General features: G+C 69.3%; 32 protein-coding genes and 2 tRNA genes. 9 read left to right on the forward strand and 25 right to left on the reverse strand.

Translation table 11 applies throughout. The features are described from left to right. The first annotated feature begins 531 nt into the window (after positions 1 to 531). Positions 532 to 756: a hypothetical protein gene (locus ACFYPG_RS32870; RefSeq protein ID WP_355010144.1), complete on the forward strand. Its 225-nt coding sequence runs from the start codon at positions 532 to 534 to the stop codon at positions 754 to 756. Between the two features lie 49 nt (positions 757 to 805). Here ACFYPG_RS32870 and ACFYPG_RS32875 read toward each other — a convergent pair whose 3' ends face one another. From ACFYPG_RS32875 to ACFYPG_RS32900, 6 genes are all read right to left on the reverse strand, one after another. Then, positions 806 to 1,603 carry a carbon-nitrogen hydrolase family protein gene (locus ACFYPG_RS32875; protein WP_387355088.1) on the reverse strand — a complete coding sequence of 266 codons (798 nt, stop codon included), beginning with the start codon at positions 1,601 to 1,603 and terminating at the stop codon, positions 806 to 808. Positions 1,604 to 1,745: 142 nt separating this feature from the next. After that, positions 1,746 to 3,041, reverse strand: coding sequence for an ATP-dependent Clp protease ATP-binding subunit ClpX (clpX, locus tag ACFYPG_RS32880; protein ID WP_355010117.1), 1,296 nt, complete (start codon positions 3,039 to 3,041; stop codon positions 1,746 to 1,748). A 210-nt stretch (positions 3,042 to 3,251) separates the two neighbouring features. Then, positions 3,252 to 3,914, reverse strand: a complete 663-nt coding sequence (locus ACFYPG_RS32885; RefSeq protein WP_030333536.1) for an ATP-dependent Clp protease proteolytic subunit — start codon at positions 3,912 to 3,914, stop codon at positions 3,252 to 3,254. A gap of 10 nt (positions 3,915 to 3,924) precedes the next feature. Beyond that, positions 3,925 to 4,566, reverse strand: coding sequence for an ATP-dependent Clp protease proteolytic subunit (locus ACFYPG_RS32890; RefSeq protein WP_007464111.1), 642 nt, complete (start codon positions 4,564 to 4,566; stop codon positions 3,925 to 3,927). A 249-nt stretch (positions 4,567 to 4,815) separates the two neighbouring features. Beyond that, entirely contained in the window at positions 4,816 to 6,162 is a 1,347-nt protein-coding gene (tig, locus tag ACFYPG_RS32895; protein WP_387355091.1) for a trigger factor, read from the reverse strand. A 138-nt stretch (positions 6,163 to 6,300) separates the two neighbouring features. After that, positions 6,301 to 6,374, reverse strand: a tRNA-Pro gene (locus ACFYPG_RS32900). Between the two features lie 301 nt (positions 6,375 to 6,675). On the opposite strand from ACFYPG_RS32900, the gene ACFYPG_RS32905 reads away from it, so the two are divergent. Then, positions 6,676 to 6,749: transfer RNA gene (locus ACFYPG_RS32905), tRNA-Gly, on the forward strand. A 122-nt stretch (positions 6,750 to 6,871) separates the two neighbouring features. On the opposite strand, the gene ACFYPG_RS32910 is transcribed toward ACFYPG_RS32905, so the two are convergent. The 8 genes from ACFYPG_RS32910 to ACFYPG_RS32945 all read right to left on the reverse strand — a co-directional run bounded on the left by ACFYPG_RS32910 (position 6,872) and on the right by ACFYPG_RS32945 (position 23,769). Beyond that, entirely contained in the window at positions 6,872 to 7,243 is a 372-nt protein-coding gene (locus ACFYPG_RS32910) for a hypothetical protein (protein WP_387355093.1), read from the reverse strand. A gap of 175 nt (positions 7,244 to 7,418) precedes the next feature. Continuing rightward, positions 7,419 to 8,249, reverse strand: coding sequence for a hypothetical protein (locus ACFYPG_RS32915; RefSeq protein WP_387355095.1), 831 nt, complete (start codon positions 8,247 to 8,249; stop codon positions 7,419 to 7,421). After that, positions 8,246 to 8,755: a SigE family RNA polymerase sigma factor gene (locus tag ACFYPG_RS32920; protein ID WP_387355097.1), complete on the reverse strand. Its 510-nt coding sequence runs from the start codon at positions 8,753 to 8,755 to the stop codon at positions 8,246 to 8,248. The genes ACFYPG_RS32915 and ACFYPG_RS32920 overlap by 4 nt, the downstream gene beginning before the upstream one ends. 143 nt (positions 8,756 to 8,898) lie before the next feature. Next, positions 8,899 to 9,339 (reverse strand): PH domain-containing protein, encoded by a 441-nt coding sequence (locus tag ACFYPG_RS32925; RefSeq protein ID WP_355010122.1) that lies wholly within the window; start codon positions 9,337 to 9,339, stop codon positions 8,899 to 8,901. A gap of 59 nt (positions 9,340 to 9,398) precedes the next feature. After that, positions 9,399 to 10,025, reverse strand: coding sequence for a DUF4304 domain-containing protein (locus ACFYPG_RS32930; RefSeq protein WP_387355099.1), 627 nt, complete (start codon positions 10,023 to 10,025; stop codon positions 9,399 to 9,401). Between the two features lie 183 nt (positions 10,026 to 10,208). Beyond that, a complete protein-coding gene (locus tag ACFYPG_RS32935; RefSeq protein ID WP_355010124.1) occupies positions 10,209 to 10,979 on the reverse strand; it encodes a hypothetical protein in 771 nt (256 codons plus the stop codon). Continuing rightward, on the reverse strand, positions 10,919 to 16,918 hold the full coding sequence (locus ACFYPG_RS32940; RefSeq protein WP_355010125.1) for an RHS repeat-associated core domain-containing protein: 6,000 nt from the start codon (positions 16,916 to 16,918) through the stop codon (positions 10,919 to 10,921). The genes ACFYPG_RS32935 and ACFYPG_RS32940 overlap by 61 nt, the downstream gene beginning before the upstream one ends. A 383-nt stretch (positions 16,919 to 17,301) precedes the next feature. Further along, positions 17,302 to 23,769: a carboxypeptidase regulatory-like domain-containing protein gene (locus ACFYPG_RS32945; protein ID WP_387355101.1), complete on the reverse strand. Its 6,468-nt coding sequence runs from the start codon at positions 23,767 to 23,769 to the stop codon at positions 17,302 to 17,304. A 340-nt stretch (positions 23,770 to 24,109) separates the two neighbouring features. Here ACFYPG_RS32945 and ACFYPG_RS32950 point away from each other — a divergent pair, with 340 nt between their 5' ends. The 3 genes from ACFYPG_RS32950 to ACFYPG_RS32960 all read left to right on the forward strand — a co-directional run bounded on the left by ACFYPG_RS32950 (position 24,110) and on the right by ACFYPG_RS32960 (position 27,786). Beyond that, the gene (locus tag ACFYPG_RS32950; RefSeq protein WP_387355103.1) at positions 24,110 to 26,260 is read left to right on the forward strand and encodes a M14 family zinc carboxypeptidase; all 2,151 of its coding nucleotides are present in this window, start codon (positions 24,110 to 24,112) and stop codon (positions 26,258 to 26,260) included. Positions 26,261 to 26,404: 144 nt separating this feature from the next. After that, on the forward strand, positions 26,405 to 26,599 hold the full coding sequence (locus tag ACFYPG_RS32955; protein WP_355010128.1) for a hypothetical protein: 195 nt from the start codon (positions 26,405 to 26,407) through the stop codon (positions 26,597 to 26,599). 86 nt (positions 26,600 to 26,685) lie between these two features. Continuing rightward, a complete protein-coding gene (locus ACFYPG_RS32960) occupies positions 26,686 to 27,786 on the forward strand; it encodes an aKG-HExxH-type peptide beta-hydroxylase (protein ID WP_355010129.1) in 1,101 nt (366 codons plus the stop codon). Between the two features lie 25 nt (positions 27,787 to 27,811). Here ACFYPG_RS32960 and fxsT read toward each other — a convergent pair whose 3' ends face one another. The 3 genes from fxsT to ACFYPG_RS32975 are packed head-to-tail and all read right to left on the reverse strand — an operon-like array spanning position 27,812 to position 32,421. After that, positions 27,812 to 31,021, reverse strand: coding sequence for an FxSxx-COOH system tetratricopeptide repeat protein (gene fxsT, locus ACFYPG_RS32965; protein ID WP_355010130.1), 3,210 nt, complete (start codon positions 31,019 to 31,021; stop codon positions 27,812 to 27,814). Continuing rightward, complete coding sequence (locus ACFYPG_RS32970) at positions 31,018 to 31,992, reverse strand: trypsin-like peptidase domain-containing protein (protein WP_387355106.1); 975 nt, start codon at positions 31,990 to 31,992, stop codon at positions 31,018 to 31,020. The genes fxsT and ACFYPG_RS32970 overlap by 4 nt, the downstream gene beginning before the upstream one ends. 57 nt (positions 31,993 to 32,049) lie before the next feature. Continuing rightward, the gene (locus tag ACFYPG_RS32975; protein ID WP_387355108.1) at positions 32,050 to 32,421 is read right to left on the reverse strand and encodes a CU044_2847 family protein; all 372 of its coding nucleotides are present in this window, start codon (positions 32,419 to 32,421) and stop codon (positions 32,050 to 32,052) included. A gap of 130 nt (positions 32,422 to 32,551) precedes the next feature. Here ACFYPG_RS32975 and ACFYPG_RS32980 point away from each other — a divergent pair, with 130 nt between their 5' ends. Continuing rightward, entirely contained in the window at positions 32,552 to 33,316 is a 765-nt protein-coding gene (locus ACFYPG_RS32980) for a class I SAM-dependent methyltransferase (RefSeq protein WP_387355110.1), read from the forward strand. 172 nt (positions 33,317 to 33,488) lie between these two features. Here ACFYPG_RS32980 and ACFYPG_RS32985 read toward each other — a convergent pair whose 3' ends face one another. Further along, positions 33,489 to 34,034: a hypothetical protein gene (locus tag ACFYPG_RS32985; protein WP_387355112.1), complete on the reverse strand. Its 546-nt coding sequence runs from the start codon at positions 34,032 to 34,034 to the stop codon at positions 33,489 to 33,491. A gap of 139 nt (positions 34,035 to 34,173) precedes the next feature. Between ACFYPG_RS32985 and ACFYPG_RS32990 the strand changes: the two genes are divergently transcribed. Then, entirely contained in the window at positions 34,174 to 34,515 is a 342-nt protein-coding gene (locus ACFYPG_RS32990) for a hypothetical protein (protein ID WP_387355114.1), read from the forward strand. Between the two features lie 11 nt (positions 34,516 to 34,526). On the opposite strand, the gene ACFYPG_RS32995 is transcribed toward ACFYPG_RS32990, so the two are convergent. The 4 genes from ACFYPG_RS32995 to ACFYPG_RS33010 form a co-directional block, all read right to left on the reverse strand. Further along, a complete protein-coding gene (locus tag ACFYPG_RS32995) occupies positions 34,527 to 34,994 on the reverse strand; it encodes a ribose-5-phosphate isomerase (RefSeq protein WP_355010136.1) in 468 nt (155 codons plus the stop codon). 87 nt (positions 34,995 to 35,081) lie between these two features. Beyond that, entirely contained in the window at positions 35,082 to 36,281 is a 1,200-nt protein-coding gene (locus ACFYPG_RS33000; RefSeq protein ID WP_355010137.1) for a DUF1015 family protein, read from the reverse strand. An 89-nt stretch (positions 36,282 to 36,370) separates the two neighbouring features. Next, a complete protein-coding gene (locus tag ACFYPG_RS33005; RefSeq protein WP_355010138.1) occupies positions 36,371 to 36,886 on the reverse strand; it encodes a hypothetical protein in 516 nt (171 codons plus the stop codon). Positions 36,887 to 37,066: 180 nt separating this feature from the next. After that, entirely contained in the window at positions 37,067 to 37,693 is a 627-nt protein-coding gene (locus tag ACFYPG_RS33010; RefSeq protein WP_355010139.1) for a DsbA family protein, read from the reverse strand. A gap of 221 nt (positions 37,694 to 37,914) precedes the next feature. Here ACFYPG_RS33010 and pepN point away from each other — a divergent pair, with 221 nt between their 5' ends. Continuing rightward, entirely contained in the window at positions 37,915 to 40,464 is a 2,550-nt protein-coding gene (gene pepN / locus ACFYPG_RS33015) for an aminopeptidase N (protein WP_355010140.1), read from the forward strand. Between the two features lie 83 nt (positions 40,465 to 40,547). After that, positions 40,548 to 41,111, forward strand: a complete 564-nt coding sequence (locus tag ACFYPG_RS33020; protein ID WP_355010141.1) for a Uma2 family endonuclease — start codon at positions 40,548 to 40,550, stop codon at positions 41,109 to 41,111. A gap of 64 nt (positions 41,112 to 41,175) precedes the next feature. Here the strand turns inward: ACFYPG_RS33020 and ACFYPG_RS33025 are convergent, their stop codons facing one another. The 3 genes from ACFYPG_RS33025 to ACFYPG_RS33035 form a co-directional block, all read right to left on the reverse strand. Then, entirely contained in the window at positions 41,176 to 41,583 is a 408-nt protein-coding gene (locus ACFYPG_RS33025; RefSeq protein WP_355010142.1) for a DUF5130 family protein, read from the reverse strand. Continuing rightward, positions 41,570 to 41,866, reverse strand: a complete 297-nt coding sequence (locus ACFYPG_RS33030; protein WP_196930456.1) for a hypothetical protein — start codon at positions 41,864 to 41,866, stop codon at positions 41,570 to 41,572. The genes ACFYPG_RS33025 and ACFYPG_RS33030 overlap by 14 nt, the downstream gene beginning before the upstream one ends. Before the next feature lie 75 nt (positions 41,867 to 41,941). Further along, the gene (locus ACFYPG_RS33035; protein WP_355010143.1) at positions 41,942 to 43,405 is read right to left on the reverse strand and encodes an amidase; all 1,464 of its coding nucleotides are present in this window, start codon (positions 43,403 to 43,405) and stop codon (positions 41,942 to 41,944) included. Positions 43,406 to 43,629 lie beyond the last annotated feature (224 nt).

Here is a 43,629-nt window from a genome sequence, read left to right on the forward strand (position 1 = left end):
TCCGCGCCCCGCGCTTTCAGCGCCAGGCACTTTTACTACGTTACCCGCTCGTTTCCGCCCTGTCAAACCGATATTTCGCGGTTCGTCATGCTTCATCCGGTGATGCGGATAGTCTTGCTTGCTCGAGTCCACGATGACGCACGTCGTTGCCAACGTTCGTTTCTGTCGTGGGAAGCCGCAGACCGGCCGATCGCCGCTTCGCGGCTCTCCGCCCGGCTCCTGCCGGCTTCGAAACTCTACCCGGTCGGCTTCGCGTTCGCAACCCCGTTTCCGGAGTGTTCCGCACCGCCCGATCCTCAGTCCCGCTCGGCGTTGCCGCCACGAGCCTGGCGCCCGTTCTCGGCCGGTTTGTCCGGCCTCCCCCGTGCAGAGAGAAAGTTACGCGGACGGCCCGGAGAAGGCAAATCAGGGTTCATCACTGGTTCGGACGAAGAGCGCCCGCCGGTTCCCGGCGCCGCCGAACTGCCAGCAACCTCGACTCCCCGAGACAGCCGAGGACGCGGGCCACCTCGACGTGCCAGAGTGTCAATCATGGATGAGTCCGGGCACGGCACCAGGGTGTTCGCCGAGCAGGCGCTGCTCGGCCTCATCGGGCCGTTCTGGCAGGTGGTGATCGGCGCGGTCGTGCTGGTCGTGCTTGTGCTCTCGGTGGGACGGCTGGCCCGACGTGGCAGGTCCCGGATGACCACGGCGCTGCTGGTCACCGCCGCCGTCATCGCCGGGTTCGCGGTGATCGGCGTCCTGCTGGAGGGTTGAGGTTCCGAGCCGGCGGTTGGCCCGCCGCACACCTCAGAGCCGCTGAGCCTCAGAGCCGGCGGTTGGCCAGGCTGGGCAGCTCGGCGCGGATCGTGTCGAGCCGCTCCAGGTCCAGGTCGACGACGGAGACCCCCGGGCCGTCCGGCACCTGGCCGATGACCGTCCCCCACGGGTCGACCACCATGCTGCGCCCGAAGCAGGTGCGACCTGGCTCGTGGTCGCCGGTCTGACCGGCCGCCGCCACGAAACACTGGTTCTCGATCGCCCTGGCCCGCAGCAGGACCTCCCAATGGTCCCGGCCGGTGTGCATCATGAACGCTGCCGGAACCACGAGCAGCTGCGCGCCGCCATCGGACGCGAGCAGCCGGTAGAGCTCCGGGAAGCGCAGGTCGTAGCAGATCGACAGGCCGACCCGTAGCCCCTCGACGTCGACCACCACGGGTTGGGCCCCGGGCGCGACACTCGTCGACTCCCGATAGGAGACCCGACCGGGGATCTCCACGTCGTACAGGTGGATCTTGCGATAGCTCGCGGCCAGACTGCCGGAACGGTCGAAGACCAGCGAGGTGTTCCACGTGTGGTCCGGGTCCGGACCCGCCTCATGGAACGAACCGGCCACCACCCAGATCCCGAGCCGCCTGGCCACCCCGGCGAAGAAGCTGCCGACCTCCCCGTCGACCGGCTCCGGTTCGGGCAGCCCACCGGCAGGACCCAGGTAGTCGACGTACTCCGGAAGGACGGCAAGATCCGCGCCGCCGGCGGCGGCGCGCTCCAGCAGGGCCTCAGCGGCCGCCAGATTCGCCTTACGGTCGTCCCGGGCGTTCAGCTGGCACACGGCGACACGCATGAGCCCAGGGTACGGCTGGAGACCCGTTCACGGACAGCGCGACGGCCTGACCGACTCGGGCGGGGGTCGTCACTGGCGAACGGCGCCGAACACGATCACGCCGGCCGCTCAGGATCGAACGGCCGGCGGGACGCGGAAAGGATCAGGCGGACTTGTCTTCGCGGTCGCGCCGAGCCCGGCGCCCGGTGAACTCACGCGGCACGATGGTCGGGTTGACGTTCTCCAGGACAACCTCGCGGGTGATCAGCACGCGGGCGGCGTCGGGGTTGCTCGGCACCTCGTACATCGCGGAGAGCAGAACCTCCTCGATGATGGCCCGTAGACCACGTGCACCGGTGCCCCGGAGCATCGCCTGATCGGCGATGGCTTCCAGCGCCGGCTCGTCGAACTCGAGCTCGACACCGTCCAGCTCGAACAGACGCTGGTATTGCCGGACCAGGGCGTTGCGCGGCTCGGTGAGGATCCGAACGAGGGCGCTGCGGTCCAGGCTGCGAACGTTGGTGATGACCGGTAGCCGGCCGACGAACTCGGGGATCAACCCGAACTTGAGCATGTCTTCCGGCATGACCTGGCTGAAGATGTCGTCCGTCGACCGCTCGGAGACCGACCGGAGCCGGGCGCCGAAACCGGTGCCGCCCTGCCCGGTGCGGGACTCGATGATCTGGTCGAGGCCGGCGAACGCCCCACCACAGATGAACAGCACGTTCGTGGTGTCGATCTGGATGAACTCCTGGTGTGGGTGCTTACGGCCACCCTGCGGCGGCACGTTGGCCACCGTGCCCTCGAGCATCTTGAGCAGCGCCTGCTGCACGCCCTCACCGGAGACGTCCCGGGTGATCGACGGATTCTCCGACTTGCGGGCGATCTTGTCGACCTCGTCGATGTAGATGATGCCGGTCTCGGCGCGCTTGATGTCGTAGTCGGCGGCCTGGATCAGCTTGAGGAGGATGTTCTCCACGTCCTCGCCCACGTAGCCCGCCTCGGTCAGCGCGGTGGCGTCGGCGATGGCGAACGGGACGTTCAACATCCGGGCGAGGGTCTGCGCCAGGTGGGTCTTGCCGCACCCCGTCGGGCCGAGCAGCAGGATGTTGGACTTGGCCAGCTCGACGGCGTCACTGCCGGAGCCCGGCGCGCCAGCCGCCTCGGCCTGGATCCGCTTGTAGTGGTTGTAGACCGCTACGGCGAGCGCCTTCTTGGCCTGATCCTGACCCACGACGTAGGTGTCGAGGAACTGGCAGATCTCCATCGGCTTGGGAAGCTCTTCCCACTTCACCTCGCCGGACTCGGCCAGCTCCTCTTCGATGATCTCGTTGCAGAGATCGATGCACTCGTCGCAGATGTAGACCCCTGGGCCCGCGATGAGCTTCTTGACCTGCTTCTGCGACTTGCCGCAGAAGGAGCATTTCAGTAGGTCGCCGCCGTCACCGATCCGTGCCACCTACGTTCTCCCTGCACTCATCGGCCGGAGACCCGGCCCTGACCTGCGGACGTTGCACGCCGCCCGGTTTGGTTCGCGCCGCCAGCCCAGCCGGCGAAGCGGTACGGACCCGACGTTACCCGCTGGCGGGGCATTCTCCGACCCCCAAAACGGGTGTGTCAGAGGTCGGCCGGGAACGAAAGCCCCGGCCAACCTCTGACCCGGTACGGCTCAGCGGGCGGCGTTGGCCGCCAGCAAACCCTTCTTGCGGCTGGTCAGGATCGTGTCGACCAGCCCGTACTCCTTGGACTCCTCGGCCGTCATGATCTTGTCACGGTCGATGTCCTTGCGAACCTGCTCGATCGGGCGGTTGCAGTGGCGGGACAGCATGTCCTCCAGCTGCGTACGCATCCGCAGGATCTCCCGGGCCTGGATCTCGATGTCCGAGCCCTGCCCGTAGCCGCCCTCGGTGGCCGGCTGGTGGATGATGATCCGCGAATTCGGCAGGGCCATCCGCTTACCCGGAGTGCCCGCCGAGAGCAGCACCGCCGCCGCGCTCGCCGCCTGCCCGAGGCAGACCGTCGAGATGTCCGGACGGACGTACTGCATGGTGTCGTAGATCGCCGTCATGGCGGTGAACGAACCACCCGGCGAGTTGATGTACATGATGATGTCGCGGTCCGGGTCGGTGCCCTCGAGCGTCAGCAGCTGGGCCATCACGTCGTTGGCCGACGCGTCGTCCACCTGGACGCCGAGGAAGATGATCCGGTCCTCGAAGAGCTTGTTGTACGGGTTCGACTCCTTGACCCCGTACGACGTGCGCTCGACGAACGACGGCAGCACGTAGCGGTTGTGCACGGCCGCGAACTGGGGCGGCAGGCTCAGATCGGTCATCGTCAGCTCCTCAGCTCAGGGTCCCGGCGCCATCCGGAACCTGTGCGGCCCCGATGATCACCTTGTCGATGAAGCCGTAGTCCATGGCCTCCTGGGCGGTGAACCAACGGTCCCGGTCCGAGTCGGCCTCGATCTGCGACTGGCTCTGGCCGGTGTGGTGCGCGACCCGCTCCTGGAACATCCGCTTCGTGTAGAGCATCTGCTCCGCCTGGATGGCGATGTCGGACGCCGTGCCGCCCAGACCACCGGACGGCTGGTGCATCATGATCCGTGCGTGGGGCAGGGCGTACCGCTTGCCCTTGGTGCCCGCGCAGAGCAGCAGCTGACCCATCGAGGCAGCCATGCCCATCGCCACGGTCGACACGTCGTTGTCGATGAACTGCATGGTGTCGTAGATCGCCATGCCGGAGTAGACCGAGCCACCCGGCGAGTTGATCCACAGGTTGATGTCGCGGTCCGGGTCCTCCGCGGCGAGCAGCAGCAGCTGCGCGCAGATGCGGTTGGCGACCTGGTCGGTCACCTCACTGCCCAGGAAGATGATGCGTTCCTTGAGCAACCGGTTGTAGACCGAGTCGTCGAGGTTGCCAATGGAGTCGCCACCGCGCGCGTCAATCGCCCGGAGCGACTTCTTGGGGATGTGCATGTCGGTCATGGCAGCCCTTCGCTCTCCGTACCGTCTTTCCCGACACTAACCGCTGTGCGGGGCGGCAGAGTCCCGGTCGGGGCAGTGTTCGCTCTCAGCGCAGCTGTGTCGGGCGTACCCGCGGCGCGGGCTTCCGGGCGTACCCGGCAGTGCCTTGCATGCCCGGGCGGACCCGGCAGTGCCTGCTGCCCGGGCGGACCCGGGAGGGAAACGGCCGCCGTCCGCCGCTGAGCGGTGGACGGCGGCCGCACCCGACGATCAGTGGTCGTGGTTGTGCTCCGCCTCGTTGGCGGCGCGCAGCGCGTCGAGGGTGATCCCGTTGCCGGCCGAGTCCTTGATCGTGATCTTCTCCATGACGGCCGCGAGCGCCTTGCCCCGCCGCACGTCGCCGAAGACCGCGGCGGCCGCGCCGGAGCGCACCAGCTGGTCGTAGTACTGCTGCGGGGCCATCCCGGCGCGCTGCGCCCGGTGCACGATCTCGTGCCCGAACTCGTCGTCGGAGACCTGCACGTCCTCGGCGTCGGCCAGCGTGTCCAGCAGGAGCTGGACCTTGACGCCCTCGGTCGCCGCCTCGGTCAGCTCGGCGTCGATCTGCTCCTCGGTCTTGTCCTCGGCCGCGAGGTACTCCTCCATCGAGGCGCCGATCCGCTCCAGCTGGTCGACCATCGCCTGCTTGCGGCTGTCGACCTCCTCGCGGACAACACCCTCCGGAGCCGGGATGTCGGCGGCCTCGACGAGCTGGGCCAGGGCCTTGTCCCGAGCGGCGTAGATCTGCTCGACCTGCTTGCCCTGGGTGACCCGGTTACGCAGGTCGCCGCGCAGCTCCTCGATCGAGTCGAACTCGCTCGCCATCTGGGCGAACTCGTCGTTCAGCTCCGGCAGCTCCTTCTCCTTGACCGTGCGCACGGTCACCGCCACGTCGGCGTCGCGACCGGCGAAGTCGCCGCCGACCAGCTGGGTGGTGAAGGTGGTGTCGTCACCGGCGGCGAGGCCGACCACGGCCTCGTCCAGGCCCGGCAGGAGCTGCTTGCTGCCCACCTCGTGGGAGATGTTGCTCGCCTGGCCGCCCGGCACGTCCTCGCCGTCGACGGTGGCGTTCAGGTCGATCTGCACGTAGTCGCCCTCGGCGGCGGCCCGCTCGACGGTCTTGAGGGTCGCGAAACGCTCCCGCAGGTTCTTCACCTGCTCGTCGATCTCGCTCTCGTCGATCTGCAGCTCGTCGACGGTCACCTCGATGGTGCTCGCGTCCGGGATGGTGATCTCCGGGCGGACGTCGACCTCGGCCGTGAAGTTGAGCGAGTCACCGTCGTTGAACTCGGTGATCTCGACCTCCGGGCGCCCCAGCGTCTTCAGGTCGTGCTCGCGCACCGCAGCGAGGATGTTCTCCGGGATGGCCTCCTGGACCGCCTCGTTGAGGACGGTGCCCCGGCCCACCCGCTGGTCGATGACCGCGGTCGGCACCTTGCCCTTGCGGAAGCCCGGAACCTGGACCTGCGAACCGATCTCCCGGTACGCCTTCTTGAGGCTCGGCTCGAGCTCGACGAACGGCACCTCGATGGCGAGCCGCACGCGCGTCGGGCTCAGAGTCTCGACGGTGCTCTTCACAGGCGTACTCCTTGACGGATCTCAGTTGAGTCTGGGCGTGATTCAGCCCATCGAGTGTAGGCGAGCCGGCCTGACGCTCCGGCATCGCCCGGGAGCCGCACTGGGCGGCACCCGGGGCGGCCCGGCCGCGGACGACAGTCGGGGTGGCGGGATTTGAACCCACGGCCCCTCGCTCCCAAAGCGAGTGCGCTACCAAGCTGCGCCACACCCCGTGGCGACGTGCAGTCTATGCCGTCGCCACGCCTCAGTCGGTGCCGGGGCATCCCCCACCCGGACACATCACCCGAAAACTACCATTAGCCCCCACTCCCGCACCGCCAAGATCCGCACAACTTCACGGATCTGGTGGTCTCCGCGCGCGGCGAGGCCGCTACATCCCGGATGTTGCGCGGATCTTGGGTCGCGGTGCCGCCGGGTCACGGACGACGCGACGCCGCGGGGCGGTGACGCGGTTACGCGTCGGGCAACAGCATTGGGTACGCTAGGGGCGCGTCCCGTTTCGGCGGGATGCACGCGGGCGTAGCTCAATGGTAGAGCTTCAGTCTTCCAAACTGACTACGCGAGTTCGATTCTCGTCGCCCGCTCCACGCACGAATGCCCAGGTGGACCGCACGAATCGCGGCACCTGGGCCTTTCGCTTCTCCCTCAGTCCAGCCTTCCACCCGCACGACTGACGCCGCTACGACGCCTTGCCGACCGATGGGGACTGCTAGAAAACGCGATGCAGGCTGGCGGAGCTGGTGTCAGACGGCGGGCCACTGTTGTGCTCGATGAAGTGGCGAACAAGCTCGGGTGCAACGTCAGGCTGGCAGTAGGAGATGGTGTCGAGGCCGGCGGGACCCACGAATCGGAAGTCCACCTGATGATCTACGACCCGGACTGCGTCCTGCCACCACGTTGCCAGTGGATCGGCGAGCTCGAAGAGTGACGACAGTTGCGGCCCGGTGAACCACAGGACGTTGCCCGACCGATGCACCTCGATGCCGCGGCTCTGCACCAACGGCGCCACCGCGAACAGGAGATCCGTGGGGTCGATCGTCTCCCCCTGCGAAGAGACGCTCACACCGAAACCGACACGCATGTCGCGCAGCGTAACCGTTCGCCGGGTCCACAGTACGGCCCCTGTCGGCGGTGAGCTTCGTCCTCGCGAACTGACTACGCGAATTCGATTCTCGTCGTCCACTCCACGCACGAAGGCCCAGGTGGCCCACACGGTGGCGGCACCTGGGCCCACTCGGCGAGGCCGAGTCGCCGTGTCACTTCAGGTGGAACCGTTCGTCTGCCGCGAGGGCAGCCAACTGCGGCACGGAGAACGGCAGCTTCGTCAACCCCGGCCGGCTCTCGTCCAGCCGCGCGGCCTGCGCCACGAAGACCACCACGCCGTCCGGGTGCCGGTACGCCGACCACTGGTCGAGCCGGTCGTCGCTGCTCGGTCGGACCACGACGCCGACCCGCACGGGTCCGACGGTCTCGACCTGGCACTCGCCCTTCATGCCCCAGAACTTCTGGGCCAGGTCGCACGGCTCGGTCGGCAGCGGGTTGCCGGCAGCGTGCACCTCGACGATCACGCGCCCGGTGCCCTCACCCTGGGCCACTGCAACCGAGGACGAATAGCTCCACACGTCGACGCCGTCCACCTTGTCCTCGAACTGCGCCTGGTGGGTCCGCAGCGTCCGCTCCTCGGCGGACTGGCCCGGCGGGTCATCTGGCGTGCTGTAGCCGGAGGGTATGACCGAGACAGCCTCGGTGAGCAGGTGAACCCCCTGGTCGTACTTGGACCCGGCCCGCGCGGTCCGGTCCTCCTGCGGTTGCCCGTCCGGCCCGGTCGGCCACGGTTCCTTGGTGTCCTGAGAAGCCAGTGGCCCCTGGCCCGCAGGCTGGTAGATGTGCCCGTCCGGGGTGGCGACGGCCGCGAAGCCGGTGACGGCCAGCACGACAGCCGCCGAACCGAGGGACGCCAACAGCGCCCGTCGGCGGAAGTGCGTCCGCCGTGCCGCGCCGAGCGCGGCTGTCGTACTCAATGGTGGTGGCGGGGTTGTCTCCGCCATCTCGCTGCGCAGCCCCTCGCGCAACTCCTGCTCGTTCATCGCTCCCCCATCTCGATCCCGCTGTAGGTGGGTGCCAGGAGGCCGCGCAACGTGTCGAGCCCGCGTGCCGCCTGGCTCTTCACCGTCCCTGGAGAACACTCCAGCAGCGCCGCGACGTCCTCGATCGACAGGTCCTCCCAGTACCGGAGAACCAGCACGGCCCGCTGACGCGGCGCCACCCGGGCCAGCGCCTGCAGCAGCACCAGCCGGCTCTCCGGCGAGTCGGGCGGGGCCACCTGCTCGGCGGCCTCCCCGCCCACCCGTTCACGCCGCCACCAGCCGCGGCGGCGCTCGTCGAGGAAGGTCCGGATCAGAATCCCGCGCACGTAGCTGTCGAGCACCTCGTGCCGGGAGATCCGGTTCCAGACCCGGTAGAGCTTGACGAACGCGGTCTGGACCAGGTCTTCGGCACGGTGCCAGTCGCCGCACAGCAGGTACGCGGTGCCGCGCATGGCACCGGACCGTGCCGCGAAGTACTCGGCGAACGCCTCGTCGCGATCGCTCATTCAGGCCTCCGATCCCCGTTTCGAGTTAGTCACGCGGGGTCCGGCCCGGAGGGTTGCTCCGGAACTCGCGCAGATGTCACGGGGATCAACGCCGAACGACGTCCGGAGGCTACAAACGTGGCCATCGGCGTCGATGAGGCTGATTACGACGTTTCGGCGTAACTCCGGCTGGCACGGGTGATCGACGCCGCGACATCATCGGCCCGAGTATGCCTACCAGTCCATTTGGCAAGGTTGGACTTCTGGACCGCCCAGGCGACCACACGCTCGTTCGTCGAGGTCGTAATGGTCAGGCCCCCGTAACCCGCGTCGACGATCCTGACGTCGCGAAGCGCGATGTGCTGGGAGGCGTTGGGATTCCGCAAGATCACCTCAGTGTCCGTGAGGATCACGGCCGGACGCCAGGCGAACCTCCACCAACTCAGCAGCGCACCGACGATGGCGAGAGCGCTCGCGAGCACGGAGCCAAGAGCCAGCCACGACAACAGGCCGGCCAGAGGGACCAGAGCGAGTACGCCGAACCGACCGAGCGATGAGACCCTCCAGATCTGCGGCGCGAGTGGGTTGCCGACGTGCTGTGTCATCGTCGTGCTGTCCTTCCTGCCATGTCTCTGCCGGCCAAAGATGGCCCTGGTGCGGGACGTCACCGCGAGCCTTCGGCACTGGATCTGCTGTTCGCATAGGTCCAGATGTTCTGGATCATCGCCGACTTGTGCGTGTGGGCGGGCCGCTCGGTGAACAGCAGGTGTTCAAGCTCCGGTGACGGCCCCTGCTCCGCCAGCAACCAGGCCCGTACCCGCCAGCCGCCGGCCCCGAGGAACTCCCGGCTGTCGGCGACCGCGAGGAACGCCTCACGGTCCAGCAGCGGCAGCAACTCCGCCAGCGTCTCGTCAAGCCGCCGGCGCACCTGCGCCGACACCTCAGCGGCGGTGGCCTCGTCGGCGATCCGCCACTGGTCCCCGCCGGAGAGGGTGGTGAATCCGACGCGGTGCTTCCAGATGGCGTACAGCGGCCGAGGTTGCTCGGACGCGGGCAGGCGGTAGCGCTGCCGGGCAGCCTCCCACGCCGGCGCCAACACCAGACCCACGTTGATGTAGAAGATCTTCTCGGTCGCGGTGGAGTGGTCCGACATCTGCAGTTCGATGACGAGGGCGTCGCCCGCCGCCGAGTACCGACGGAAGACGCAGCCCATCCCCTGTTTGAAGCCGTACCCGGCCAGTTGCTCCGCCACGCCCCTGACGAAGTCATTGAACAACGTTTGCAGAGACATCGACATGGTCCTTCCAACCGGCCGGGACGGCAACGAACAGATCAGCTGCCTAGTCCTGATCGCGCTGGCGATTCATAACATCGGACCGACCTCGACGCCGCACAGGTCCGCCGCACTGCCGTCGCCCGCGCCATCCCGCCGGGGCGGTCACCGCGCCCGGCGGGATGGCCAACAGGTCGATTCTCAGGAGATGGCGGTGAGGCTCTGAGCCGCGAGCACGCTGAACTGCTTGGTCACCCGCTCAGCGGTGGCAGTGTCCAGAGCGAGCGTCCGGATCCGTGAAACGAGCGCACCCCGGGCCAACAGCAAGGTACAGATATGGGTCGGCACCGAGCGGTCCGCTCCATCGATCACCTCGCAGTACATCAGCTGCCCATCCAGACCAGGCAGGCGAGGAAGCTGCGTCTCACCGAGAACGCGATAACGATCCTCGCGATCACGGTAGGTGCCACAACCAAGCTTGCCGCGAACCTGCTCGACGGCCTGCGCACCCGACGTCACACCCCAGGCGCCGGCGAGCTGCATGACCCGCAGATCCGGCGCCTCCCACTCACGCTGCTGCCCGAAAGCAGTGCCGTAGACGCCGTTGCCTCTACGCATCCCACAGACGGACGAGAGGACGCCATCGGCATAGGGCGACTGCTGAGGCACGACCTTCAGACCATCGATGTCCGGCGTCGACCCGATCAGCACCCTGCCGACCTGGTCCGCAAGCTCAGGGTCCATGTCGAAGACCGGCTGCAACCCATCAGCGAACGGATCGATGGTGTATCCACCGGCCGGCGGCCCACTCCGGCCGGCTGCCGGCGGCGTGCCGGAGCCGCCCCCGCAGGCCGCGGTGAGGACGAGCCCCACCGCGGCCACCAGGGTGAGCAACAGCCGGCCGAACCTGGTCACCAACGCTGCCGGTACGGCTCGGTCACGACTGCGCTCCTTGGCGAACCGGCTTTCCACACTACGTCCTTCACCATCGACCCTGATGAGTTGAAGCCCTGCGCCCTGCCCAACTCGGCGAAGCGCCCGTTTTCGTTATCGGAAATATCGGTACCAAGATCATTTGCATCTTTGTTGAAGTTCCACCGGTCCTCGGCATGAATGGTGATCCGCATAGCCACTGTGTCACCGGTGACGGTCACCTCGGCACTAGCCCAGATGTCGTACGAGCCGAGCGTCTTTTGCCAGCGCTCAGTGGTCGGATTGTCCCTGATGTTGCGGCCGATACTGGTCATGTCAAAGGTAGTACTGCCGGACTTACCCATTAGGTTTTCAGCGGCGGACTGCGCAGCCAAGATCTCGTCGTTGACCTCCTGCCGAATATACGGGTCCCCGTCGTAGCCCGGAGCGAAGTCGAATACATAGGGCTCCCCGCTATTCTCCATGTATCGGTCGTACAAGTACGGCGCCTCGCCCCAACTGGCACACTGGCCCACCCCTGACTTCTGCGAGGCGATGCACGCATAGCGTCTGGCCTGCCACTTGGCCCAGCTCGCAACATCGGCGGGAGTGATGACGGCCTCCGGGTTGTACACGAATTCATCGTCCCACGGGCCGTGTCTCGTGGGGTTCCTGGGTTTGCCGATGCAGTAGCGATCGAAGCAGGACTTCGTGATCCTGGTCTTCTTTCCGCCCGGCTCGTGGACAATCTCGCCGTCCGGTGTGGGTGTTGTGTACATCGTGCAACTGTCGTTGCCGCACTGCTTCAGGCCGGTGGGATCGCTGGTGCTTACCGGGCTGTTGTTGCTGTAGTTGTAGCCGTTCATCTGCTGCGGGTCCGACAGGTCCAGCACAGGGTCGACGCTGATGAAACGACCGATCAGTGGGTCGTACTCCCGCGCCCCGAGGTGGGTGAGGCCGGTGTTGTCCTTGGTGCCACCGACGAAGCCCTTGTCGTTGGGCCAGACCGGGGTGGCACCTCGGGGCAGGCCGTATGGCGTCTCCCGGCGGATCGCCGCCTGCTGGGTGGCGGCGTTCACTGAGACTCCGGCGGTGCCATGGTGATCACCGGTCAGCCACGTCAGGCCAGCGGCCGTCCGGGAGGCGACGCTGGCTCCGTTGTGCGAGTAGAAGCGGGTGCAGGTGGTCGTCTGAGTGCTGGAGTTGTATCGGATCTCCTGCCCGGGCAGATACGCCGTCTTGCCCGCCGGGTCCCGGCGGATCAGCCGGTTGCCGTCCGCGTCGTAGATGAAACTGGTCTGCCCGGTCGAGTCGGTCGCCGTGTTTAGGTGTCCCTCGAAGTCCCAGGTCAGCGTCTGAGTGCCAGCGGAACCGCTGGGTCGGGTGAGCGTGTTGCCCGTCTCGTCGTAGGTGTAGTTGCCCACCTGACCACCGGTCGTCGAGGTAAGGCTGTGCGCCTTCGGCGAGCCGTCGGCCGGGTAGTTGTAGGTGGTCGTCGTGTCCCCGCCGGCGGCGTGGACCACCTCCGAACGCCTGTTGCCCACGCTGTCGAAAGTCCACGACCGCCAGTATGGCGCGGGACCGCCCAGCGAGGTGGCCGACCGCGCCGCAGCACAGTCACCCGACGACGGCGTCCACGCATGGGAGAGCCGGCGTAAATGGTCGTAGGTGAAGCACTGGGTGTCGTCGACCGGATCGGGTGCGACGTCCGTGACCTTGGTGACGTTGCCGGTCTGGTCGAAGCTGTATCGGACGTCAGAAAGGATGTTCGGCGCCACCGAATCGCGGTCCGTCCGGATGCCGGTCAGGCGGCCGGTCTCAAGCTCCCGCGTGAACTTCTGGAAAACCCGTCCACCGGTACCGGTGTACAGCTCCACCTGGTCGATCTCGCCGAGCGCGTTGTAATCGGTGTCGGCGACGTACGACGAGTTGACGCTCCCGTACAACGTCCGGAGGCCGCTCGGTAGCCCGAAGCTGTTGTAGTCGAACAGCAGCGTCTCCGCCGGCAGGCCCGAGTTCGTCGACGGCATGCTCTGCGACGCCACCGAGTTGTCCACGTTGTAGGTGGTGTCGAAGGTATAGGTCCCGGCCAGTCCGGTCTCCGCGCTGGGGATGACTACCGAACTGCCGGTTGGCAGGTACGTGTCCGTGTAGCCGTTGACCTTCACCTGATAAGCCGCGCTGCCGACGAAGCGGGTCGACTGGGTGAGCTGACCCTTTGCCAGGGTGTCGTAGACCCACTGGGCCCGCATGGTGCCACCGACCTGGTTCTCGTAGACCGCCCGCTTGCGGTTGAGCGAGTCGTAGAGGTAGGCCAGCTTCTTACCTCGGGCGTCGCTCAGGCTGGCGACCCGACCGCCATTGTCGTACGTGGAGACCGCCTTGCCCTTGTCGGGGTCGACGACCTCGGTCTGCCGGCCCCGTAGGTCGAAGGTGTACGTCCACTTGTTGCCGCGGGAGTCGGTGACGGCCGTCTTTTGTCCCTTGCGGTTGAAGGTGTACTTGGTGGCATCCCAGCTGCCCGCCGCGCCGGGGGTGGGGGTGGCGCCGTGGTAGTACCGCAGCTCCACGAGCTGCCCCCGTGCGTCCGCGATGCTCGAGGTGGCCGTGCCGCCGGCCGCCGGCGTGGCGTCGGTGCGGTCGCCCGCGTAGTAGGTCGAGGTGCGCCACCGCTCGGCGTTGTAGGGCTGGAAGACCTGAGCTGTCGTCCGTCCGGCACCGTCGTACACGGTCCGCGTCTGGTTCGGTACCAACGCTCGTTCGGTGGTGGTCACCAGGGTCGCACCGGCCGTCCCCACCGCGTGGTACGTCCCGAAGCTCCTGGCCTTGCGCCCCACCGTGTCGTAGAACGTCTCGGTGATCAGGCGTCCACCCGATATCGAAGGCGACTGGGTCTGTCTTTCCCGCATCATCCCGTCGTAGTGCGCGTACGAGGTGGAGTAGCCGCCCGCGGAGTTGAGCTTCGACGCGGACACGACGGTCGCCGCGTCCGTCCGGACCGTGTAGGCGAAGGTCATGTTCGCGCTCTGGGTGGCCTTGTTTCGGTTGGGAAGCCAGACCGAGGTGAGGCGGCCGAGACCGTCATATGCCAGGTCGGTGCGCTTGCCGTTGGCGTCCACCACCGCGGTTTCCGTGCCGTAGCCCGGCGAGAGGGTCGTGGTGGAGACGTGTAGCGCCGGGTTGGTGACAGTCTTGCTGGTCACCGGGCCACCGGTCGCGGGGGTATAGGCGGTCTTGGTTTCGTAGTTGTTCGCGTCCCAGACCGAGGTCACGCGGCCCTGGCTGTCGTAGGCCGACCGTGCGACGGTGGTGAACGTCGGCGCGCCGGCGTTCCACGTCGCCATCTCCTCAAGCCGCGTGGTCAAACCCCGCGTCGGCTCGGCTTTGAAGGCGTGATCGTCGTACGAGGTCCGAGTCTCGCCGATCACGTCGTCTTCGCTGAGCGAGGCGGGAGTGGCCGTGTCTGAGCACTTCACTGCGTACGTCTGCACCCGATGTACCCGGTCCATCAACCAACTGGTTGTATTCCTCGGGGTGTAGTCGGTCTTCGTGCAGCGTTCGTCACCCGCGACGCCGTCCTGGCCCAGGTCGTCCACGGCGACCGCCATGCCGAAGCTGTCGTACGTAGTAACGGTCTTGTTGACCCGCTCGGCGCGCCCAGCGTCGAGCGTGGTGTGCGTGGTGGTCGTGCCGATCCCGTTGAACCTCGAGGTGACGGTGTCGCCGTTGATCGTTCGGGTAGCGGTCGCCGCTGAGGCCCATGGGACGTTGCGCACACGGGAAACGACCGGCCCACCTGGGCCGTTGTAGACGGTGGTCTCCCGCTCGACTCCGGAGTACCAGTCCTCATCCGGTATCCCGTCGATCGTGACCGACTTGGTTCCACCCGTGGGGGTGGCCCGGTCTCCGTTCATGCCGCGGAAGTAACGGCTCTCGGTATAGGTCTGCTCACCCGGATCACCAACGGTGACGCCCACCCGGCCATACCCACGGAAGTCGGACCAGGTCTTGCGCTTCTTGTCAATCAGCCCGTCGTCGTCGTTGTAGTGCCAGGCGGCTCCGTCGAGGTAGTTGTACGAATAGACCGTACGAGGGCTGCCCTGCGGCGGCACGCCACCGGTGTTGTCGTTCTCGTAGATGGTGGTCACAACGTACTTATGGAACCAGTCGGTCACGGGGTCGCTGTAGCCCTCCGGTTCCCAGATCACCGGGTAGCACCGCCGGCCGTTGGCTTGCGGCGTCGGCATGGTTTGCCCGGCCTTACAATCCTGGGCGGAGTAGTTGACGCTGATCGTTCCCCCCGCCTCGTTACGGATCTTCGTGATCCGCATCCAGTTCATCGCAGCTGCGAAGTCCTCGGTGTCGACCCGGTTGGAAAGCTGTACCGGCGTGAACTCGATGTCCGGGACGCTGGTGCTGCCGCCGCTCAGACCGGCGTGCGAGATCTTGGATAGCCAGAGGCCCGCGCGCGTGCCATCACCGGGATCGGGGAACGTATGGGTGAGGGTCCACCGCTCGACGTCGCTGTAGGCACTACCGGTGCGGACCTGGGTGGTAACCGTGGACAGCCGCTTGGTGGTCCAGAAGGTCGGTGCGTAGTCGTCCGCGCAGGACGTCCCGGTGCATTCGGAGTCCCATGGAGTGTCCGGCCAGTGCGCCTCGTCGTGCGTGGTGCAGCTGCTCAGACAGCGGTCGGCCTCGGTGAGCTCCACGCGAAGCGGCGCCGGGGTGCTGAGCACCGAGTCGACGCCGTTCACCCGTCGAGTGCCGTAGTCGATCCGGTCCAGCCAGCCACCACGGACATAGCTAACGTCATCGTTCGTATCGAGGTTGCGAGCGTACTTGTTCGTTTCCTTGCCGTACCAGTACGACGCCGAGTTGCCGTGCAGGTCGACGACGTAGTCCAAGTTCCACCGCCACGCCTGGGTGCAGTCGGAAGCGGCGAAGGTCGTGGCATTGCACGGCTCGCCCGGCTCGTTGCCGAAAACAGGCGTCGTCCAGGTCGAATTGGTCTCGCCGTTGCCGGAGGCCCATCCGGGCAATCGGTTGAGGCCGAACCAGTACTGCGTTCCAGCCGTGGTGGTTAGCACCCAGTACTCGCCGTTGTTGTCCCCGTTGGCCGCGCCGGTTTTGCGCTCGATCCGCGAACCGTCGTCGTTACGCAGATGCCAACGATCCTCGCTGGAGTTGTAGATCAGCTCACCGGAATGCCCGGCCAGGGACATCGTGGCATTGTCCGTCTCCCAGCACATGTCGGTGGCCTTCTCGGTATTGTTGGCCGAGCCACCCATGTCGTCCGAGCAGTTTCGGTAGGTGCGCTCGATGTAGCCCCCTGGCCATCCCTCGAACCCCTCACCGATCCACGAGGGCTGGTTGTTGGAGGCGGCGTGCCGGCCGTCGACCGACTGCGATGAGTAGCTCAGTTCGACCTTCGGCTCGGGGCCGCCGGCACCCGGCGGCACTCGCATTGGGTACGACCAGGTGAAGGCCCCCGCGCTGCCGCCGGCGCTCCAGGTGGAGGAGGGCTGGAGAGACGTGGCCTTGTAGTCACCGGCTGGGCCGGAAGCCCCTGCCGCGAGCGCCAGCAAGCTCTCCGACGCGCCGACCGTGACACTGGCGGTGACTGTGCCCGATCGGAGATCGTTGCGGGATTTCAGTGAAGTAGTACCCAGGCACTGCTTCTTCTGCGGAGTGGTCAGTGCGCAGGCCGGCATGGAGACCAAGCGCAGTCGGCTGGCCCAGTCAGCACCATAGGCGGTGGCGAACGACCGGTAGTCGACTGTGACATCGGCATTCCCGCTGGCGGCGGTGCCCGCCCCGCCAACCCGAAGTAGCAGGCCCTGTACTCCCGCCCGGCTCGAAGCAGTCTGGTCGAGCACCTCGACCCGCACCCGGCCGGCGGAAGCGCCCCGCGAGGTCGCAGCCGGGCGAGCGATCCGTACCGGCAAGGTGCCGGCGCGGACTGGCCCGCCAGTCTCGGAAGCGGTGAGGTCGGCCACCGCTGTCCCGGCTGCAGGCCAGATCGGGGCCGGTTTCGCGGACGCCGCCGATGGTAGTTTCGCCGCTGGCGTCGCAGCCGGTGTGACCGCCTTCACCGGAATGGTGGGTATCGGCTTGGACGACGGTCGCTGGTAGCCAACCGGCGCCGCTTGAGCCGAAGGCCCCTGAAGGACGCCCGCCACGAGGGTCGCCGCGAGGGCCGCCGCGACCGTCGCCCGCCGACGAAGGCGTGCACCCCGTCGCTGGCTAGTTACTTTCATTGATTGCAGTGGGCGGGCTAACGACACCAGATTCCTCCGGAAGGTCGAATGATCAAAAACAGTGAGGGCCGTAGGAGGTGCCGTCCCCTGCGAGACGACACCTCCGTCGTTACCGCGAACGCTTACGAGGTTGGCGGGTTGAAGCGCAGCCCCAGACCCGGCCGGAGGACCGGCTGGCGGTAGGCGTACTGGATCGCGCTGGTGCCACTGGCGTTCTCGATGCCGATGGTGGCGGCGCCACCGCGTTCGAGGAACGTGCCGTCGTTGTCGGTGTAGGCGAAGCTGTAGCCGCCGGCCTCGTCGAGGATTACCTGGAAGGTCACCCGGGTGAGCGGGTCCTCGAACGAGTGCACGTTGCGCCACTCGATGACGAACTGTCGGCTTCCGGTGCTGCCCCGCACCCCCGTGCGGACGCTGGCGTTGCTGTCGACCACCCAGTCGTGCCAGAACGGGTAGAGGGCCGCGTTGGGTTCCTCGGGGCTGTCCGGCGACGGGATGGGCCAGGCGTCCGGTGAGGTCTCGCCGGGGTCGACGAAGCTGACCAGACCGTTGCTGTCCACCCAGCCGGTGTTGTACGTCTGCTCGTAGAGGTTCACCGGGAAGGGCAGGGCCACCGACGCGTACGCATCGTCCCCGGTCACCGGCAGCACCGTGGTGTTGACGGGGGTGTACGGAACCGGCTGCTCGACCAGCGTGTAACCGCCGCCGGTCGGAGTGGCGGCCAGCGCGTAGTCGGCGCTCACCTGCGTGTTCGTGCCGACCACCACCTGCCGAACGTCGGAGCCCTTGCAGGTGCCGCTCGGCACGGTGCTGATCACCGCCCAGGAGCCGGCGGGTACGGCGTCGACACGGTAGGTGCCGTCGGCGGCGGTGGTGGCCGTCTTGTCGGCGACCGCGATGCTCGCCCCGGCCACCGGCGTGCCCTGGCAGGTGACGGTGCCGGCGACGCTGCCCTGGCCGGGCGGGTTGGGCTTGAACGTCACGCCCTGACCGCTGGCCAGCCAGTTCTCCCGGTGCAGGTACTGGAAGCCCATCGAACCGTCGGCGTTCTCGATACCGACGGTGGCCTCGCCACCGCGCTCGACCGGCTTCGTCGGGTCGATGTCGGCGTACGCGAGGGTGATGTCACCGCCCTCGGCGAAGATGACTTCGAAGGTCGCCCGGGTGTTGGTGTCGCCATAGGCGTGGACGTTGCGCCACTCCACCACCCACTGCCGGTTGGGCGCGCTGCCACTGATCTTCGTCGCGATCCGAGCCTGCGAGTCCACCACCCAGTCGTCCCAGTGGACGTAGACGGTCGCGTTGGGCGAGCCCTCGGCGGCCGGCGAGGGAAGGGTGCCGGGGATGGACCCGATCCAGCCGAAGTACGCCGGGTCCTTGAAGCTGATCAGGCCGTTGGCGCTGATCCACGCCGACGTGTACGACTCGCCGTAGAGCTTCACCGGGAACGGCGGGTTCTTCTGCCACACCGTCTCGTCGCCGCTCCATCCCTCGGTCACGTCACCGGGCACGAACGTCTGTGCGCCGGTGGTGCACTTGTAGCCGAACTCGTCGCCGTCGACCATGACCGACAGGTCGACGTCCGAGGTCCCACCGGGGTGGTTGACGACCTCCTTGGCGTACTGCCCCGCGCACCGGTTGTCACCGGTCGAGGCGGCCAGGGCGTACTCGCCCACCGGCACGGTGTTGAACTGGTAGCTGCCGTCCGCGCCGGTCGTGGCGCTCCGGTTGCCCGGGTTCAGGGTGACGGTGGCGCCGGCGACCGGGTTACCGGTAACGGCCGTGGTCAACACACCCGTGACCGTGCCCGCGGGCGCCGGGGTGTAGGTGATCGAGCTGTTGGCGGTCAGCACCGCCTCCTGGAAGGAGTACAGCGCGGCCACCGACCCGGAGGCGTTCTCCAAGCCGACGGTGGCGCCGGCACCCTGCTGCACCGGTGTCGTCATCGCGCCGTAGTGGAACGCGATCCGCCCGTCCTCGTGGAAGATCACCTCGAAGGTCAGCCGCTCGGCGTTCGTCGGGCGGAACCCGACGTTGCGCCACTCGATGACGTAGGACCGGTTCGGGGCCGTGCCGAGCGTCTGCGTGCGGACGCTGGCCGACGCGTCCACCTCGAAGTCGTCCCAGAACGGGGCCACCACCGCGTTCGGGGCCGTCGCCGTCGGCATCGTCGGGTTCGCCCACGTGTCCGGTTCACCCGACGCGCTGCCGAAGCTGACCAGACCGTTGGTGTGTACCCGCCCGGTGGAGTAGGTCTGCCCGTGGAACTGCACCGGGAACGGCAGCGCCACCGACGTGGTGGCGTCGTCGCCGGTCAGGGCGAGCACCGTGGACGCCGCGACGTAGCCGGACGTACCGGTGGCGCAGGCGTACCCGAGACCGCCGTAGTCCGGACCGAGCTGCAGGTTGCGCACAGTGTTGGCGGAGAGTTCCACCTGGCTGCGCACCGCGACACCGCACCGGCCGGCGAGCTTGGCCGAGACGCTGTAACTGTCGGCGACCAGTGCGGTGAAGCTGTACGCCCCGCCGGTGCCGGTGGTGGCGGTCAGCCCGCTCGGATCAAGGGTGACAGTGGCACCGACGACCGGGGTGCCGGCCGCGTTGGTCAGCACGCCGGAGAGGTTGTAGGTCTCCAACCCGCCGGCGACATCCGGGCGGACGAAGGTGATCGCCTGAGTGTTCGCCAGTACCGGATCGCCGATGGAGTAGGACAGGCCATCCTCGCCGGCCGCGGCCTCGATGCCGACGATCGCGTTGTCACCCTTCTCGGCGGCGTTGTCCAACCCGTCGTAGTTGGTGGTCACCGTGCCGTCCGGCGCGAGGATCGCCTCGAACGACAACCGCTGCGTCGTGTCGCCCTTGCGGTGCACGTTGCGCCACTCGACGACGAACCGCTGCGCGGTGCCGGTGCCGGTGGTCGCCGTCCGCACGCTGGCGGAGCTGTCCACCACGAGGTCGTCCCAGAAGGGCGCGACCAGGGCGTTCGGGTCCGCCGGTGCGGGCAACTGCCCATTACCGGTGTACGGGTGTGAGCCACCCGGGTCGGTGAACGACAGCACACCGTTGGTGTCCACCCAGGCGCTGCGGTACGCACCGCCGTAGAACGGGAAGGCGAACGGCAGCTGCACCGTCGCGACAGCGTCGTCACCGGTCAGCGGCAGCACTGTCGACGCCGCGGTGAAGGCACTGGTCTGCTCGCTGCAGGTGTGACCCAGGTCGTCACTGAGCGCGATGAGGAAGAGATCCAGGTTGAGGCCCTGGCCGTCGATGTCGATCGCCTGGCTGAAGGCTGAGCCACATCGGCCGCCGAAGGTGACCGTGACCGTGTAGGAACCGGGTGGGAAGTTGCTCAGCGCATAGCTGCCGTCCGCACCCGAGGTGGCCTGGTACCCGCCGGGTTGCAGCCGAACGACCGCCCCGGCCTGGGGAAGCCAGTTCGGGTCGTACACGGTGCCGGCCAGGCTCGACGAGGGCGCGACGGCGAACTCGCCCTGGTTCATCCCGCTGGTCCGGTTACCGTCGTCCACCGCGACCGCGTACACCGGCCGCTTGCCGGTGGTGCTGCCCACCGCGACGGTGACCGTCGCGGTGCCACCCACCGACGTGGCATTCACAGTGGTGCCCAGACCGGTGCCGTCGACGCTGTACTTGAACTTCGTGACGTTCGTGTCGCCACCAGCGTCGAACCGCACGGTGAGTTGGCCGCCGGCGGTCACCTGGGACCCGTTCGGGAAGGTGATCTTCGGCTGCAACGGAACGGCAAGCTTCGCCAGGTTCGTCGACGTCTCCACGAAGTTGTAGAACCTCACATCGTCGACAGTGCCCGAGAAGAAGCCGTCGATGGCACCGTCCCACCTGCGCTTGCCGACGGAGAAGTCGCCGGTCGCATTGAACCCACCGGTCAGCGTCGCCGTCGCCGTCTGCGCCACACCGTTGACGTACAGGGTCAGCTTCTTGGTCGCCGCGTCATAGGTCGCCGCCAGATGCGTCCACTTGCCCGCGACCGGCACAGCGTTGGATTCCACGCTGTACATCGTGGAGTTGTCGGCGTCGGCGGAGACCATGGCAAAACGCCATCGCTGATTGCCGAGGACGTACCCGAGTTGGAAGGCGGCCCTACGGGACCCGTTCGCGCTCACGACGGTCTGCGCGCCGGCGCCGCTGGTCAACGAGTCCAGCTTCACCCAGGCGGCGACGCTCAGGTCGGCGTCCGTTCGCACCGGGGTGGAGACGAGCGTGTCCGGGTGCGGGAAGTTGAGAGTGCCCGACTTGGCTGCGGCACCGCTGCCCGTCAGCCTCATTGCCGTGCCGACCCCGGCCCGGCCGGCGACACGGGTGACCCCCGAGCTGAGGCTCAGCGTGTTGCCGTGCCCGGAGGCGTCGACAGCGCTGGTGCCGCTGGCCTCCTCGAACTTCCACTCGCCTGCCGGCCCGGAGCCGGCGCGGACGCTGAAGGTGTAGGTCACCGGGGACGAGAATCGACCCGCGTGGTCCTTCGACCAGACGTAGAGCACGTTGACCCCGTCGTGCAGGGGGGTGACCGTGATGGAGGCGCCGTAGTCCGTCGTCCGGGCCGGCACCGTCGCCGCAGCGGTCAGCACGCCGGAGTCCAGGCTGTACGCGTACTCCTTGACCTCGTAGGGACGGGTGGTCGGCGCGCTGATGGTGAAGGCACCGGCCAGGCCGACGCCGCCCTTCGGGACGCCGTTGTTGGTGTAGGTGGTCGAGGCAACGCTCGCCGGCGGCGGTGGCGGCGTCGCGTCCACGGTGAACTCGCAGGTGCCGGACCAGGCGCTGTAGTGGCTGCCGTCCCAGGTCCGGGACTGCCACACGTAACTCACGCCGTCGGTCAACCTGCCGGAGGGGATGGTCTGCGACACGGCCGACGGGTTACCCGAGGCCTGGTTCACCTTGTTGGTCTCGTTGCGCGCGCCACCGACCGGCCACCAGTAGAAGGCGGTGGTGAGCGACTGCTGGGCGCTGTCCGGGTCGGAGTGTTTCGCGGAGAGCACCGGCGTGGTGGTCAACACGTACGGCCGGGCCGCGCCCGTGGCACAGGCCTTGCCGTCCGACTTCCGGTCCGAGGGCGCGTTCGGGTCGGTGTTGTAGGTGATCGCCAACTTCGGTGAGGAGTGGTTGAACCGCTTCCACTGGTTCTTGGTGCCCTCGTCGATCGCGCGCAGGCCGAGGGTCACGTTGGACCACTTGCTCGCGGCCGCCTTCTCCACGATCGATTTGACGTTGAACTCGATCGTTCCCGTGCCGAGGCAGCCGTGCGCGGAGCCGTACTTGCGGTTGCCGACGGCCTGCGCGGTGTAGGCGCTGTACCAGGTGGGCTGGTTGTTCCAGGTCGTGCCGGACGAAATGGCGCCGGTCATCCACAACTTCGCGTTGGATTTCGGGCTGCACGTCCACGACCACCGCTGCTCCACCCGGAACTGCGCGCTGAGGATGTGCTTACCGGCAACCCCGGAGGTGTTCATCCGGAACAGCGACCGGATGATGTGATCGGCACAGCCCGAGCAGTCCTCCGTGCGCCCCGCGCCCGCCGACCCCACCGTCTTGCCGTTACTCAAGGCGGACGAGTTCTGCCAGAACGAGCTGGACTTGTACTTGCTCCACACCGAGGTCCACGCGTTGCTCGCGATACCGCCGGTCCACGACGGATCAATGTAGATGGGTAGCTTCGTCCGCTGGTCGGCCAGCATCGCCTTGTCGGGGATGAGTGTCAGTGCGTCGGCGTCGACCCGGACCGGCATCACGGCCCGGCGGGCGGCCTCCGGCACCGAATCCCGGTCGGGCGCCACCTCGGCGGCCCGAGCTGACCCGGACGCGGCCTCGGCCTCGGCCTTGGTGGCCGGCTTGCGCTGCGGCTCCGCGGAGCGCGCGCCCTTCTTGTCCTTCTCGGGTGCCCCGCCCGCCATGTCCTCCGGCGCCGAGGAGTCCCACATCAGCGGCGCCGGTGCGGCGAAGACAGTGCCGCCCTTGCTGTCCCGAGCGGCGAGCCCACCGCCGGAGGCGGCACCGACCGACACGCCCTTGGCCTGCAAGCCGAATCGCAGGGAGGCCAGCTTCGGGTTCGCCGCCGCCGCCCGGGACCGAACCACCAGGACCTCCGAGAAGCCGAGAGGCTGCGCGGTGACCTGAAGGTCCACGTCCGGAAGGACGTCGCGGTACGTCGCCGTGGATCCCTCGATCACGGGCGCGGGAAGCTTCCCGGGCCAGGAGACGGCGAGTTCGCGCGACCCGTCACGCAGCCGCGCGAAGGCACCGTCGCCGCCCTTGCTGTTGAAGACCATCGGCAGGATGGTCGCCTTCGGTACCACGCCCTCGGGAGTCACCTTCAGCGTCGTGTCCACCGGGACCCAGGATTGGCCCTTGCGCACGCGCGTCGGCTCGATGGTCTGCTCCAACGTCTCGGAGCCGTCGACGTTGAGGAACGTCTGCGACCACTCCGTACGCTTCGAGAGGTTCTCCACACGCCGCCCGCAGACCGTCAGCATCCGCCGTGCGGCGTTCGCGTCGGGCTGTTCATCGGCGCAGGAGCCGATCGGTGGCTGCGCCGCCGAGGCGGCGGTGGCCGGCGCCACGAGCAGCGAGCCGACAACAGCCGCGGCCAGGGCGACTGCGATCGAACGTCGGGGAGTCGCCGAACGACTCCGCGTAGAGCGCGCAGGCAAAAGCCAACCAGGCATCAGCAACCCCCGTGATCAAGCCCGGATAGTGGGCCGAACACTAGGGATCGAGAGACAGCACTGTAAAGAGCGGTCACAACTTGCGAGAACAAGCAGGACATCTGACCTAATTGGCTGACCGCGCTCACGTTCGGTCACTCCCGCCGCAGGGCGAGGCACCACGCCATCTTGACAGGTGTCGATCTGTGCACTGGTGTAAGGACCAGACACATCGACGTCCGTCACAGGAGGGCACATGATCGTCCGACGACGGTGGACAGCTGCCGCCACCACAGTGATCCTGTTCAGCGCAGTGTTGTCCCATCCGGCTTCCGGCGCGGCGGCACCCGCCACCCCGGCCGCCCCGATCTCCCTGAGCGCCACCGAAACCGCGGTGGTCCGAGTTCAGCTCCGCGATCAGGCCCAGCTGGACCGGCTCGTCGCCACCGGCGCGGACCTGGCCAACCGGCCCCGGACGCGGGACGGCCGGATCATCGCCGACCTGGTGCTCAGCGGCACGCAGCTCGGCGAACTGACCGCGCAGGGCGCGACGGCCGTGCAGGTCGTGCAGCGCGCCGGGGACGGCAACCGGCACTACACCGACAGCGTCCGCGCGGCCCAGGCCCGCACCGCCGCCGGGCTGCGCGCTCCGGCTGCGGGTCAGCGGTCCACCGCCAGCGCCACTGCCGTGGACACCCTCCAGGTGCAGCAGGCGTACTGGTGGACCACGACCGGACAGACCTTCCTGCAGGCCCAGGTGGCCACCACCGCCACCGACGACCCGGACGTGGAGATCACCGTCAGTTGGCGTACGGCGGACGGCGCCACCGGCTCGTTCCCGCTGTACCGGTTCGAGGACTCCGGCGAGTACCAGTACCACTACGCGCTTCCCCAGCCGGTGCCGAGCCGGCCGGTTCAGCTGAGCGCCACCTCCAGCCTCGGTGGGGTCAGCAGGGCGATCACCCCGACGCTCTGGCCGAATGCCTCTCCGCCGCCGCTGCCGGCCGGTTACCAGAAGGACTTCATCGACGCGTACCTGACGCCGGTGGACATCCAGGCGCGGATCAAGCGGCTGGCCCGCCAGTACCGGGACCTGGTGGACGTGATCGACCTGCCGAACAAGACCCAGGGATACCGACGCAACGCGGCCGGCTACCTGAGCGACCCGGCGGTGGCCGCCCTGGTCGTCGAGTCGGTCCGCTTCGGCGACCAGAACATGAACGGCGTACAGGTGCGGACTGTCGACCCGGGCCGGGCGAACCGCCCACTGACCGTCGGCTACCGCGACCGCGTCCTCACTGTGTCACTGGCCACCGACACCGCCGGCAGGACGGTGAGCACCACCGACGAGGTCGCGGCGGCGATCAACGCCCGTCAACCGGACCGGTTCCGGGCCACCGTCGAGGACGGCTCGGCGGGGCTGCCGATGCCCGTCGCGGGCCCCACCCGACTCGACGACGGCCTCCAGGGCACCGAGGTGCCGGCACGGCCGTGGACGGTGCAGGCGCTGCGCCTCGGCGTACATCGGGACGGCTCCCGGGTCGGGGTGCTCGCGTACTCCCAGGAACACGCCCGGGAGTGGGCCACCCCGCTGGTGACGCTGGAGTTCGCCGAGCGGATGCTGGCCAACGCCCGGACCGACCCGGCCACCCGTGAGCTGCTGGAGCAGGTCGACATCTTCGTCATCCCGGTGGTCAACCCGGACGGGGCGAACTACTCGTTCAACGACTACAACTTCCAGCGCAAGAACCTGGTCAACCACTGCGAGGGATCGGCACGGGACCCGAAGTACCGCACCTCGTGGGGCGTCGACGTCAACCGCAACTACACCGTCGGGTCGTACTTCGACGGCTACGTGGGGGCCAGCGCGAACTGCCTCTCCGGCAACTACGCCGGCACGTCGGAGCTGTCCGAGGCGGAGAGCGGCAACGTCATCGCGCTCGCCCACGACCACCCGAACATCAAGTTCGCGATGAACGTGCACTCCTACGGCGGGTACTTCATGTGGCCGCCGGGGGCGTACCGGGCCGACGGCAGGGTCACCCTGCCCCGACCGTCGATCGACGAGTCGACGTTGTTCCTCAACAGCGCCCGGCGGATCGTCGGCGCCATTGCCCAGGAGCGCGGCACCGTCACCTGGCCGTCGCAGACCGGACCGGTCGCCGACGTGCTCTACTCCGCCGCCGGCAACTCGGCCGACCAGCTCTACTACGAGCTGGGCATCTTCGCCTGGGACTTCGAGGTCGGCAACGACCTCTGGAACCCGGCGACCAACCAGTGGGAGGGCGTCGGCTTCCAGCCGCCGTTCGACGAGGCGCACGGCGAATCCCAGGAGTACGCCCACGGGCTGGTGGAGATGGTCCGGGTGGCCCGCGACTACGCCGCCGCCGAGGCGGCCGCCGGCTGACCCGCGGGTCCCGTACCGCCGCCGGCAGCAGCCGGCGGCGGTACGGCCCATGACGCGACCCGCGGTGACGGACGGTAAGCCGATGGTGATCACAGACGTTGACGTGTTTTCATGTCAGCACGCCTGCGCCGACCCGGGACATCGATGACTGAGCAACCCGCACCTGATCACCTCGTTGTGGTCGACGTGTTGACGCAGGGTCTGAGCCACCTGCTACGCGACGAGGATCCGGAACTGGCCCGATGGATCGAGGAACTGGTCGCGACACTGAAGAGTCCCCGGCAGGCGACGCTGACCGGCTGGAACAGCTTCCTCGACCCCGGCGCCGACTCCAGCTGACCCGCTCGGAGTTCACCCGCCTGGCCGACGGTGGGGCTGGCCCGGCTGCCGTCCACGCTCTGCGGCGCGCGCAACGCAACCGAACGATGCTCGTTCTCAAGAGCCTCGCCGACACCGACGACGCCTTGGCGGCGTCGGCGCACCTGCTCGGCCACGCCCACCGCCTAGACCCCGCCGCCGCGAACGTGTTGCTCGACCATCCGTGGCTGGCCGTCTGGGCGATCGATCGGGTCCGGCACGGTGCCACCGGCCGACCCGACTACCTTCCGTTCGCGGCGCTCGCGGCGGCCGCCCTCAGCGGACTGTCGGACGCGGCTGTGCAGGTCACGCCGCGTGCGGGCCTGGTGCCGGTGCCGGGCCTCGGGGTGCTGCGTCGACACGGTGGCAGCACGACGGTGACGCCGGCCCACCTGAACGGGCGCCGGTGGACGCCCACCCGCTGGTGGCGCTTCACCGACCATTCGGTCACCCTCGACCTCCGCGTCGACGACCTGGACCCCTACCGCGACTGCTTCGGGCTGCCGGTCGCCGCCCGGCTCTCCGCGGCGCAGGCCGCGGAGCTGGAACGGTCCGTCGGGCACGCCTGGCACCTGCTCGTCGGGTACGCCCCGACGCACGCCGCCGAGGTGGCCGCCGGGATCAGCACCTTCGTACCGTTGGCCGACGGCACCGAGCGTGGGCACAGTGTCACGCACGCCGACGCCTTCGGGGCGTTGGCCGCCGACGCCAACCTCGACCCGGTGGATCTGGCCGTGACGATGGTGCACGAGCTGCAACACAGCAAACTCAACGCTGTCCTCGGTCTGGTCCGGCTGCACGAACCCGCCGACCCGGAGCGGTACTTCGCGCCCTGGCGTCCTGACCCGCGTCCGATCGGCGGGCTGCTGCACGGCACCTACGCGTTCACCGCCGTCGCCGAGGTGTGGGCCGCGCTGCGCGCCCATCCGGAGCTGGCGGCCCAGGCCACCGCGCGGTTCGCTCTGGTACGCGCGCAGTTGGAGCGCGCCCTGGTCGAACTCGCCCGGGCGGGAAGTCTCACCTCGGCCGGGCGGCTCTGGGCAGATCGCCTGGCCGAACGGATCGGCCGGCTGGCCGCCGTGCCGGTCCCGGCGTCCGCGGACGCCGCCGGGCGGCGGGAGGTGGCGCAGGCCGAGCGCGCCCGCCGACCGACGATCCCCACCGGATGAACGGCCGCCACCGGTGGGTGAGGCGTCAGGTCAGCCCAACGGTCTCGATGTCGCACTCGATGCGCCGTTGACCGCGCGCGGCGTCCACCTCCGGGTGGTCGGGCCCGAACAACGCCTCCAGCGCCGCGACAGCCTCGTCGAGCAGCTCGCGGCCCCGAGCCTCCTCGCCCACCTCGATCAGGTCGACCGACGCGTTGACCGCACAGTAGAGCGTGTACGGATGCCCCGGACCACGCAGGCGACGTGAATCCTCGAGGATCGCCTCGGAGAGCACCTGCGCCTGCTCCAGCCGGTGTGACCGGACCAGGTTGATCGCCTGCGCGGAGCGCGCGCTCAGCAGGTACGGATGGGTGGGCGGCAACGATTCGCCCATCGCCTGCAAGGTGGCCGCACCCAACTCCCGCGCCTCCCGGTCGAAGTTGCGAGCCCGCAGGATCACCCCGAGATTGACAGCAGCGCAGAGCGTGACCGGGTGGCGCTCCCCGAAGACGGCTCGGAAGGTGGCGTGCCCCTGGGCGGCCAGGGCGTACGCCTGGGTCGCGTCGCCCGCCGCGCGCATGGCGTTGGCACAGGTCATGCCCGCTTCCGCGGCCAGCACGTGATCGGTCCCGAAGCGGCGGGTCACCAGCCGGTAGTTGGCCGCGCCCTCGGCCACGGCGGCGTCGAGCCGCCCGGTCTTGCGCAGGCAGGCGATGTGGATGCAGGTGGCGCGCAGCACGGTGAGGTGCTCCGCGCCCAGCAGCGATCGTTGCACCGGCAGGGAGGTGTCCAGCAGTGCCAGCGCGTCGGCGTACCGGCCCAGGAGGTATAGGTCGCGCGCCTGAGCCTCCTGCGCCAGCACCAGTGAATAGGTGCCGTCCTCCGCGGCCGCACCGGCGTGCCGCGCCACTTCGAGGTTGAGTTCGTACGCCCCTTCGAAGTCACCGCTCAGGCGAAGGTTGATCGCCATCGAGTTCATCACCCGCAGCGTGCTCGGATGCCCGTCGCCGAGCACCCGGCGGTGCACGTCGAGGTTGCGCCCGTCCAGGTCGGCCGCCGCCGCGAAGTCGCCGAGGCGCCGCAGGTCCGCGCCGACGCTGTTCGCCGCGCCCAGTGTGTACTCGTGTTCCTCACCGAGGCTCGTCCGCATCCGTTCCAGCGCTTCGAGGCCGAACGTGGCCGCGCGCGGGTCGGCGAGCAGCCGCAGGGCGTCCGCGTACCGTCGCATCGCCAGCAGGGTCAGCGGATCGCCGCTGCGCTGGCCGTCCGGACCGGGCTGGTCCCAGGCGGCCAGGATCTCCTCCGCGAAGTCCCGACAGCCTTCGAAGTCACCCAGGTTGTAGATGTAGCGCAGCTGGTCCATCGCCGTCCGGCGGGCGTCGATGTCACCGTGGATCAGACCGGCGACACGGACGTGTGGCGCGATGTCGGCATGGCGGGGCCAGGTGCTCCGGTCGTCGGGGAAGCCCGGGTTGGCGGCGGCGAGCAGCCGGCGGGCGTTCGTCAGCGGGCTGTCGTCGCCCTGCTCGGCGAGCCCCTCCCGGATGACCGCCTGCACCAGTCGGTGCACCTGTACGTGCCGGCTGGCATTGTCCGCCTTGGCGAGCCCGAGCGACGCCAGTTGCCGGATGGCCCGGGCTATGTCGTTGCGTTCCTGGAGGCTCGTGCGCAGCGGTTCGTCCAACCCGGCGCGGCGCCCCTCCCAGAGCAGGCGCATCGGAACCGGGTCGGGGCTGAGGAAGGCGAGCAGCTGGATCAGCTGCGCGGCGGCCGGGTTCTGCTCGCGTACCGCGGCGAGCGCCATCGACACCACGGTCAGCACGGTGCCCCGGTACTGCCGGGGTTGCCCCTCGCCCAGCAGCTCCCGAGCGTGTTCCTTGAGGTCGACGAGGTATTCGTCGACCGACGACAGCATGGTGAGCAGCCAACTGACGGCTTGTTCCAGGGCGAGTGGCAGGTCGCCGAGCTCGGCGGCGAGCCGGCGGGCGTCGTCGGGGCTGGTCGCGGGACGCCGCTTGAGCAGCAGTTCCACGCTCTCGGCTCGGGTGAACACGTCGATGTCCAGGGTCAGGGCGCTCGCCGACCAGGCCATGTTCCGTGACGTGACGAGGACGTGGCCGCGTTCGCCGACGAGGTTCGACGAGGGCATGAGCGGAGCCAGTTCGTGCGGGTCGTCGGCGTTGTCGTAGACCAGCAGCCAACTGAGCGAACTCGTCGACAGCGAGTCGAGGACCGTCCGCACGGTCTGCTCCAGGCTGGCGCTCGCGGCCAGGCCGAGCCGCTCGCCGAGGGCCGCGATCGAGGTACGCAGCGCAGTGAGATCCTCCGCGGCCATCCACCAGATCAGCTGGTAACGGTCCGCGTACCGGTAGGCGAACTCGACAGCCAGCTGGGTCTTGCCGACCCCACCGACACCGCGCAGCGCCGCTTCCGGCAGCACCGAGGCCCGGTGCTGTGACGACAGCAGCTCGTCGAGCGCGACGAGCTGCTTCTCCCGGCCGGTGAAGTACAGGTTGCGCGGTGGGACGCCGCCCCGGATGAGAGTTCGGGATCGCTGGGGCGTCGTCTCCTCGATGATGATCGTCCTGCGCATGTCGGATTCAGGTTCCTCTCCACCGGCCTCGGCCGGTGCCGCCTGGTGCGGGGATCGTAGCGACGTCCAGTGCGTCTTCGCAGCCACGCGCAGATCGTCGAGGTCGGTGGTGCTGAGCCGAAGGACCGCCGCCGCCTCCCGCAACCACTGCTCGAGCGGCTTGCTGTCCGACTCGATGCCGGCGAGGACCAGGCCCGCCAGCGCCACGACGGCCGGGACCTGCCAGTCACCCACCGGTTGCCAGCCGACGGCCTCCACCAGGTCGGGCAGGTCCTCCGCTGACAGCGGATGATCCGCGACTGCCGTGACTGCCGCGACGGCCCCGGTCAGCACCTCGGGCGGGACGTCCGCGAGCAACTGCGCGAGGAGCCAGGAGAGGTAGATCTGCTGGGCGGAGGTGACGGCGCTGGCGCCCGGATGGAAGTTGGCGATGACCTGCAACAGCATCGACACGCCTCGGGGCTCCTGGGCGCAGGCGCGCACGATGCGGTAGACGTCGTACCGGACCTCGGAGTGCCGGGGCACCGACAGTCGCTTGCGCAGCTCCCCCTCGACCTCGTCGAGGTAGAGCGAACGGGTGTTCCCGTCATTGATCGAACTCATCGAGAGCAGTGCGTCGCAGATGGCCTGCACCTGGGCGCTCGGCATCCGGGGCGTCGTCACCGATTGTCCTCCGTACCCGTCAGCAGACCGAGGCTCTCGGCAAGGTCGCGGAAGGCCCGCAGTGGCGTACTCGCCGGCCCTTCCGTCAACAGCAGGACGCGATAGAGAGCCGCGATCCCGTCCTCGTATTCTAAGCCCGTCCGAATCAGGCCGAACATGTCGAGACCCAACGGCCCGAATGGTCTCACCATCCGACCGATGTGCGGCGGCAGCGACTGAATGACCAATTGACGGCTGTCGGGGTGCCGGAGTATTGGGATTTCCTCCAGCAGTCGGGCCAGCGCCATCTTCTGCGCGAATGAGAGCGACGCGGGCGCCGGTCGGGGCGTCGCCCGGGCGACGGCTGCCAGCGGGCCGGGCGGTAACAGGGCAGGCGGCAACAGGCCGGGCGGCAGCAGGGCGCGCCACTGCCCGACAGGCGACATCCAGCCGACCAGCTGCTGGCCGACGCTCGCGCGGGCGAGCACCATGCCCACCACGGCGCCATCCGGCGCGTACACCCCGGAACCGCTGAACCCCCTGTCGATTCCGGCCGTGGCAGGGGAAAGTCGGTCGAGTTGACGCCATCCGGTGCCGACGTCGACCGGACCGACGGCCCGCGCCAGCACCATGACGGACGCCGGGGTGTTGGCCGGAAAGCCCACGATCCGCACGTCGAACTCGTCGTCGCCACGATCGGCCAGGGTGGCGGGGGCGGACGGCAGCGGTGTGGTGCAGCGCAGGACCGCCAGGTCGCCGTCGCCGGCCGGGCCGACGCCCCGGGACCAGGTCACCTCGGCGGCGACCCGGGTGCCGGGGTGGCTCGGTGTGTCGACGAGCACCCCGGGCGGGCCGGTCCCGGTGCCGTCATCGATGACATGCCAGCAGGTGAGCACCAGGTCAGTGGTCAACTGGATGCCCGCGCCGACGACCGACGAGGAGTGGCCACCGAGTATCCGCACCCGGCCGGCGAGCGACCGGGTGCCGGTCATCCGTGCTCCGCCAACCGCTCGGCCGGGGCGGCCGGCGGGCGGAGGCCGACGTTGTGCTCAGTCATGGGCGGCGTTCTCCTGCGCGTCGGCCCCGTCCTCATCCGGCGACGGCAGTGCGGGGACGGGCGAGGTCCAGATCAGCTTGACCTTGAGGTGGCCCTGTGCGCTGGTGCGAGCGACGACGGCACCAGCCTCCGCGGTGAGGGTGACGCCGATCTCGACCTCCACCTGATCGGGGCGCACCGCCACCCCGCGGACCACGCCCAGCGCCGCGTCGAGCGCGGGTTTGATGTGGGCCAGTGCCGTTTCCAGCGTCTCCCGGGCGGGGCGGATCCGGTCGAGCAGACCGACCCGTTCCAGATCGGTGCCAGCGTGTTCCTCGACGAGGAGAACGCCCTGATCAGTTTCGAAACGAAGGAGATCCGCCACGTGACAAATTCTCACCGAAAGATCGTTCGGAATTGGTGTCAGATCACTGACAGGAGTCATTGCATGCACCCTGCGCCGACACGGGACACATCCGCTTGCCATCACCACTGCCGCCTGTCAGCCTGACGCAATGCAGGACACGGCGACCTTCCAGGATCTGCTCCGAGAAGGCGTCGACGCGTCCGTGGACGGTTGGGACTTCTCCTGGTTCGACGGCCGCGCGACAGAACAGCGGCCGTCCTGGGGATATCTGAAACTCATGACAGCCCAGATGAGGGTTGCCCGCGCCGCGCTGGACATCCAGACCGGCGGCGGCGAGGTGCTCTCCGAGGTGCCGGCATTCCCCCCGTTGACAGTGGCCACCGAACACTGGCCGCCCAACCTCCGGCTGGCTCAACGCGCGCTCGAACCGCGCGGCGTACGGGTGGTCGACGTTGCCGAGAATGCTCCGTTCCCGTTTCCCGACGAGACGTTCGACCTGGTGGTGAGCCGGCATCCCAACGTCGTGCTCTGGGACGAGATCGCACGGGTGCTCACCCCCGGCGGGCGGTACCTGGCCCAGCAGATCGGCCCCGGGTCCAACCGGGAACTGGCCCAGTTCCTCACCGGTCCCCGCGAGATCAGTGACGAACGCAGCCCGGCCCGCGCCGCCGCCGACGCGCGAGCCGCCGGCCTGGTCATCGACGAGCTGCGGCACGAGGCGCTGCCGACCACCTTCAACGACGTGGCAGCGGTGGTGCACTTCCTCCGCAAAGTCATCTGGACGGTGCCGGACTTCACCGTGGACCGCTACCGGGCCCGGCTCGCCGATCTGCACGACCACATCCGTCGCCACGGGCCGTTCGTGGCCCACGCCCAGCGCATCCTGGTCCGGGCGCACAAGCCCCAGCGCTGAGACGAACGGCTCCACGACATCGGGATCACGCAAGCCCACGAAGGAGTACCGGTCGGAGCGGCCGGCCACGGATGAACAGCGGCCGGCCGGGTAAGCAGCGACCTTGCCTGGTGGGGAGACGACCGGGTGCACGGGTGGGCGGTCCTGGACCGGCCCGCCCGTGCACACCCGGTCAGTTCGAGGAAATCCAGTTCCAGGCCGAGACGACCCACTCGGTCTGCTGGAGCCACGCCACCCCGAGGCCGACGAGGAACACCGCCGTCGCCAGGTGCGCACCTCTGGCGCTGCGCCGGACCCGGCCCAGCTGCCGCTCCAGCACCACCCGGCCGACCAGCCGGAACAGGGCGAACAGGCCGGCCGCCACCAGCAGGCTGAGCACCAGCACCAACAGCGGGCCGCTCAGGTCACCCTGGCCGGACAGCGCCCAGATCCCCCAACACACGAACGCGAAGAGGCCTGCCGCAGAGCTCCACTCACCGCCGCGCCGCAGCTGCGCCATCCGCGAGCTGAGCGAGCGGCGGGGCACCGGTCCACCGGGCCAACCGGTGCCGGTCGGCTCCTGCTCGACCACCGGGAACGGCTCCGTACGCGGGGTGCGTCGCTCGCCCACCGGAGCGACACCCCGGCGGAACCCGTCACGCTGCGGCGGCACCCCGACGCCGGCCTGCGGTGGCACCTCCACGGTCCGCTCCGCCCACGGCTGCGTCTGGTCTGCCATCTCGTCCTCCCCCTGACCGACGGCAACAGCACCGCCTTGATTCGAGGGTAGCCAGCCGGCAAATCGGTCGCCGACCCCGGCCGGGGCGCACGGCCCCACGACAGTGCCGGATCCAACCGGGCCAGGGTACGGTCGGCTGATGGGTGACCCCGACCGACGACGGCGACGGCTGCGCCACCCCGCCGACACCGAAACGGCCAGACCGGGTGCGGACGGCCCGACGGTCAGCACGCCGGGCGTGCACGACGGTGACGAGCCGCCGCCGCGACGCAGGAGCACGGGCGGCGACGAGCGCGACGGCGAGCGAGGGCTGCGCGGGTTGGTCGGTTCCGGCTCGTCCCAGGTGGGACTCAGCGCCGCGCTACGGGCCCGGGACGCGGCCCGCCCCACCGACGACGACCTGGCCGAGGCGGAAGCCCGGGTGGTGGTCGTCCGGCGAAACTGGGTGCCCCGCGAGGAGCTGCCCCGCTCGCCGCGCTGAGCGCCGCACGGTCAGGGCAGGTCGGGCAGCTTCCGGGTCCGCTCGTACTCGGCCACCTGGGTGATCCGACGAGCGTGCCGCTCGTTGCCGGAGAACGGCGTGTTCAGGAACGCCTCGACGATGGCGGTCGCCTCGTCCAGCGTGTGCTGGCGGGCACCGATGGCGACCACGTTGGCGTCGTTGTGCTGGCGGGCCAGCTGAGCCGTCTCGACGCTCCAGGCCAGCGCGGCGCGGACGCCGGCGACCTTGTTCGCGGCGATCTGCTCACCGTTGCCGGAGCCACCGATGACCACTCCGAGGCCCGTCTCGTCGGCCACCACCTGGTCGCCCGTGTGCAGGCAGAACGTGGGGTAGTCGTCGTCCGGGTCGTAGCTGTGCGGACCGACGTCGATCACGTCGTAGCCCTGCATGGCCAGGTGGCTGGCCAGGTGCACCTTCAACTCGAAACCGGCGTGATCGGATCCCAGGTAGACGCGCATACCGGGCAGTCTGTCAGGCCGCGCTCGGGGACGTCACACGGGCGGCGTCCCCGAGCCGGGTTCGTCACACGGTCGTGGGGATGACGCTCAACGCGGCAGCTCGGCGACGACCAGGCCGCCGCGCGCCTTCGGGGTGAACCAGGTGCTCTTGCGGGGCATCTTCTCCCTGGCCAGGTTGACAGCGACGAAATCCGCAACTGTCACCGGCGCGATCAGGATGGCCAACTCGGCCCGGCCGGCGTCGACCTCACCGGTGAGCCAGCTCGCCGGGTAGTCGCCCCCGACGTAGGTGATTCGCTTGTCGCCCGGGTCCAGACCGAGCGCGTCGCGCAGCACCAGCCGCTCGACCAGAGCGTGGTCCAGGTTTTCCAGGCTCGCGGAGGCGGTGGCGGGCAGGCGTACCGCGTACCCCTGGCCGTCGAGGCGGAGGTGCACGGTGCCGCCGGCCGCCGGGACCTCGACCGGGCCGTCGATCGGCTCGACAGCGGCGCCCGCGGCCCGCAGCCGGTCGAGCAGCTCGGCCGGGGTGGTGGTCAGCTCGCTGACCAGCCGGTTGTACGGCTGGATGGCCACCGACGCGGGGGTGGTGACCACGGCCAGGAAGCGCGGCAGCCCACCGGTCTGGGCGGCCAGGCTGCGGTGGTTGCCGTCCGCGACGACCAGGTCCCCGCCACCGGCGAGAGCCGTGAGCGTGGCCTGCTCCGGGCCGGGGCCGAGCAGCCAGATGGCGTGCGTGCGCCCCGCCTGGTCGGTGTCCGTCGCGGCGGGCGCGCCGGCCGCGTCGGTCGCCGCCGCGAGCGCGGCGTGCAGTTCGTCGCCACGACCGGTCTGGAGCAGGAGTACGGGTGAGAGCAAATGCCCCAGCGCGTCGGCCAGCGCCACCCGCTCGCGCACCTTGGCGATGAAGACGTCCTCGTTGCGGATGACCAGGCCCGGCTCGTCTGCCCGGGTGGAGATCTGGTCGGTGTCCACCATCGCGAACAGCCCGTACGCCGGCTCCTCGCCGGGCGCGCTGATCCGGTAGAGCACCACCACCTGCTCGGCTGGGGTGTAACTGCCGTCGGCCTTGGCCTCGGCGAGGCGGGCCACCGCGTCCGGCAGCGCGTCGAGGAACGACTTGCCCAGGCTCTGCGGGGCGCGATGCGGCATTTCGATGCCGAGAGCGCTGTGCGGGTTCGACCCGATGATCGCGGTGATCTCCGCGTCGTCGGCGAACTCGTCGTAGTTTTGCGCGCCGGTGCCGCCAGTGGTGACCCAGGCCCGGGTGATCGGATGCACGACCGTCATGCCCACTGACGCTACCGGCGACGGTGTCGCCGCCGACGGGGACCCGCGGAGCGTCCACCAGATGAAAGCGCCCGGACGGGCCCGGCTGGTCAGCCGGCGCGGTCGGAGGTGCCCCGGCGGTGCCTACCCGCGCTCACCGGCCCGCCGTTGCCACGCCGACCCGTCCCGATCGGCCCGCTGTTCAGGGCGCGGCGGGGCGACGCGGGCGGCCCCGGCACGGGACGGTCGGGAGGAGGCGTGGGAACGGGCCGAGGGTTCAGCGGCGGCGTCGGCACCGGGCGCGGAGGAGCCGGTGCCGGCGGCGGAGGAGCCGGTTCGGCCGGTGCCGCCCCCGACGGCACCAGCGCCGGCGCACTGGTCGGCACCGCGTCGACGGACGACGGCAGTGGGTCTACCGCCCTGGGCGGGGTGAGCCGGGAGGTCACCGGGACCCGCGCCACGCCCACCACGATGGGCGGCGCGAGGAGATCCACCAGGTGGGCGGGCAGGTCCGGGCGGACCGCCGGCCAGCGGGAGTCGTCAACGGACCAGTAATCCGCGCCGGGAGTCTCGATCACCCCCTGCCGGGTCAGCTGATCGTCACCGGACGCACGGTGCTTGGCCATCGGGATTTGCCTCCACGAGCTGCGGCGTGCGGCCCTTCGGGTCGCTGCGGCGGACACCGAGGGAAACGACGCCCCCCGCCTCCCGGTGACGCCACGACCCACCGCCGACCTCGGCGGCGGACGAGAAAGCCCCCGTCCGCGCGACTGACGAAGCACGGACGGGGGCGCGGTGGTCGTCGCTCAGTCGAAGATCGGGCTCTGCTCGCGGGTGCGCTTGAGCTCGTAGAAGCCCGGGGTGCCGGCGACCAGCAGCACGCCGTCCCACAGCCGGCCGGCGGCCTCCCCCTTCGGAGCCGGGGTGATCACCGGGCCGAAGAACGCGACCGGGGAGCCGTCCGGGCCGGGCGCGTGCACGACCGGAGTGCCCACGTCCTGCCCGACCGGGCGCATGCCCGCCTCGTGGCTGGCCCGCAGCGCCTCGTCGTAGTCGGTGCTGTCGGCGGCCGCGGCCAGCGCCGGGTCGAGGCCGGCCTCGGTGAGCGCGGCCACGTACAGCTCCGGACCCCGCTCCTGCTTCTGCAGGTGGATCCGGGTGCCGAGCGCGGTGTAGAGCGGGCGCAGCACGTCGTTGCCGTGCAGCTGCTCGGCGGCGATGCAGACCCGCACCGGGCCCCACGCGGTCTTCAGGAACTCCTTGTACTCCTCGGGCAGCTCGTCCCGGCCGTCGTTGAGCACGGCCAGACTCATCACGTGGAAGCGGATGTCCACATCCCGGATCTGCTCGACCTCGAGCAGCCAGCGAGAGGTGATCCAGGCCCACGGGCAGGCCGGGTCGAACCACATGTCGGCGGTGACACGTTCGGTCACTGTGAGATCCCTTCGCGACGGGTGGCGCCGACAGGTCGGCGTCTCAGGAGAATCTTCACCCCGCAGCGCATCGACCGGCACCCGAATGAGAGCGTGACCTCGGCCACCGCGGGCTGCCCGTACATGGAAGACTCGAATCGGGCCAGCCGTCACGAGCGGTAGGCGAACGGGCGCCGCCGGGCGTACGGCGACATGTGGGATGGAGACGAACAGTGCCGGGAGTGCGCAACCTGACGCAGGTCGAGGCGACCGAGCGGGCACGCCTGCTCAACGTGACGGGGTATGACATCAGTCTGGACCTGTCCAGCGCCGTGCTGGCGGCCGACGGCCGCACGTTCTCCTCGACGACCGAGGTCCGGTTCCGCTGCTCCGAACCGGGCGCGAGCACCTTCATCGAGCTGGCCGCCGAGTCGGTGCGGTCCGCGACGCTGAACGGCACGCCCGTCGACCTCTCCGACTGGTCCGCCGAGAAGGGCCTGACCCTGTCCGGGTTGGACAGCGACAACGTCCTGGTGGTCGACGCCGACTTCGGTTACTCGAACAGCGGTCAGGGTCTGCACCGGACTGTCGACCCGGTGGACGGCGAGACGTACCTCTACAGCCAGTTCGAGACGGCCGACGCGCAGCGGGTGTACGCCTGCTTCGACCAGCCCGACCTGAAGAGCGTCTACACCTGGCACGTCACAGTGCCGGCGCACTGGCGGGCGGTCTCCAACATGCCGGTGCAGCGGGAGGAGCCGGCGGGTGAGGCGCTCAAGACGCTGCACTTCACCGAGTCGCCCCGGATGAGCACCTACATCACCGCGATGTGCGCCGGGCCGTACCACGAGGTGCGCGACACGCACGACGGCATCGACCTGGGGGTTTTCTGCCGGGCGTCGATGGCCCAGTACCTGGACTCCGACGACCTGTTCCTGATCACCAAGCAGGGCTTCGACTTCTTCCACGAGAAGTTCGACGTGCGCTACCCGCTGCCGAAGTACGACCAGCTCTGGGTGCCCGACTTCAACGCCGGCGCGATGGAGAATTTCGGCTGCGTGACGCACGCCGAGTCGCACTACCTGTTCCGCTCGCAGGTCACCGACTTCGAGTACGAGCAGCGGGCCAACACGATCCTGCACGAACTGGCCCACATGTGGTTCGGTGACCTGGTCACCATGCGCTGGTGGAACGACCTGTGGCTGAACGAGTCGTTCGCCGAGTGGGCCAGCCACTGGTGCAACACGAACGCGACCCGGTTCAGCGAGGCGTGGACGACCTTCCTGTCCATCCGGAAGAACTGGGGCTACCGGCAGGACCAGCTCTCCTCCACCCACCCGGTCTACACCGAGATGCCGGACATGGAGGCCGTCGAGGTCAACTTCGACGGCATCACCTACGCCAAGGGCGCGAGCGTGCTCAAGCAGCTCGTCGCGTACGTGGGTGAGGAGCCGTTCGTGGCCGGGCTGCGGGCCTACTTCGGCAAGCACGCCTGGGGCAACGCCACCTTCGACGACCTGCTCACCGAGCTGGAGACCGCATCCGGGCGGGAGCTGCGCAAGTTCGCCGCGCAGTGGTTGGAGACCGCGCAGGTCAACACGCTGCGTCCGGAGGTGACCATCGGGGCCGACGGCACATACGAGCAGGTGCTGGTGCGGCAGGAGGCCCCGGCGGCGTACCCGACGCTGCGGACCCACCGGATCGGTGTGGGCCTGTACGACCTGGCCGACGGGCGGTTGGTCCGTCGAGAGCGGTACGAGGTGGACGTGAGCGGCGAGCACACGGATCTCGCCGCGCTGCGTGGCGTCCGGGCCGCCGACGTGTTGCTGCTCAACGACGACGACCTCAGCTACACCAAGCTGCGCCTCGACGAGCGCTCGATGGCGACAGTGGTGCAGCACATCGGTGGCTTCGACTCGTCGCTGGCCCGCGCGCTCTGCTGGACCGCCGCGTGGGACATGATCCGCGACGCCGAGCTGTCCGCCCGCGACTACGTGGCGCTGACGCTGAGCGGGCTGCCCGCGGAGACCGACATCAACCTGGTCACCGCCACCCTGCGGCAGGCGACCACCGCGCTCACCCTGTACGCCGACCCGGCCTGGGCGCCGACCGGCTGGGCCGACCTGGCCCGTACCGCCCGCGACGCACTCGCTGCCGCCGAGCCCGGCAGCGGGTTCCAGTTGGCCTGGGCCCGTGCGTTCACCTCGGCGGTCCGCTCCGAGGAAGACCTGGCCACCCTGCGCGGTTGGCTGGACGGCACCGGCATGCCGGCCGGGCTGACCGTCGACACCGAGCTGCGCTGGTCGGTCCTCGCCGCGCTGGTGGCCAACGGTGCCGCCGGCACCGCCGAGATCGAGGCGGAGCTGAGCAGCGACCGCACGGCCAGCGGCGAGCGGGAAGCCGCGTACGCGCACGCGTTGATGCCGACGGCCGAGAACAAGGCCGCCGTGTGGGCCCTGCTCACCGGCCCGGACGCGCTGCCCAACTGGCGGCACCGGGCGCTGTTGCAGGGGTTCGCTCACCCGGCACAGGTGGAGCTGGTTGCCCCGTACCGGGAGCGGTACTTCGCGGCGGTCGGGCAGGTGTGGGCCACCCGGGACAGCGAGCCGGCGCAGGAGTTCGCCCAGCTGGCGTACCCGACCTATCTGGTGGAGGACGACACGGTCGCGGCCACCGACGCGTGGCTGGCCGGTGACGGGCACCCCTCCCCGCTGCGTCGGCTGGTGGCCGAGGGCCGCGACGGTGTGGTGCGGGCGCTGAAGGCCCGCGCGAAGGACGCCGCGCAGAGCTGATCAGGGAGTACGCGGCCCGTGCCGGCGTGGACGTCAGTCCTCGCCGGCACGGGCCGTTATGGTTGCGAGAGGAGGTGAACGTGATGGCGCAGCCGACCTACCAATGGCAGCCCCCGGAGCGGGGCTGGCGCGAGCAGGACCTGTCCGACCTGCCTGAGGACGGGAACCGCTACGAGATCATCGACGGGAGCCTGCACGCGACGCCACCCCCGGGTTATGGGCATCAGGAGCTGGCCGACGAGCTACGGGCGGCCCTTCGATCGACGGCGCCGGCGGGATGGCGGGTTATCCGGGAAGCGGGGCTCCGGGCGGTCGAAGGCAATCTGATCCCTGATGTCACGGTGCTGAAACCGACAGCCCCACGAGACGGCACCTGGATCGAAGCCGCGGACGTGGCACTCGTTGTCGAGGTGGAGTCACCGGGCAGCCGTCGGCATGACCGGTTCACCAAACCGTCGCTCTACGCGGAGGCCGGCATCCCTGCCTACTGGCGGGTCGAGCGTGGCGACTTCGGCCCCGTCGTGTACCGCTACGAGCTGGTGAAGGGCGTTCACTACAACCTGCTCGGTACGGTCGGTCCGGACGATCCGGTGCAGGTCGACGAGCCGTGGCCGATGCGCCTCGATCCCTCGGCCTGGCCCCGCTGAGACAACCCGGACACACCGAAGCCCGGCCCGCGTTCAGCGGGCCGGGCTTTGTCGTGGGTGTGGGTCAGCCCTTGCCGGCGTGGCTGGCGAGCTGGTCGAGGCCGTTGATGATGCCCCCGGCCAGGTCACCCCCGCTGAACGCGCCGACCATGGAGAGCGCGGCCAGCTTGGCGTACGTGTCGGGGATGCGCTTGCGGGCGTACCGCCCGGTGATGATCTCCAGCTGGCGCTGGTTGGGCGACACGGCGATCAGCACCGACTTGTCGGGCTCGGCGAGCTGACGGTGCAGCCGCTGGGCGTGCTCACGGATCGGCTCGTCGAGACCACCGACGAAGACCGAGAAGACCAGACCGGTGCCCCTGTCGGCCAGGCGCAACGCCTCGTCGATGCGCAGCAGCTGGCGGGTCGAAAACGGCCCGTCGAGCACCTCGGGCGGATTTTCCGACCCGGCCTGCTTTTCACCAACGGTCACTTGCGCCTCCGGTTCCACCGGCCGGCGCCTCGACGCTGGCCTGCTCAAGCTTGTGGCTGGTCAGCGCGGGCGCCTGCGCCCCCGCCGTCAGCGCGGTGCCGGCCGAATCGGCCAGCTGCTCCGGACGGCCCAGGAACCAGACCGGAGTGAAGTCGAAGGGCCGGCCCGGGCGGTAGCGCTTGGCACCACCGCCACCGCCGGTGGCACCACCGTGGCTACCGGCGTACGACAGGCCGGCGATGACCAGCACCGCGGCCAACGGGATGCCGACGAAGACCAGCAACGTCTCGGTAACAGACAATCCCAACGCCCCCAGGCGGAAGAAGGACGACAGTGAAAAACCGGGTCGGATGGACGATCACTCTGCCGACCGCCCGACTCCGTCACCATTCACGTTAGCGGAGTCGACGGCCCGCCAGATTGCGGGGTGCCGATCCCATCCGTCACTGCAGTTCTCCAGTTGCGCAGCGGTAGCAATGAGCCGCGCGTCGTCGCCGTACCGGCCGGTGAGCAGCACCCCGACGGGCAGTCCGTCGGTCGTGGTACCCAGTGGCAGGGAGACGGAGGGATCGCCGGTGACGTTGAAGATGGCGCAGTAGGGCGAGAACCGGCGTTGCCGGTCGAAGTCGGCGGCCGGGTCAGCGTCGGCGGTGAACCAGCCGACGGGTGCCTGCGGGGTGGCCAGGGTGGGACACAGGAGCAGGTCACAACCGGCGGTGCGGCGGGCACCGAGGCGCACCTGCGCCTGCAACTCGCCGAGGGTGGCGGTCAGGGTGCCGGCGGAGAGTTCAGCGCCCCGGGCCCGGAGCAGCCGGGTCAACGGCAGCAGCTCCGCCTCCCGCTGCGGTGGCACCGGGGCGAGCGCCAGCACGTACCAGAGAGTCTCGAACAGCGGCCACACCGCCGGCCCGAGCGGCGGCGGCACCTCGACCACCTCGTGGCCGGCCGCCGTGAGCAGCGCGGCGGCCCGGTCCACGGCGGCCACGCAGTCGGGATGCACAGGTTCTTCGGCGAGCATCGGCGTGGTGAACCGGCCGATCCGCAGCGGGCCGGGCTCGGCCCGGCGCGCGACGGCCAGGTAGCCGCCGGGCGGCGCGGGCGGCGGCAGGTAGGGCTCGCCGGGGACGGGAACGGCCATGACGTCGAGCAGTGCGGCGACGTCGGTGACCGTCCGCCCGAGCGGGCCGGCGATGGGCAGGCCGAACGCGCCGGAGCCGATCGGCCCGCCGGAGACGAGGCCCCGACTGGGCTTGTAGCCGACCAGGCCGCAGAGCGACGCCGGGATGCGCAGCGACCCACCGCCGTCGGATCCCTGTGCGACCGGGACCAGCCCGGCCGCGACCGCCGCCGCCGAGCCGCCGCTGGAACCGCCCGCCGTGTACGCCAGCTGCCACGGGTTGCGGGCCGGCGGCGCGACCCGGCCCTCGGAGTAGAGCGAACAGCCCAGCTCGGAGGTGGTCGTCTTGCCCAGGCTGACCAGACCGGCGGCCTTGATGAAGCGGACCACGTCGGCGTCGACAGGCGGGACGAAGTCGACGAAGGCGGCCGAACCGAAGGTGGTGCGGACCCCGGCGGTGAGCGTCAGGTCCTTGATCGCGGTCGGCACGCCGTGCAGTGGGCCGCGCTCCTCGTGAGGCGCCGCGTCGGCGGCGCGCGCGGCCTGCCGGGCGAGGTCCGGTGTGACGGTGACGAACGCGCCCACGGTGTCGCCGAGCGCCGCGACCCGGCGCAGGGAATGCTCGACCAGGTCGACGCTGGACAGCTCGCCGCGGGTGATCGCGGCGGCCTGTTCCAAGGCGGTCAGGTCGTGCGGCTCGGCCATTACGCCATCCTGCCGGCAGTCGGCCCTTCGCGCAGCCGACACGCGCCGGAGACCGGAAACGGACCAACCGGATGCCCACCGCACGCTTGACGTGTCGAGCCGCAGATCTTGGACAGTTTCCGTCACGCTCGAACTGTCGTGTCCCGAGACATGTGTCAAGGGGAAGTCCCGATAGATGTGTCAGGTGTTGTTGATCAGGCTGCTCGGGTGAGGGTGGTGTAGGT

The organism is Micromonospora sp. NPDC005553 (assembly GCF_042871765.1).
Classification (GTDB): Bacteria; Actinomycetota; Actinomycetes; order Mycobacteriales; family Micromonosporaceae; genus Micromonospora.

What these genes read in the sequence shown, in the direction of transcription:
- ACFYPG_RS32870 (WP_355010144.1), top strand. Translation starts at nt 532, where the DNA reads ATGGATGAGTCCGGGCACGGCACCAGGGTGTTCGCCGAGCAGGCGCTG.
- ACFYPG_RS32875 (WP_387355088.1), bottom strand. Translation starts at nt 1,603, where the DNA reads ATGCGTGTCGCCGTGTGCCAGCTGAACGCCCGGGACGACCGTAAGGCG.
- ACFYPG_RS32885 (WP_030333536.1), bottom strand. Translation starts at nt 3,914, where the DNA reads ATGACCGATCTGAGCCTGCCGCCCCAGTTCGCGGCCGTGCACAACCGC.
- ACFYPG_RS32890 (WP_007464111.1), bottom strand. Translation starts at nt 4,566, where the DNA reads ATGACCGACATGCACATCCCCAAGAAGTCGCTCCGGGCGATTGACGCG.
- ACFYPG_RS32910 (WP_387355093.1), bottom strand. Translation starts at nt 7,243, where the DNA reads ATGCGTGTCGGTTTCGGTGTGAGCGTCTCTTCGCAGGGGGAGACGATC.
- ACFYPG_RS32915 (WP_387355095.1), bottom strand. Translation starts at nt 8,249, where the DNA reads ATGAACGAGCAGGAGTTGCGCGAGGGGCTGCGCAGCGAGATGGCGGAG.
- ACFYPG_RS32920 (WP_387355097.1), bottom strand. Translation starts at nt 8,755, where the DNA reads ATGAGCGATCGCGACGAGGCGTTCGCCGAGTACTTCGCGGCACGGTCC.
- ACFYPG_RS32925 (WP_355010122.1), bottom strand. Translation starts at nt 9,339, where the DNA reads ATGACACAGCACGTCGGCAACCCACTCGCGCCGCAGATCTGGAGGGTC.
- ACFYPG_RS32930 (WP_387355099.1), bottom strand. Translation starts at nt 10,025, where the DNA reads ATGTCTCTGCAAACGTTGTTCAATGACTTCGTCAGGGGCGTGGCGGAG.
- ACFYPG_RS32950 (WP_387355103.1), top strand. Translation starts at nt 24,110, where the DNA reads ATGATCGTCCGACGACGGTGGACAGCTGCCGCCACCACAGTGATCCTG.
- ACFYPG_RS32955 (WP_355010128.1), top strand. Translation starts at nt 26,405, where the DNA reads ATGACTGAGCAACCCGCACCTGATCACCTCGTTGTGGTCGACGTGTTG.
- ACFYPG_RS32960 (WP_355010129.1), top strand. Translation starts at nt 26,686, where the DNA reads ATGCTCGTTCTCAAGAGCCTCGCCGACACCGACGACGCCTTGGCGGCG.
- ACFYPG_RS32970 (WP_387355106.1), bottom strand. Translation starts at nt 31,992, where the DNA reads ATGACCGGCACCCGGTCGCTCGCCGGCCGGGTGCGGATACTCGGTGGC.
- ACFYPG_RS32980 (WP_387355110.1), top strand. Translation starts at nt 32,552, where the DNA reads ATGCAGGACACGGCGACCTTCCAGGATCTGCTCCGAGAAGGCGTCGAC.
- ACFYPG_RS32985 (WP_387355112.1), bottom strand. Translation starts at nt 34,034, where the DNA reads ATGGCAGACCAGACGCAGCCGTGGGCGGAGCGGACCGTGGAGGTGCCA.
- ACFYPG_RS32990 (WP_387355114.1), top strand. Translation starts at nt 34,174, where the DNA reads ATGGGTGACCCCGACCGACGACGGCGACGGCTGCGCCACCCCGCCGAC.
- ACFYPG_RS32995 (WP_355010136.1), bottom strand. Translation starts at nt 34,994, where the DNA reads ATGCGCGTCTACCTGGGATCCGATCACGCCGGTTTCGAGTTGAAGGTG.
- ACFYPG_RS33000 (WP_355010137.1), bottom strand. Translation starts at nt 36,281, where the DNA reads ATGACGGTCGTGCATCCGATCACCCGGGCCTGGGTCACCACTGGCGGC.
- ACFYPG_RS33005 (WP_355010138.1), bottom strand. Translation starts at nt 36,886, where the DNA reads ATGGCCAAGCACCGTGCGTCCGGTGACGATCAGCTGACCCGGCAGGGG.
- ACFYPG_RS33020 (WP_355010141.1), top strand. Translation starts at nt 40,548, where the DNA reads ATGGCGCAGCCGACCTACCAATGGCAGCCCCCGGAGCGGGGCTGGCGC.
- ACFYPG_RS33035 (WP_355010143.1), bottom strand. Translation starts at nt 43,405, where the DNA reads ATGGCCGAGCCGCACGACCTGACCGCCTTGGAACAGGCCGCCGCGATC.